Here is a 56,357-nt window from a genome sequence, read left to right as displayed (position 1 = left end):
CGACCTGGACGTGCAGTTCGTCGAGCCGCCGGCGACGGGACGCGCGCTGCCCGGCGAGGTCGCGCACGCGGCGCGCGCGATCGTCCGCAGTGCGGTGCTGGCCTTCGTGGAGTCGGAGCAGACGCGGCGGGTGCGGATCCAGTGGGACTGCGACGGGCTGAACCTGCTGGTCGAGATCCGCGACGACGGCCGCGGCGAGCTGACCACCCGCGACGAGGCGCTGCGGCCGATCGCGGAGCGCGTGCGCGGCCTCGACGGCGAGCTCTCGATCGCGTCGACCGCGGGCTGGGGCTCGACCCTGTCGATCCGCCTGCCGCTCGATCCGCCGGCTCAGCCCGACGGGCTGGACCTCGCCGAGCTCAGTGCCCGCGAGCGCGAGGTGCTGAACCTGATCACGCTCGGCGCCTCAAATCAGCGGATCGCGGACGACCTCGGCATCAGCGGCAACACGGCGAAGTTCCACGTGTCGAACCTGCTGCGCAAGGCCGGCGCCCGCAACCGGGCCGAGCTGGCAGCCCTGGCCCGGTGACGCGCGCCGGCCGCGCAGGATCGTCGGCGGGTCAGCCGATCAGCTCGGCGACGGTGTAGCCGAAGACCGCGCCGTCGGCGTCCTCCGCCTCGACGCCCGCGTAGACGAAGCCGAACGGGTTGTCGCCGCCGACGATCGCGTTGTAAACGCCGTGGACCTCGAAGCGGCCGGTCGCCGGGTCGACCGCGACGTAGCGGCCGGCGTCGCGGCGCAGGTCGACGCGTCCCTCGCTCACCTCGGAGAAGTTGAGGAAGACCTTGGCCGGCAGCGGGCCGCGGGAGATGGTGACGACACCGGTCAGCACCGGGAACTCGACCCGGTCGCCGGCGCGGGTGCCGCGGTACTGGACCGGGGTGAACGCGATGGTGCCGGTGATCGGGCCCTTGTCGGCCTCGGGGGCGGTCGAGGCGGCGGCGGCCGGGGTGGCGATCGCGACGGCGATCACGGGGACGGACCAGGCGGCGCCGGTGAGGACGCTGCGGCGGGGCAGGGCGGGCGAGGTGGGCGGAGTGGGCAGGGTGGAGCGCAGGCGGGTGTCGTTCATCAGGGTGTCCTTGGGGGTGAGGTGCGCGGGCCCGGGCGCTCCGGAAGGAGGCGGGCCGGCGGCGGGCGTGAGAGCGGCGGGGCAGCGCCGCACGCGAGGTGCGCCGCTCGGGATGCCCGTGCCACTCAGGTCTTCGTCACGACGGCAGTTTCGGGTTGCGTGTCGCGACAACCGACTGTCTCACACCCTCAATGCGTACGCATAGACCCTTTCCGGCAATAGTCGGGTTTCGACGGGCGCTGCTGGCGCCGGTCCGCGCCGAGGCGTCCCGGAGTGGTCGAGGCGTCCCGGTGCTGCTGGACGCCTCGACCGCAACGGGACGCCTCAGCGGATCCGCGCAGGTCTCGATCAGGGGGTCAGCGCCTCGCCGGTGCTTCCCTCCGCCCGCGCGCGCCTGCTACGGTGCCTGAACCGGTTAAGTAAACCGGTTCAGATCCGGACTCGACGACGAGCAGGAGGCGCGGCCATGGCGGCACGACCGACGATCCTGGATGTCGCCCGCGCGGCCGGCGTCAGCAAGGCGCTCGTCTCCTTCGCGCTGAACGACCGGCCGGGCGTCTCGCCGGAGTCGCGCGAGCGGATCCTCCGCGTCGCCGGCGAGCTCGGCTACCGGCCGAGCCTCACCGCCCGCTCGCTGTCCACGAGCGTCTCCTTCGCGGTCGGGCTCGTGGTCGCCCGCGACCCCGAGGTCATCGCGGCCGACCCGTTCTTCCCCGCCTTCATCTCCGGCGTCGAGCGGGTGCTCGCCGAGCACGGCCGGGTGCTGGTGCTCAGCGTCGTCGACCCGGGCGCCTCCGAGGAGGCGGTCTACCGCACGCTCGCCGCCGACCGCCGCGTCGACGGCGTCTTCCTCAGCGACCTGCGCGAGGCCGACGCCCGCCCCGCGCTGCTCGCCGAGCTCGGGCTGCCCGCGGTCACCCTCGGCCGCCTCGACGGCTCGACCTCGCCCGCGGTCGTGATGGACGACACCGCCGGCATCACCGGCGCCGTGCAGCACCTCGCCGCTCTCGGCCACCGCCGCATCGCGCACGTCGCCGGCTCCGGCCACCTGCTGCACTCCCTCCGCCGCCGCGAGGCGTTCGAGCGCGCCTGCGCCGACGCCGGCCTCGAGCCCGGCCCCGTCGTCGTCACCGACTTCAGTGCCGGCCAGGGCGCGAGCGCCACCGAGACGCTGCTCGACTCCGCCGTCCCGCCCACCGCGATCGTCTTCGCGAACGACCCGATGGCCATCGCCGGCCTCGGCGTCGCGCACACCCGCGGGCTGCGCCTGCCGGACGACCTCTCGATCACCGGCTTCGACGACTCCGAGATCGCCGCGCACGTCTACCCCTCGCTGACCTCGGCCCGCACGCGCCCCGCGCGCTGGGGCGAGGCGGCCGCGAGGACCCTCCTCGACCTGATCGAGAACGGCACCGCCCCCGACGTCGACCTCGAGCCCGCAGGACTCGTGGTCCGCCACTCGACCGCCGCACCGCGGTCCCGAATTCTGAACCCGACCCCCTGAACCCGATCCACTGACGCGCCTGCGCACCGCCGCGCACGCGCAGAACAAGGAGAACACCATGGCCTCGATGAAGAGACGCTGGCTGACCGGAGTGGGCATCGCCTCGCTCGCGACCCTCGGACTGACCGCCTGCAGCGGCGGTGGGGGAGGCGCCTCCACCGACCTGACCGCGACCGGCCCGATCACCATCTGGTACTCGAACAACGAGCAGGAGGTGCAGTGGGGCAAGTCGATGGTCGACGCCTGGAACGCCGACCACCCCGACGAGCAGATCACCGGCCAGGAGATCCCGGCCGGCAAGAGCAGCGAGGAGGTCATCGGCGCCGCGATCACCGCCGGCAACGCGCCCTGCCTCGTCTTCAACACGGCGCCCAGCGCGGTCGGCCAGTTCGAGCGCCAGGGCGGACTCGTGAACCTGTCCGAGTTCGAGGACGGCGTCGACTACATCGAGACCCGCAGCGGCGACCTCGCCGAGCAGTACCAGAACGCCGACGGCGACTACTTCCAGATGCCGTGGAAGAGCAACCCGGTCGTCATCTTCTACAACAAGGACGTCTTCACCGCGGCGGGCCTCGACCCGGAGAACCCCTCGCTCGCCACCTACGACGAGTTCACCGCCACCGCGAAGACCCTCGTCGAGTCCGGAGCCGCGCCCGCCGCGATCCAGCCCGCGCCGACCAGCGAGTTCTTCCAGACCCAGTTCGACTTCATGCCGCTCTACGCCGCGGCGACCGGAGGGACGGGGCTGGTCGAGGACGGGAAGGCCACCTTCGCCGACGACGCCGGCTACGAGGTCGCCGAGTTCTGGAAGAGCCTCTACGACCAGGGCCTCGCCGGCCGCGAGCAGTACCAGGGCGACGCGTTCGCCGACGGCCAGGCCGCGATGTCGATCGTCGGCCCGTGGGCGGTCTCGGTCTACGACGACCTGAACTGGGGCTCCGTCTCCGTGCCCACCCCCGACGGCACGCCCGCCGAGGACACCTGGACCTTCAGCGACGCGAAGAACGTCGGCCTCTACTCCGCCTGCGAGAACAAGGGCACCGCCTGGGACGTGCTGAAGTTCGCCACCAGCGAGGAGCAGGACCGCTCGCTGCTGGAGACCACCGGCCAGATGCCGCTGCGCACCGACCTGCAGACCACCTACGCCGACTACTTCGAGGCCAACCCCGCCTACCAGCGCTTCGGCGACCAGGCGAGCCGCACCATCGAGGTGCCCTCGGGCCCGAACACCGTGCAGATGCTGCAGGCGATCCGTGACGCCTGGGGCAAGACCGTGATCTTCGGCGACGGCGACGTGCAGTCGGCGCTCGACGGGGCGGCGGAGACCGTCACCGGGCTCGCCGGCCAGCAGTGACACGCCGGACGGCAGTGAGATGACGACTCTCGCCCCGAAGGCTCCGGTGTCGCAGGGCGCCGGAGCCCCGCGGCCGCAGGACAAGCGGAGCCTGCTCCGCCGCGTCCTCGGTCCGCAGCCGTTCGGGCTGCTGCTCGGCAGCCCCTACCTGCTGTTCGTGCTCGCGGTCTTCGCGTTCCCGGTCGGCTACTCCGTCTACATCGCCTTCCACGACTTCTTCTTCGCGGCCCCCGGCGTGCAGGTCGAGCGCCCGTTCGTCGGCTTCGACAACTTCATCACCGCGTTCTCGAGCCCGCAGGTCATCCGCTCCTTCGGCAACATCGGGATCTTCCTGGTGATCAACGTGCCGCTGACGGTGGTGCTCTCGCTGCTGCTCGCCTCGGCGCTGGACAAGGTCGTGCACCTGCGCACGTTCCTCCGGGTCAGCTTCTACGTGCCCTACGTCACGGCGAGCGTCGCGGTCGTCGGCGTCTGGCTGTTCCTCTTCAACGGGAACGGACTCGTGAACAGCCTGCTCGGGCCGCTCGCGCCGGACCCGTCCTGGCTGATCAACGACAAGCTGGCGATGCCGATCATCGCGCTCTACGTCACCTGGAAGCAGCTCGGCTTCTACATCCTGCTGTACCTGGCGGCGCTGCAGAACGTGCCGAAGGAGCTCTACGAGTCCGCGTCGACCGACGGCGCGGGCCGGATCCGGCAGTTCTGGTCGGTGACCGTGCCGAGCGTGCGGCCGGCGACGCTGCTGGTGCTGCTCGTCTCCACCGTGACCGGCGCGAACCTCTTCACCGAGCCCTACCTGCTCACCGGCGGCGGCGGGCCCAACGGCGCCTCCGCCTCGCCCGTGCTGCTGATGTATCAGCTGGGCATCCAGCAGGGGCAGCCCGACGTGGCCTCGGCCATCGGCGTCGTGCTGGTGCTGCTCGTGCTCGTCATCGCCTACCTGCAGAACCGCTTCGCCGGGGAGAGGAACTCATGAGCACGCTCGCCAGTGCCGGAGGCGCGACCTCCGCGGTCCCCGCCGCCGCCGCCGCCCCGCCGACCCGGCGGAAGCGCCCGGCCTCGAGCCGATCGGCCGTGATCCTGCGCGGCGTCGTGCTCGCGCTCGGCGCGATCGTCTTCCTGTTCCCCTTCTACTACATGGTGATCGGCTCGCTGCAGACCGACCCCGACCCCACCCTGGCCGGGGCCATCCCCGAGGCGGGGAACCTCACCCTCGACAACTACGTCAACGTGAACGAGCGGATCAACCTGCTCACAGGCCTGATCAACTCGGGGATCTTCACCGGCGGCGTCCTGCTCTGCACGATCGTCTTCGGGGTGCTGGCGGGCTACGCGCTCGCGATGCTCGAGTGGCGCGGCCGGAACGCCGTGTTCGCGCTCGCGCTGCTGGTGCAGGTCATCCCGTTCCAGCTGCTGCAGATCCCGCTCTACGTGCTGATCGCCCGCGACTACGGCCTCGCGGACAGCCACCTGGGCATGATCCTGCCGTTCGCGATCAACTCGACGGCGGTGATCATCTTCCGGCAGTACTTCCTGCAGCTGCCCAAGGAGCTGTTCGAGGCCGCGCGGATCGACGGGGCCGGCGAGATCAAGCTGCTGTGGAACATCGCGCTGCCGCTCGTGCGCCCCGCGCTCGTCACGGCCGTGCTGCTCACCTTCATCGGCCCGTGGAACGAGTTCCTCTGGCCGTTCCTGATCACCAAGGACGCGTCGCTGCAGCCGCTCGCCGTGTCCCTCGCCAACTACATCTCCAACGTCGCGTCGTCGACCGACAACCCGTTCGGCGCGATCCTCGCGGGCGCCGTCGTGCTGGCCGCCCCCGTCGTCGTGCTCTTCATCGTGTTCCAGCGCTACTTCGTCTCGACGGATCTCGGATCCGGAGTGAAAGGATGACCATGACTCCCACCCCCGGTACCACCACCCGCACCTCCGTCCCCTACCGCCTCGAGCGCGTCGGCGTCGTGATGGAGCCGCTCGCCGGCGATCCGCTCGAGGCCGAGGGGGTGCTCAACCCCGGCAGCGGGCGCGGACCCGACGGCGAGCTCTACCTCCTGCCCCGGATGGTCGCCGCCGGCAACGTCTCCCGGATCGGCCTGGCCCGGGTGCTCGTCGAGGACGGCGTGCCCGTCGGCGTCGAGCGCCAGGGCGTCGTGCTGGCGCCCGACCGCGGCTTCGAGCGCGGGGCGACGCACTCCGGCGTCGAGGATCCGCGGGTCACCTTCATCGAGGCGCTCGGCCTGCACGTGATGACCTACGTCGCCTACGGGCCGCTCGGGCCGCGGACGGCGCTCGCCGTCTCGGAGGACCTGCGCGAGTGGCGGCGGCTGGGCCCGGTGACCTTCGCCTACGACGACGACCTCGACATCGACCTCGGGCTCTTCCACAACAAGGACACGGTGTTCTTCCCCGAGATCGTCGCGGCGCCGGACGGCACGCGCTCGTTCGCGGTGCTGCACCGGCCGATGTGGGACCTCGGCGAGACCCGGCCCGGGGAGGGCGTGCGGCTGCCCGCCGGCGTCGACGACCCGCGGCAGAGCATCTGGATCAGCTACGTGCCGGTCGCCGAGGTGGACCGCGACCTGGCGAACCTGACCCGCTGGACCCGGCACCGCTTCGTCGCGGGCCCCGAGTTCGCCTACGAGGAGCTGAAGATCGGCGGCGGCCCCGTGCCGCTGCGGGTGCCCGAGGGCTGGCTCCTGCTGCACCACGGCGTCACCGGCACCATCGACAGCGCCTTCTCGCAGCAGCAGCACGTCAACTACGCGGCCGGCGCCATCCTCCTCGACGCCGACGACCCCTCGAAGGTGATCGCCCGCACCTCCGAGCCGCTGCTCGAGGCCGAGACGGAGGAGGAGCGCAGCGGCATCGTCCCCAACGTCGTCTTCCCCACCGCCATCGAGGAGATCGACGGTCGCCACTTCGTCTTCTACGGCATGGCCGACTCCAAGATCGGCGCGGCCCGCCTGCTCCGCACGGACGAGTAGGCGCGGTGGTGCCCGCGTGGCGGGCACCGTCCTGCCGAGTAGCCCGCCCCGCGGGCGTATCGAGATCCACCGTTCTGAAGACGCCGGGTCTCGATACGCCCCTCCGGGGCTACTCGACCAGCATGCAGTCGCCCTTCGAGCCCGCGCTGCGGGCGCACCCTTTTCATGCTGATCGAGTAGCCCGCTCGCGGGCGTATCGAGATCCACCGTCCTGCAGGCGCCGGGTCTCGATACGCCCCTTCGGGGCTACTCGACCAACATGCAATCGCCCCTCCGAGCCCGCAGAGCGGGCGCCTTGCCTCCGATTCCGCGCCGCGGGCGCCCTTGCATGCTGATCGAGTAGCCCGCTCCGGGGGCGTATCGAGATCCCCCACCCCCAGCCACCACCCTTCAAGGAGAGAGTTCAATGACGAACTTCAGACCCCGCGCCGCCGCCGTCCTGGCCGCGACCGCCCTCGCTGCCGGAGGCCTCGCCGTCGGCGCGGCCCCCGCCCAGGCCGCCGAGCCGCTGACCAACACCGCGCACCTCGACTTCCTGCTCGACACCACCACTCCCCAGCCGCAGGCCGGCCACAGCACCTACCGCCTCGCCGAGGAGCCCGACCTCGTGCTCCCGTGGACCTACGCCGACGCCCGCGACGGCGGCACCTTCGAGCGCGTCGGCGGTGGCCCCCTCGACCCGGCGACCGGCGACTGGGCGCAGGGCGCCTACAACACCGACGACGTCTCGCGGGCCGCCGTCGTCTACCTCCGGCACTGGCAGCAGACCGGCTCGACGGCGAGCCGCGACAAGGCCTACGAGACCCTCCGCTCGCTCGCCTACTTCCAGACCACGACCGGCGACGACGCCGGCAACGTCGTGCTCTGGATGCAGCCCGACGGCGACCTGAACCCCAGCGCCGAACCCGTCGAGCTGCCCGACCCCAGCGACTCCGAGGACAGCTACTGGCTCGCCCGCACCCTCTGGGCGCTCGGCGAGGGCTACGCCGCGTTCCAGGACGACGACCCCGACTTCGCCGCGTTCCTGCAGGAGCGCCTGCGCCTCGGCGTCTCCGCCGTCGACCGCGAGGTGCTCACCCGCTACGGCGAGTACGCGGTCGCCGACGGCGTCGACGTGCCCGGCTGGCTGATCGTCGATGGCGCCGACGCCACCGCGGAGGCCCTCCTCGGCCTCTCCGCCTACGTCGAGGCCGCGCCCGACGACGCCGCCGTTCGCGCCAGCACCGCGAAGCTCGCCGAGGGCGTCGCCGCCTACGCCCGCACCACGACTCACGGCGACACCACCGCCTGGCCGTACGGCGCGATCCTGCCCTGGACGAAGTCCCGCTCGCTCTGGCACTCCTGGTCGTCGCAGATGGCGGGCGGCCTGGCCGCCTCGTCCGTCGCGCTCGGCGACGCGTCGCTCCTCGAGCCGGCCGTCGTCGACGCCGCGCGCTTCGCCCCCGAGCTGCTGACCGCCGGCGGCCCGGACAACGGCTGGAACCCGACGCCGACCGACCGCGTGCAGATCGCCTACGGCGCCGACTCGCGGCTGCAGAACTCGCTCGCTCTCGCCGACGCGACCGGCTCGCGCGCCTACACCGACCTCGCGGGGGTGCAGGGCGCCTGGTTCTTCGGGCTCAACCTCAGCGGCGCCCCCGTCTACGACCCGGCGACCGGAGTCACCTACGACGGCGTCCAGGCCGACGGCAGCGTCAACCGCAACAGCGGCGCCGAGAGCACCATCCACGGCCTGCTGTCGATGCTCGCGCTCGACGCGCACCCGTCCGTCGCCGCCCGCGCGACCGCGGTCACGACCCAGGCGAGCCGCGACGGCCTCCGCCTCGTCGAGGCCGAGTCGGCCCGCGGCGGCACGGTCGTCACCCCGGAGTCGGCGTGGACCGGCGAGTCCGGCTGGAGCGGCTCCTACCTGTCGCTCACGAACTGGCGCCGCGCAGCGACGATCCCCGTCGGCTCCGCGACCCAGGACCGCCTGGTCGAGGCCGTGATCCTCGCCGCCGAGCGGGGCACCGAGCAGACCCCGATCAGCCTCTGGAACTCGGGCCGCCGCCCGCTCGACGTGCTCACCAGCACCGTCGGCGCGCAGGGCGTCACCGAGGCGTCCGGGATCCTGCTGCCGCAGAAGCTGCGGCGCACGCTCCCCGCGAGCGCGACCACCGTCGAGGTCCGCGCCCTCTCCGGCGAGACGAAGCTGGACGCCCTGCTCGTGCGCCCCGTCGTCTCGCGCCTGGTCGTCGTCGGCGACTCCGGCCGCACGGAGCTGGTCCGCAACTCGACCGCGTCGCCCCAGCCGACCACGGTCGACGGCACGGGCACCCTCCGCGTCTACGCGCAGGACGGCACCCTGGTCAGCGAGTCGCCCGCCGCGGGTGCGACCCCGGTCACCCTCCCCGCTCAGGGCTTCGCGATGCTCCTCGGCTGACGGACCCGCTCATGCTGATCGAGTAGCCCGCTTGCGGGCGTATCGAGCGGAGGGGGCGCCTCCGGCGCCATCGCAGGGCGGGGAAGAGACCGACGTCCTTGCGGTGGGCGGGTCTCGATACGCCCCTTCGGGGCTACTCGACCAGCATGGCTGCGGGCGTCTCTTCCAAGTAGATCCAGCCCGCCGCGCCCCCCCACTCCTCGAAAGTTGCGGTAGTCGCGCTCGACTACCGCAACTTCTGCGTTCTCGACGCGGCGACCGGCGGGGGCCGCGCGTCAGCGGGTGCGGTGCAGCGTCTTCGAGGCCAGACCGGCGATCGCCGCGCCGAGCACCGGCGCCAGCAGGAACACCCACACCTGGCCGAGCGCGTCGGGGCCAGCGAAGACGGCGGCCGCGATCGAGCGGGCCGGGTTCACCGAGGTGTTGCTGATCGGGATGCTGATCAGGTGCACGAGGGTCAGCGTGAGGCCGATCGCGAGCGGGGCGACGGACTTGTACTCGCTCTTCGAGGTGGCGGAGAGGATCACGCCGACGAAGACGGCCGTGAGCACGACCTCGGCGAGGAGCACCGCGCCGAGGCCGAAGCCGCCGGGGGAGTGCGCGCCGAAGCCGTTCGAGGCGAAGCCCGAGTCGCGGGCGGCGTCGAAGTAGCCGGCCGGCCCGTCGGCCGCGATCAGCGCGACGACTCCGGCGCCCGCGATGCCGCCCACGATCTGGGCGACGATGTAGCCGGGGATGTGCCGCCACTCCGTCCGCCCCGCGAGGGCGAAGCCGATCGAGACGGCCGGGTTGAAGTGGCCGCCCGAGATGTGGCCGACGGCGTAGATCCCGGCGACCAGCGTGAGCCCGAAGGCGAGCGCGACGCCGAGGAAGCCGACGCCGAGCGCGTTGCCGCTGTCGGGGAAGGCGGAGGCGAAGATCGCGGTGCCGACGCCGCCCGCGACGAGCAGGAAGGTGCCGAACGCCTCGGAGGCGTAGCGCGCCGCGGCGGAGTACTGCTCGGCGTGCTCCTTCCGCTGCTCACTCGTGGTGCGGCTGGCGGGCTTCGATGACGGCATGGGGGTTCCTCCGCGGGTCGTGGTACTGCCCCGCGGCGCGCGAGGGCAACGGCCACTCCAGCATCCGCCGGCGCCGGGGGAACCGTGCGCCCAGTCGGCTCCCGGCCGCGCGGCCCGAGAGGGGCGCTGCGCGGCCACCCACCCCTCGCTCAGCGGCCAGCCCTTCCGCTCGCACGCTGGTCGAGCAGCCCCCCCCCTGCTGGTCGAGCAGCCCCGGAGGGGCCCGGCATGCTGATCGAGCTGCCCCCGAGGCGCCCCAGCATGCTGGTCGAGTAGCCCCGGAGGGGCGTATCGAGACCCACCCTTCTGCAGCACGGTGGATCTCGATACGTCCGCTGCGCGGACTACTCGATCAGCATGCACGGGGTCCGCTGCGCGGACTGCTCGATCCGCAAGGCGCTGTCACGCCGCGAGGTGGAACGTGCTCGCGAAGCGCCCGAGCAGCGTGTCCCGCCCGCGGAGCACCGTGACCGCGCCGGTCGCGATGGCCCGCTCCGGCGCGAGCTCGCCCGACAGCAGCAGCCGGATGTCCGCGCCGGTCGAGAACGCCAGGTCCACCGGGGCCTCGCCGCCCGGCACCTCGCCGCGCGACACGTCCAGCGCCGCCCCGTCGACCCGGATCAGCAGCCCGGCCGGTCCGACCTGCGCCGCGTACACCGTCGCCGGCAGCTCGGCCGCGACCTGCGGGCGGAACGCGGTCCGCAGATCCACCGTCATCGAGTCCGGAGTGATCACCTGCTCCTCGCGCGGATCGCCCAGCGCCTTGAACCCCCAGGCGCCGAGCGCGAGCACGATCGGCTCGAGCTCGCGGCCGTAGGGCGTCAGCTCGTAGACGATAATGCGCGAGCGCGGCGCCCGCCGGATGATCCCGGCCGCCTGCAGCTCCTTGAGCCGGCCGGCCAGCACGTTGCTCGGGATCCGCGCGAGCCCCTGCGCGAGCTCGCTGTACCGGCGCGGCCCGACCAGGAGATCCCGGACGATCAGCAGGGCCCAGCGCTCGCCGACCAGCTCGACCGCGCGGGTGAGCGCCGAGTACTGCCCGTAGTCGCGTGCGGCCATCGCCCTCAGGCCTGCTCGCCGGTGAACGCCTCCGGGCCCTGCGCCGCGGCGACCGGGTCCATCCAGCCGAACTCGAGCAGGTTGCCGTCGGGGTCGGCGACCTGACGCTGGTACATGAAGCCGTAGTCGGAGGCGGGCCGTGATTCGGATCCGCCCGCAGCGAGCCCCGCGGTCACGGTGGCGTCGACGGCCTCGCGGGTGTCGAGGAAGATCGCGGTCGAGACGGAGGGGTTCACGGCCGGGTCGCCGATCGGCAGATCGCTGAAGGTCTGGAAGTACTCGCGCACCAGGATCATGAAGTAGTTGTGGTCCTCCTCCACCACGACGCAGGCCGCGTTGTGGTCGGAGAACGCCGGATTGATCGAGAAGCCGAGCGCGACGTAGAACGCCTTCGCGCGCTCCAGATCGGTGACGGGCAGGTTGACGAACATCGAGGGCATGGCGGTCTCTCCTTCTCGGCGGAGCCGCGGACTGCGGCGTCTGCGCTCATGCTTGTGAAAAACAAGTGCCACGTCAAGAGGCGGACCCGAGACGCCGCGACCGACGCGGGAGCCGCCTGTGGCGCGTGAGACGACCTCCGGCGCGCTGTCTCGTCCGGTCTCGTGCCGAAGGTGATGAGGCGAGCCGGAGTCGCCGCGGGCCACCGCCGGCTCGCGCGATCGTCACCGGCTCGTCATTTCATCCGGTCTCCGCGTGCCGAAGGGCGTTCCACGAGCCCGAGGTGCTGCGGAGTCGCCTTCGGCTCGCGCGATCAGCTCCGGCTCGTCGTTTTGGCGGGTTTCCACGTGCCGAGGGTGATTCCGCGTGCCCGAGTTGCGGCGGAGTCACCGCTGGCTCGAGCGATCAGCTCCGGCTCGTCGTTTCCGCAGGTTTCCACGAGCCGAGGGTGATTCCACGAGCCCGAGGTGCTGCGGAGTCGCCTCCGGCTCGCGCGATCAGCCCCGGCTCGACGTTCCCGCAGATTTCCACGAGCCGAGGGTGATTCCGCGTGCCCGAGTTGCGGCGAAGTCACCGCCGGCTCGCGCGACAGTCTCCGGCTCGTCATTTCCGAAGGTTTCCACGAGCCGAGGGTGATTCCGCGTGCCCGGGTAGTCCGGAGCTACGTCCGGCTCGCGAGATCTCGTCCGGCTCGTCGTTTCCGCGGGTTTCCGCGTGCCGAAGGTGGTTCCACGAGCCCGAGGTGCTGCGGAGTCGCCTTCGGCTCGCGCGATCAGCTCCGGCTCGTCGTTTCGGCAGGTTTTCATGAGCCGAAGGCGATTCCGCGTGCCCGAGCAGTCCGGGGCTAGCTCCGGCTCGCGAGACCACGTCCGGCTCGCGGTTCTGCCGGATCTCCGCGTGCCGAGGGTCGTTCCGCGTGCCGGATCCGTGCGGAGTCGCCCGAGGTCCCGGCGGATCTCGAGCTCGCACGTCTCCGGCTCGCGGAATCCGCTCCGGCACGTCGTTTCGTCCGGTTTCCGCGTGCCCGAGGCCGTTCCGCGTGCCGGACGTCGCCCGGCGTCACCTCCGGCTCGCGGGAGTCGCTCCGGCTCGCGATTCCGCCTCGTTTCGACGAGCCGAGGGAAATTCCGCGTGCCGGAGTTCGCCTGGTGCGGCCTCCGGCACGCGGAAGCACCTCCGGCTCGCGGTTCCGGCTCGACTCTGCGTGCCGAGGCCGATTCCGCGAGCCGAACCTCCTCCAGGACACGCCGCGACCGCAAAAGAGAGCGCTCTCACAAAAGTCTTGACCTCCCCGCGACCCGCTCCGTATGCTCGCCTCACACCTCGTGAGAGCGCTCTCACACACGGCAGCACAGCACCGTGGGAGCGCCCCCAGGGGTGCCCTGACACCCATCACGAAGGAGTGACCGTGCTCGAATCACGACGCGCCAGGATCGCCACGGCGATCGCCGGCGCCGCCACCCTGGCCTTGCTCGTCTCCGGCTGCTCGTCCGGATCCGGCGCGGCCGAGGACGGCGACATCGAACTGACCGTGACCACGTTCGGCGCCATGGGGTTCGACGACCTCTACGCCGAGTACGAGGCCGCCCACCCGGGCGTCACGATCGTCCCGAACAACATCGACACCGGCGGCAACGCCCGGACCGACGCGTTCACCAAGCTCGCCGCAGGCTCCGGCCTCGCCGACGTCGTCGCCATCGAGGAGGGCTGGCTCGGCTCGATCATGGAGGTCTCCGACCAGTTCGTCGACCTGCGCGACCACGGCATCGAGGACCGCAAGGCCGACTGGGTCGACTGGAAGTACGAGCAGGCCGTCGACCCCGACGGCCGCGTCATCGGCTTCGGCACCGACATCGGCCCCGAGGGCCTCTGCTACAGCACCGCCGCCTTCGAGGCCGCGGGCCTGCCCACCGATCGCGCCGCCGTCGCGGAGCTGCTCGGCGGCGCGGACGCGACCTGGGAGGACTACTTCGCGGCCGGGAAGCAGTACCACGACGCGACCGGCAAGGCCTGGTACGACCAGTCCGGCTTCGTCTGGAACGCGATGGTCAACCAGCTCCCCGAGGGCTACTACACCGCCGACGGCGAGCTGAACATCGACGACAACGCCGAGCTGCAGGAGCGCTGGGGCTGGATCACCGACGGCGCCGCCTCCGGACTCTCGGCCGCGCAGAAGGCCTGGGACTGGAACAAGGGCAAGTCGTTCAACGACGGGACCTTCGCGACCTTCGTCTGCCCGGGCTGGATGCTCGGCCAGGTGAAGGCGCAGGTCGAGGCCGGCGGCGGCGATCCCGAGGCCACCGGCTGGGACTTCGCCGACGTCTTCCCCGGCGGCGCGGCCAACTGGGGCGGCTCGTTCCTCTCCGTCCCGACGCAGTCGAAGCACCCCGCCGAGGCCGCGGAGCTCGCCTCGTGGCTGAGCGAGCCGGAGCAGCAGATCGCCGCGTTCGACGCGACCGGCCCGTTCCCGAGCACCGTCTCCGCCCAGGAGCAGCTCGCCTCCGCCGCAGCGCCCGACCCGGCGCTGAACGGCTCGCCGACCGGCGCGATCCTCGCCGAGCGCGCCCAGGGCGTCGTCGCCCAGTACAAGGGACCGGACGACTCGCTGATCCAGGAGAACGTCTTCGGCCCGGTCCTGCAGAAGGTCGACCGCGGCGAGCTCGACGGCGACAAGGGCTGGAACGAGGCGCTCTCGCTCCTCGACGAGCTGGTCGACTGACCCGCTCCCCTCAGACAGGGCCCCCGTCCGGTAGCAGGCCGGGCGGGGGCCCTCCCTCCCCCTCCGATGAACGAGTCCCACGACGAGAGCGACCCATGACGAGCACCCTGACCCCGCCGACCGCATCGGCCGCGCCGCCTCCCGGCCGCCGCCCCGCGCCCCGCCTGCCGCTGACGGCGCGGCAGCGGATGAGCCGCTTCGACGTCAAGGCGTCGCCGTACCTCTACATCTCGCCGTTCTTCCTGCTCTTCGCGATCACGGGAGCCTTCCCCCTCGTCTACACGCTGGTGGTCTCGCTCTACGACTGGCAGCTGCTCCAGGGCCAGGGCGACTTCGTCGGCCTCGGCAACTTCGCCGCGGTGCTCGGCGACCGCTTCTTCTGGAACTCGATCGGCAACACGCTGAGCATCTTCCTGCTCTCCACCATCCCGCAGCTCGCCGTCGCCCTGGTGCTCGCGGCGGTGCTCGACCAGTCGCTGCGCGCCCGCACCTTCTGGCGGATGAGCGTGCTGCTGCCCTACGTCGTCTCGCCCGTCGCCGTGGCGCTGATCTTCTCGAGCATCTTCGGCGACCAGGAGGGCCTGGCGAACAACCTGCTCGGCCTGGTCGGCATCGCCCCGATCGACTGGACCAACGACCGCCTCGCCAGCCACATCGCGATCGCCTCGATGGTCAACTGGCGCTGGACCGGCTACAACGCGCTCATCCTCCTCGCCGCGATGCAGGCCGTGCCGCGCGACCTGCACGAGTCGGCCGCGCTCGACGGAGCGGGCTCGTTCCGCCGCTTCACCTCGATCACCATCCCGAGCATCCGGCCGACCCTGATCTTCGTGATCATCACGGCCACCATCGGCGGGCTGCAGATCTTCGCCGAGCCGCGCCTGTTCGACGTCTCGAACGCCGGCGGCATCGGCGGCTCGGACCGCCAGTTCCAGACGACCGTCCTCTACCTCTGGGAGATGGCGTTCTTCCGCCAGAACTTCGGCGAGGCGGCGGCGGTCGCCTGGCTGCTGTTCCTCCTGATCGTGCTGATCGGACTGGTGAACTTCGCGATCTCGCGGCGGATCGCGTCCGTCGAGAACCGCGTGAGAACGCGCACGCGCCGACCGGCGCAGAAGGTGAGCGACCGATGACCGCGACGATTCCCACCGTTCCCGCCGCCGCGCCTGTCGTGGCCGAGCCGGAGCGTCGCGCCCGGCGCCCGCGCTCCTCCGGGGCCGGCCGCGTCGACCGCCCCGGCTTCCTCACCTACGGACTGCTCAGCGCCTTCATCCTCGGCTCGACCTACCCGCTCTGGTGGTCCTTCGTGGTGGCCAGCGGGAGCAACGCGACCCGCGGCGAGACGCTGCCGCTGATCCCGGGCGGCAACTTCCTCGCGAATGCGGCGCAGGTGTTCACGGCGATCCCGTTCTGGACGGCGCTGCTGAACAGCGTGGTCGTCTCGGGAATCATCACGCTGTCGGTCGTCTCGTTCTCGACCCTGGCCGGCTACGCCTTCGCGAAGCTGCGCTTCCGCGGGCGGGACGGCCTGATGATCACCGTGATCGCGACGATGGCGATCCCGACCCAGCTGGGCATCATCCCGCTGTTCATCCTGATGCGGCAGCTCGGCTGGACCGGCACCCTCGGCGCCGTGATCGTGCCGACGCTGGTCACCGCGTTCGGCGTGTTCTTCATGCGGCAGTACCTGGTGGACGTGATCCCGGACGAGCTGATCGAGGCGGCCCGGGTCGACGGAGCGAACCAGTTCCGGACCTTCCTGACCGTCGCGGTGCCGGCCGCGCGGCCCGCGATGGCGATCCTCGCGCTGTTCACGTTCATGATGGCGTGGACCGACTTCCTCTGGCCGCTGATCGTGCTGAGCCCGACCAACCCGACACTGCAGACCGCCCTGTCGCAGCTGCAGTCCGGCTACTACGTCGACTACTCGATCGTGCTGGCCGGCGCGGTGCTCTCGATCATCCCGCTGCTCGTGCTGTTCGTGCTGGCGGGCAAGCAGCTGATCGCCGGCATCATGGGCGGCGCGGTCAAGGGCTGACCGCGGGCGCCTCCGAAGCCCGGCTGGACCTCCGGCTCGCGAGAACGGGTCCGGCACGCAGAACCAGCCGGTTCCCGCGTGCCGAACCTGTTTCTGCATGCCGGAGGTGGCTGGGACGGAGGTTCGGCTCGCGGTTCCATTTCTGGCTCGTCGATTCGGCCGGTTCCCGCGTGCCGGAGCTGTTTCCGCGTGCCGGAGGTGGCGGGCACAGCCTTCCATGCTGGTCGAGTAGCCCCGGAGGGGCGTATCGAGACCCACCGTCCTCAGCAGGGCGGACCTGCAGACTCGTCTCCTGACGCCGCCCGGCCGGCATGGCCGGTGAGCGAGCGCCCCCGCAGGGGCGTCTCGAACGCCACCCGCCCGCTCGGCTACTCTCGGGCCCGGGGGTCCACCGCTCGAGAGGCACGCATGAGTCACGACACCGCACCGGCCGCACCCACGCTCGAGGCCGTCGCCGCGCTCGCGGGAGTGTCCCGGGCGACGGTCAGCCGGGTCGTCAACGACTCGCCGAAGGTGAAGGCCGAGGCGCAGGCCGCCGTCCGCCTCGCGATCGAGAAGCTCGGCTACGTGCCCAACCGCGCGGCCCGCTCGCTCGCCAGCCGGCGGACCCAGGTCCTCGCCCTGCTCGTGCCCGAGTCGATAGGCAAGGTGTTCGGCGATCCGTTCCTCGCCGCCGTCGTCCAGGGCGCGGCCACCCGCCTCGCCGCGACCGACTACATGCTCAACATCGTGATCGCCTCCGAGGCGACGCCCGACAAGACCCGCCGCTACCTGCTCGGCGGCAACGTCGACGGCGCGCTCGTCGTGTCGCACCACAGCGGCGACCACTCCTACGCCCGGATCGGCGCGAGCGTGCCCCTCGTCTTCGGCGGCCGACCGCTCAGCCTCGACGACCACGACAGCCACTTCGTCGACGTCGACAACGTCGGAGCGGCGCGGCAGGTCACCGAGCACCTGCTGGGCCTCGGGCGGCGCGCCCCGGCGATGATCGCGAGCCGCCAGGACATGCCCGGCGCGATCGACCGCCTGGCGGGCTGGCGCGCGACCGTCGAGGCGGCGGGCCTGGACGCCTCGCTCGTCGAGATCGGCGACTACTCGCCGCGGGACGGCGCCGAGGCGATGCGGCGGCTGCTCGACTCCGGCCGCCCGATCGACGCGGTCTTCGCCTCCAACGACCAGATGGCCTCCGGCGCCCTGGCGGTGCTGCGCGAGCGCGGCCTGAGCGTGCCCGGCGACGTGGCGCTCGCCGGCTTCGACGGCGACTACTCCTCGGAGGCCGCCGAGCCGCCGATCACGACCGTGCGCCAGCCCGCCGCCGGCCTCGGCGACGCGATGGCCGAGGTCCTGGTGCGGCTGCTGGCCGGCGACGACGTCCCGCGGGCGACGCTGCTGCCGACGGAGCTGCTGATCCGCGCCTCGACGGTGCCGCGGAGCTGACTCCGCCGCACAACATCAGCTGAGAGCACCCGGCCTCCGCTGTGGGAGGAGGCCCACCCTTCTCAGCTGATGGTGTGCGGCCGACTCCGCCCCTCAGCCCGTGAACACCGTCGAGGAGCGGCGCTCGTACCAGTGCGCGAGGTGCTCGCCCGCGCGGAGGACGTGCTCGCGCATGATGTCGGCGGCGCGCTCGCGGTCGCCGGCGACGAAGGCCTCGACGATCTGTTCGTGCTCGCGGAAATTCTCCTCGCGGTGGCGCGAGTTCTCGCGGAGGACCAGGCCCGAGACGTTCCGGGGGAAGGCGTCGTTGATCTCGATCAGCATCCGGCTGAGGCGGGTGTTACCCGAGGCCTGGTAGATCAGCCCGTGGAACTGGTCGTTGGCGCTGCCGTCGCGCTCGGCCGCGGTGCCGGCGGCGACGGCGAGCGAGCGCTCGTACATCGCGGTGTTCACCTCGCGGAGCTCGGCGATCGTCGCATCGTCCAGGCGGTCGACCGCGCGGCGGGCGGCGAGCGACTCCAGCTCGGCGCGCACCTCGTAGGCCTCGCGTACCTCCCACGGCACCGGCACGCGGACGACGGCGCCGCGGTTGGGGACGACCTCGATCAGCCCGCCGGTCTGCAGCTGGCGCAGCGCCTCGCGGACCGGGGTGCGGCTGATGCCGAACTGCGTCGCGAGCTCGGCCTGGCGCAGCGGGGCGCCGATCGGGATCTCGCCGGACATGATCTTCGCCCGGATCCGGGCGGCCAGATCGTCCACGAGTGCATTGTCGCCCTGGGTCGTCACGCGATGATCCCCTCCGATCAGCGGCCAGGTCGGCCGGGATCCAATCATGGCAGGCATTGGATCCCACGCGAGGGCCGGTGTCGTCGAACCGAGGGCCCGCTCTTGCTGTCGGCTTGACCCGTGGATCCGCGCAGCCCTAGATTGGATCCAATGTTGCCCGCCGTGGCGACCGATCGAGGTCAGGAGGCCGGCGTGGATGTGCTGCTGGTCGTGATGCTCGCGGGCGCCGCCGCCTCCCTCGCGCTCGGCCTGGCCGGCTGGCGTGGCGTCGGCCGCGGCTGGCTCGTCGCCGAAGCGGCCATGCTCGCCGCGATGCTCGACGTGCACCTGCCGGCCCTGCACCTCCTGCCCGCGCCGCTCTGGTCCGCGCTGCTCGCGGGCTGCGCACTCGTCGCCGCCCTCGTCGACCGGGTGCGTCGCGGCCGAGGCGTCCGGCGGCACGGCGCCGACGCGCTGCACGCCGTCGGGATGCTGCTCGCCGCCGTCCTCGTGCTCCTCGCCGACGCCGCCCCCACCGCGGGTGCTCTCGCGGGCGCCGGGCACGCGCACGGCGGCGGACTCGCCCTGCCGCTCGGCGCCGCCGTCGCCGTCTACGCGGCGTGCACGCTCCGCGTCGCCCTCGCCGGCCGCCCCGGCCGCCTCGACACCACCCGCAGGCTCGCCTCCCTTGCCGCGCTCGTCGCCATGGGCGCGATGGCCGCGGTCGGCTGAGCAGCCCGCCCCGCCCCCCGAACGACACCCCACACCCCGCACCCCACACCCCGCACCGCACCGGAAGAAGGAGACGCCGCATGATCATCGACGCGTACAACACCACGCAGGACCGCCGAGGCCGCAGCGACTACCTCAGCGGGGTCCGCCCCGGCGAGCAGCCCCCGGCCTACACCCCGTTCGACCCGAAGCGCATCCTCGACCGGATGGACGCCGCCGGCGTCGACCGCGCGATGGTCTGCTCCCTCGCGCAGGGCATCGAGAACGACTTCCTGATCGACCTCGTGAAGGCGCACCCCGACCGCCTGTTCGGCTTCGGCCAGGTCATGCCGCAGTGGGAGAACGCGACCGACGAGATCCGCCGCTTCGCCGACGCCGGGCTGGTCGGACTCAAGCTGCACCCCAGCCTGCACGGCTACCACGTCGCCGACCACGGGCTGCTCGACCCGCTGTTCGCGGTCTGCGACGAGCTCGGCCTGCCCGTTCTGATCAACGCCCTCGACGACGCGTTCTGCGCGCCGTTCGCCATCGAGGAGATCGCCAAGGGCTTCCCCGGGGTGCCGACGATCATCGCCCACATGGGCGCGGTCTGGAACGTGCCCGAGGCGATCATCGTCGCCGAGCGCAACCCGCACGTCTACCTCGAGACCTCGGCGACGCTGATGTCCGACGTCAAGCGCGCCTACGCCCGTCTCGGCGCCGAGAAGATCCTGCTCGGCTCGGAGTGGCCGGGCAGCGACTTCGACCTCGAGCGGATGAAGATCGCCAAGGCGATCCCGGACGAGGCCGACCGCGCGCTGGTCGAGGGCGGCAACATGGCGCGGATCCTGGGCTGGTCGTGACCGAGGGGGCGGAGTCGGCGCCTTCGGCGCCGGAGAGCCCGGTGCGCGATCGGCCGGTGCGCGATCGGCCGGTGCTCGATCGGCCGGTGCTCGACGGGCCTCCCGCGGGGATGTCCGCGCCGGACCGCGAGCTGCTCGAGGTGGCCTCGGCGATCCTCGACGCCCGCTACCGGACCGGCGTCCACGAGGTCGCGGCCGCCCTGCGGCTCGCGGACGGGCGGATCGTGACCGGCCTGCACGTCGAGGCGAGCGCCGGCCGGGCCTCCGTCTGCGCCGAGTCCGCCGCCCTGAGCGCCGCCGTCGTCGCCGGCTCCCCGGTCGTCTCGATCGTCGGAGTGCTGCAGCGCCCGGCCGGCTCCCGCCACCTCATCGAGCCCTGCGGCGTCTGCGCCGAGCTCCTCGGCGACCACGCGCCCGACGCGACCGTCTGGGTCGCCGTCGCCGACGCCTTCGCCCCGGTCCCCGTCGCCGCCCTGCTCCCGCACCGCCGCCGCCGCGCCGCCCGCCCGGTCTGACGGCCGCCCGGCCTGACGCCCGCCCCTCTCCGGAAGTTGTCGTACTGGGCGCGCGGGTACGACAACTTCTGCGCACCGGAGGAGCCGACTCTCCTCCACAAGCCGAGCAGCCCGAGGTTTTACCCCAGGGAAACACGGCCGACCCCCGCCCGAACGATCGCCTGGCCAGACTTGCCGGGCGGACGACGGGCCCCGGCCCTCGCGCCGCCGGGGTCGTGGGGGCACCTCACCCGACCCGCGCACCACCCGGAAGGATCCACCCGCATGCTCGCCGTCTCCGGCACTCCCGTCCTCCTCGTCGTCGACATCCAGGGCGGGGCCGCCTCGGGCCTGCCGACCCCCGGCATCCCCGTGATGAGCGGCCGGGCGGAGCGCACGCCCCGGGTGCGTGACCTGATCGCGCACTGCCGCAGTGCCGGTGTGCCGGTCGTCTTCGTGCAGGAGGTGCACAAGCGCGACCTGATCGACATCGGCCGCGAACTCGACGGCGCCGAGGGCCCGCACTGCCTCGAGGGCGACCCGGGCACCGAGCTGGCGTCCTGGCTCGAGCCGCGGCCCGAGGAGTTCGTGATCCGCAAGCGCCGCTACTCCGCCTTCTTCGGCACCGAGCTCGAGATCGTGCTGAAGGCCTACCGCGCGGGCACGCTGCTGCTGGTCGGCGGCCTCACCGACGTCTGCATCCACTACACGGCGGCGGACGCGCACCAGCACGACTACGCCGTCCGGGTGCTCACCGACTGCGTCGCCGGCTCGAGCGAGCGCGCGCACGCCGCCACCCTGGAGGCGATCGAGTACCTCCAGCGCGACGCCCTCGTCACCGCCGCCGACGTGCACGACTGGCTCGACCGCCGGGAGACGATCGATGCCTGAGTCGCAGAACGGCACCGCCCCCCGCCTCCTCGTCGCCCGCATCCGCACGATGGACCCCGAGAACCCGCTCGCCGAGGCGCTCCTGATAGACGGCGACCGGATCACCGCCGTCGGCACCCTCGCAGGCGTCCGCGCCGCAGCCCCGGCCGGCACCCCCGAGGAGCACCTCGACGGCACCCTCCTCCCCGGCTTCATCGACGCGCACTCGCACGCCCAGCGCGCGGGACTGAAGGCCCTGCAGCTGCTCGACGCGGGCGCCGGAGCGGACGCCTTCTCGGCCGCGATGCTCGCCGACGCGGACGCTGATCCGGACGCCCCGGACTGGCTCGGCGACACCCCGCCCACCCCCGAGGACCGCCGCGCGGCCCTCCTCCGCATCCAGCCGCTGCTGCACGAGCTGGGCTTCACCGGCGTCGTCGACCCGGCCGTCACGCTCGACGAGCTCGCCGCCTACCGCGCCGCCCACGAGCGCGGCGAGCTGTCGCTGCGGGTCGTCGCGATGCCCTACCCCGAGCTCGGCACGGAAGCGGTCCCGGGCGTCGACGAGGCGCTCGCCCTGCTCGACACCGTCGGCGGCAGCACCGGCGACGGCGACGAGCTGCTCCGCCTCGGCCCGATCAAGGTCTACTACGACGGCGAGGGGATGAAGGGCCAGGCGCTCCTCGAGCAGCCCTGGCCCAGCGGAAGCCACGGCGTGCAGCGGATCGCGACCGCAGAGTTCGCGCGGCTCGCCGCGGAGTGCGTCGCCCGCGGCTGGGGCCTGGGCGTGCACGCGGTCGGCAGCCGCGCGGTCGCCGAGGTGCTCGACGCCCTCGAGGCGGCCGGCCCGCCCGAGCGGATCGCCGCCCTGCGCTGCCAGCTGATCCACGCCTACCTCGAGCCCTCCGCCGAGAGCCGCGAGCGCGCGGCCCGGCTCGGCGTCGTCGCCTCGCTGCAGCCCTCGATCGCCTGGAGCAACGCGGCCGGACTGACGGAGCGGCTCGGCGCGCGGGCCGACCCGGTGAACCCGATGCGCGACTGGCAGGAGTCCGGCGCCGTGATCGCGCTCGGCTCCGACGCCCCCTACTTCCCGTTCGACCCGCGCCGGGTGGTCGCGACCGCGGTGAGCCGTCGGATGCGCCGCCTGCCCGAACCGCTCGGTCCGGAGCAGGCGCTCACGGTGCTCGAGGCCGTCGAGGGCTACACCCGGGGAGCGGCGCACGCGGCCTTCGCGGAGGACCGCCGCGGGATGCTCCGCCCCGGCTTCCTCGCCGACCTGGTGCTGCTCTCGGTCGACCCGGGGGAGTGCTCGGCGGAGGAGTTCGCCGGGGCGCGCGTGCTGCGGACGGTGGTCGGCGGGCGGACGGTGCACGAGGCGGCCGCGGGGATCGCCCAGCAGATGTAATCCCGCCGAAACACAATGGGATCCGCATTGCCTTAGATTGGATCCAAGTTGAGCGGCCCCCCGAGCAACTCCGCCCCGCCCCCGATGCACCACCCGTACCCCTTGGAGGACAGCACCATGGTCAGGAAGAGCTTGCTCGCCGGCGTCGCACTGGCGGCCGTCGCGAGCCTCGCGCTCACCGCCTGCGGGACCACCAGCGCCCCGCAGAGCGCCACCGGCACCGCCGGCACCACCGACACCATCAACGCGGAGCTCTGGTACGCGCCGTCCACCTTCGACCCCGCGAAGGCCTCCGCCGACGCCGACGTGACCGTCGCGCGCCTCGGCTTCGACACCCTGCTCCGCCAGGGCGAGACCGAGGGCTACATCGGCGGCCTCGCCACCGAGTGGAACGCCGTCTCGGCCTCCGAGTACACGTTCACCCTCCGCGACGGCGCCACCTGCGCCGACGGCACGGCGATCACGCCGACCGTCGTCGCCGACTCCTTCACGTACCTCACCGGCCTCGACGACTCGGGCGCGCTGACCTGGAAGAACCAGGCCTTCGGCTCCGGCGAGCCGACCTTCACCCCCGACGACGCGGCCGGCACGCTGACGATCTCGCTCAGCCAGCCCTACTCGCAGCTGCTCGGCGGCGTCACCCGCCCCGGCACCGGCATCATCTGCCCCGCCGGCCTCGCCGACACCGAGGGCCTCGCCGCGGGCACCGTCGACGGCGCCTGGTCCGGCCCGTACATGCTGTCGGACCTCTCGGCCGGCGTCAGCGCCGCCTACACGCTGCGCGACGACTACGACGCCTGGCCCGACTGGCAGGACGTCGAGGGCGAGCCCGCGAAGACGATCAACCTCACCGTGCAGTCCGACTCCAACACGAGCGCCAACCTGCTTGAGTCCGGCGGCGTCGATCTGGCCCGCTTCTACGACTCGAACGCGCTGCGCTTCGAGGACGACCCGGCCTACACGACCGTCACCTTCGCCAGCTCGGCCTACAACCTCGTCTTCAACGAGGCCCCCGGCTCCGGCTCGATCTTCGAGGGCAAGGAGGACCTCCGCGCCGCGGTCGCCCAGGCGATCGACACCCAGGGCTTCAACTCCGCCGGCCTCGACGGCCTCGGCGTGCCGCAGTACACCGTCAACGCGGCGAGCTACCGATGCGCGCTGGACGACGAGTCGCTGGTGCAGAAGTACGACCCCGCCGCCGCGACGCCCGAGCTCACCGGTCAGTCGATCCGCCTGCTGATGATGTCGAACTGGGACCCGGCCGCCGACTACCTGGCCGAGTCGCTCCGCGCCGCGGGCGCCACCGTCACCGTCTCGGCGCTCGACCCGGCCGACTGGTCGAAGGCCATGCGCACCGAGCCCGCCACCTGGGACGTCGCGATCGCCGCGGAGAACGCCGGCCCCGGCCTGATCCACACCACGATCGCCCGCTACCTCGGCCCGACCTACGCCGACGGCGGCACGAACGTCTCCTCCAGCGACAACCCCGAGGGCGTCGCCTACTACGAGGCCGCGATGGCCGCCTCGGACACCGAGACGCAGTGCGAGAACCTGCTCGCCGCCCAGAAGACGATCCTCGAGCGCGTCGACATGACGCCGCTGATCACCGACACGCACCGCTACGTGGCCCGCTCCGGCTTCGCCACCTCGGTGTTCTCGGGCTACTGGGACATCTCGGCCATGCGGATCCTGTCCTGATCCGATGACGCCCTGATCCACTGAGCAGCCCACCCGAGCCGGACGACACGAGGAGACGACGCGATGAGCACCACGACCGCCACCACCGCTGCATCGTTGGGCCTCGGGTCGTCCGGCGCGGGGGCGCCCGGCCCGGGCGCCGTCCGCGCCGGCACCCTCGGCGGGGCCTGGCGGAGGTTCCTCCTCCGCCGGGCCCTCGGCCTGCTCGTCAACCTCGCGCTGCTCGTGCTGGTCACCTTCCTGATCGTGCAGCTCATCCCCGGCGACCCGGCGATCGCCATCGCGGGGGAGGCGGCCTCGCTCGACCAGGTCGAGCTGGTGCGCACCCAGCTCGGGCTCGACCAGCCGCTGCCCGCGCAGCTCTGGACCTACCTCGTCGGCGTGCTGCAGGGCGACTTCGGCGCCTCCTACCGATACAAGATCCCCGCGATGGACCTCGTGATGACGGCTGTGCCGTACACGCTGACCATCACGATCTCCGCGGTGCTGCTCCTGCTCGTGCTCGGCATCGCGCTCGGCATGGCGGTCGGAGTCGCGACCCGCGGCGACCGCCGCCGCTGGCTCGACGCCGTGTTCAGCACCGTCACCGGGCTGATCTCCTCGGTGCCCACCTACGTGCTCGCGACCGGCTTCGTCGTCGTCTTCGCGGTGCTGCTGAAGGTGCTGCCGCCCGCGTACTCGCCGGCCTACGACTTCGGCACCGCCGCGATCCTGCCGATCGCCTCGCTCACCGTCGGCGGCACCTGCTCCGTCGCGAGGATCGTCCGCCGTGAGACCGCGGTGATCCTCGAGCAGGACTACATGCGCACCGCCCGCGGCTGGCGGCTGCCCGCGCTCACCCTCTACGCCAAGCACATGCTGCCGAACCTGCTGACCACGGCGCTGACGCTCTCGGGCATCATCCTCACCGCCCTGCTCGGCTCGGCGCTGATCACCGAGGCGGTCTTCGCCTGGCCCGGTCTCGGCGGCGTGATCGTCCAGGCAATCGCGATCGACAAGGACTACCCGGTGATCCGCGCGGCCGTCTTCGTGATCGGGCTCATCTCCCTCGTGATCACCCTCGTGATCGACGTCATCCTGGGTCTGATCGACCCGCGCACCCTCGGAGAGCAGCGTGGCTGAGTCCCTCCCCGCCGTCCGCGGCCTGAAGCCCGCCGGCGCGCGCACCTTCGCCTGGAACCCCGGGCTCGTGATCGGGCTCGGCCTGCTCGGCGTCATCGCCCTCACCGCGCTGATCGCCCCGATCGCGCTCGAGGGCCAGGCCACCGGCCTCGGCGGAAGCCCCAGCCTCGGCTCGACCCCCGAGCACCCGCTCGGCACCGACACCCTCGGCCGCGACATGCTCGCCCGCACCCTCGTCGCCACCCGCTCGACCGTGCTGATGGCGCTCGCCGCGACCGTGCTCTCGGCGATCGTCGGCATCGCGGTCGGCATCGGCGTCTGGCTCGCCCCGCGCCGGGTCCGCGAGCTGGGGCTGCGCGCGATCGAGCTGGCCGTCAGCTACCCGACGATGCTCGTCGCGATCATCGTCGCCGCCATCCTCGGCCAGGGCGTCGTGCAGGTGGTGGTCGCCATCGCGGTCGCCAACATCGCCGGCTTCGCGCGGCTCACGGCCAACCTCGCCTCCAAGATCGCGGCGAGCGAGTACGTCACCACCGCCCGGCTGACCGGAGTGCCGACGCACCTCGTCGCGCTGCGGCACGTGCTGCCGAACATGGCCGAGCCGACGCTGATCCTCGTCGCCGGTGCCTTCTCCGGCGCCCTCGTCGAGATCTCCGGCCTCTCCTTCATCGGCCTCGGCGCCCAGACGCCCGCCTTCGACTGGGGCACGCTGCTCAACGACGGGCTGAGCCGCATCTCGGTGAACCCGGTCGTCATCCTCGGCCCGGCGCTCGCGCTCACGGTCGCCTCCTTCGCGGCGCTGCTGGTCGGCGACGGGCTGGCGGCGGCGGCGAACCCGCGCTCGAACACGACGCGGGCCCGGATGACGAGGGCCGCCGACTCCTCGTCCACCGGCTCCTCGACCGCCGCGCCCGTCCCGGCCGACGCCGTGCTCGTCGCCGACGGCATCACCGTCTGCCACGGCGCGACCGGCCGCGAGCTCGTCTCCGACCTCTCCTTCACCATCCGCCGCGGCGAGGTGCTCGGCATCGTCGGCGAGTCCGGCTCGGGCAAGTCGCTGACCGCCTCCGTCGTCGCCAAGCTGCTCGGCGAGGGCCTCGAGGCGTCCGCGCGCCGGCTCGAGCTCGGCGGCACCGACCTGCTCGGCCCCGTGCCGGACCGGGTGCTCGCCGCGAAGATCGGCCTGATCTACCAGGATCCGGGCACCGCACTGAACCCCGCCATGGTCCTCGGCACCCAGCTGTCCGACGTGCTGCGGATCCGCCTGCGCCACTCCCGCCGCGACGCGCTCGACCTGCTCCTGCGCGGCTTCCGCTCGGTGATGCTCTCCGATCCGGAGGGGCGGCTCCGGCAGTACCCGCACCAGCTCTCCGGCGGCATGAAGCAGCGCGCGATGATCGCCTCGGCGATGAGCGCGAAGCCCGACCTGCTGATCGCCGACGAGCCGACCACCGCGCTCGACGTGACGGTGCAGCGCGAGGTGCTGAGCGTGCTCAAGCGCATGAACGAGGACTCCGGCACCGCCGTGCTCTTCATCTCGCACGACCTCGGCGTCGTCCGGGCGCTCTGCGACCGCGTCCTCGTGATGAAGGACGGCCGCATCGTCGAGCGGATCGAGGACATCGCCCATCTCTCGGAGGAGACCGTGACGCATCCGTACACGCGGCAGCTGCTCGCCGCGACGCCCGTCGTGACCGTGCCGACCGCGCCGGAGGTGCGCTCGTGAGCGCCGCCGCCGTTTCGCCCGCCGGAGCCGCCGCGTCCTCCGCGATGGTCGACGTCCGCGGTCTCGACGTCGTCTTCGGGCACGCGAAGGTCCTGCACGGCGTCGACCTGCGGGTCGAGCGCGGCCGCACCGTCGGCGTGGTCGGCGAGTCCGGCTCCGGCAAGTCGACCCTCGCCAAGGTGCTCGTCGGATCGGTCCGCGCGGCCGCCGGCACGGCGAGCGTGGACGGCGTCGACATCGTGGCCGCGAACCGTTCGGCGATGCACGCCTACCGCCGGCGCACGCAGATGATCCCGCAGGACCCCTACTCGTCGCTGTCGCCGCGGCGCACGATCGCGCAGACCCTGGCCGAGGCGATCGACCCGGTCCGCGCCCGCGTCGGCCGGAACGAGGAGCTCATCGTCGCCTGGCTCGAGCGCGTCGGTCTCAGCGCCGACATGCGGCACCGGTTCCCGCACGAGTTCTCCGGCGGCCAGCGCCAGCGCGTCGCGATCGCCCGCGGGCTGATCATCGACCCGACCTTCGTGATCGCCGACGAGATCACCTCCGCCCTCGACGTCTCGGTGCAGGGGCAGATCCTCGACCTGCTGGCCGGCATCAAGGAGTCGCTCGGCCTGACGATGATGTTCATCTCGCACAACCTCGCCGTCGTCCAGCGGGTCAGCGACGAGGTCGTGGTGCTCTACCGCGGCGAGGTCGTCGAGGCCGGCCCGGTCGAGCGGATCTACGCCGACCCCCAGCACTGGTACACCCGCCGCCTGCTCGACGCCGACCCGGGCTCGCCCGGCTTCAGCCTCTCCGGAGCGGCGTCGGTCCCCGCGAAGGAGAGCGCATGACGGCCCGACTGCCCGCCACCCCCGTCGCCGAGGGCGTGCTCCGCCTCGTCGGCGCGACGCTCGTCGACGGCACCGGTGCCGCACCGCTCGAGGACTCCGAGGTGGAGATCCGCGACGGCGTGATCGCCTACGCGGGGCCGCGCCGTGCGGATCCCGGGCTCGAGGGCCGCGCGGTCGATGTGTCCGGCGCGTTCCTGCTGCCGGGCTTCGTCGACGTGCACGTGCACCTCGCGATGGTGCCGGTCGCTCCGGAGGCGGCGCGCGAGCGCTTCCCGGAGGAGGACGTCCTCGAGATCGCCGGGCTGCTGCGCCGCACGCTCGACGCCGGGGTGACGACCGCCCGCGACCTCGACGGGCTCTCGCCCGGCTACCGCGAGGCCGTCGCCCGTGGCGCCGTCGACGGCCCGCGCCTGCACCTCGCGATCGCCATGCTCTCGCCGACCGGCGGCCACGCCGATCCGCACCACCGCAACGGCAGCCTGCCGGCCTGGGCCGTGCGCCCGGGCATGCCCGCGCCCGGACTCGTCGACACCGACGAGGACGTGGTCCGGATGGTCAGGACGCTCGTCCGCACCGGTGCCGACGTGATCAAGGTCGCCACCTCGGGCGGGCTCGGCTCACCGAACGACGACGCCCGCGACGTCGGCATCACCGAGAAGCAGGTCGCCCTGATCGCGGAGCTGCTCGCCGAGCGCGGCGGCCGTCCGATCACCGCGCACGCCCTCTCCGACGACGCCGCGCGCGCCGCCGTCCTGGGCGGCGCGACGAGCATCGAGCACGGCTACGACCTCTCCGACGAGACCATCGCGCTGATGCGCGAGCGCGGGACGACGCTCGTGCCGACCCTGAGCATCCTGGTCCGCGCGTTCGACCCGGCGACGACGACCGCCGAGCGGCTCCGGCAGCGCGAGCTGCTGCGCGAGCGCGGTCTCGACTCGGTGCGCCGGGCCGTCGCGGCGGGGATCCCGCTCGCCCTCGGCACGGACGCCGGCGTGCACCCGCACGGCCGCAACCTCGCCGAGCTGGCGCAGCTGGTCGCCGTCGGGCTCACGCCGCTGGAGGCGCTGAGCGCCGGCACCCTCGGCGGCGCGCGCCTGCTGGGCCTGGACGCGCAGCTCGGCTCGGTCGAGCCGGGCAAGCTCGCCGACCTGGTGCTGACCGACGCGGATCCGCTGGCCGATATCGCCGCGCTGGGCGATCCCTCGGCGGTGCGCGCGGTCCTGCAGTCGGGCCGCGTGGTCAAGGACCTCGACGGTCGCCTGGGCTAGACGCTCGAGGTCAGCGGCGGATCAGAACTCCTCGTAGTTGTAGGGCTCCGGGTCCGGCTCGATCACGGGGCGCGCGACGGTGCGCCTGTTGTTCTTGATGCGGGAGCGGATGTCCTCGACGGCCGACGCGACGGCCTCGTTCATCGCGGCCTCGTCGTCGACGGCGACCTCCACGGGCACGGCGACGAGCTCGCTGCTCGCGTCGAGGGTCATCTTCGCCTCGACGAGCACTCCCTCGTCGGTGAACGCCGGGACGGTGACCGCCTCCGAGTGCTCCTGCCGGTCGATCGCGGTCACGAGGTCGAGGAGGGCCTCGGTGACGGCGTCGGTGGTGACGATGCTCTTGGAGGCGTAGGTCAGCTGCTGCATTCCTCCAGTCTGAACGGGGCGGATCCGGATCTCTCGGGGTTGCGGCGGGGGCGGGCGGGCGTCTACCGGGAGGCGGGCTCTCGTGCCCCGTTCACCTCGGAGGCCTTGCGGCGGGCGTGTCGCGCGCCGCAGTCTGGAGGCATGCGAGACGTGCTGAGGAGATCCAGCGGCGGCGAGATCGCCGGCGCCGCCCTGATCGTGCTGGCCTCGATCGTGCTCCTGATCGGCGCGTTCGCCGCCGGCGCGGGCAGCGTCTACGGGGTGCTCGGCGTGATCGTCGCGTTCGCCGCCGGCGCCACCGGCCTCGGCGTGCACATCGCCGGCCGCGAGGCCCGGCTCCGCCGCGACGGGCACTGACGCCCTCATGCTGATCGAGTAGCCCTCGGAGCGGGCGTATCGAGATCCGCCCACCGCTGGCACGTGGGTCTCGATACGCGCTGCGCGCTACTCGACCAGCATGCAGGGAGCGCCTTCTCATGCTGATCGAGTAGCCCTCGGAGCGGGCGTATCGAGATCCGCCTGCCGGCGGGTCAGCGGTCGACGAGGGTGATCTCGAAGGAGTAGAGGTCGGGGCGGTAGCAGTGCTGGCCGTACTCGACGGCGCGGCCCGAGTTGTCGAAGGCGGTGCGGGTCATCGTCAGGACCGCGGCGCCCTTCCGGAGGTCGAGGAGCTGGGCCTCGCGCGGGGTCGTGGCGCGGGCGCCGATCCGCTGCTTGGCGACGCGCATCGCCACTCCCCGGGCCCGGAGCAGCTGGTAGAGGCCGTGCGTCTCGAGGGCGCCGAGGTCGAGGTCGACGAAGTCGGCCGGCAGCGTGTTGTCGAGCACGGCGAGCGGGACCCCGTCCGCGGACCGCAGGCGCACGAGGTGCAGGACGGGCGAGCCGACCTCGACGCCGAGCGCCTCGGCGGTCTTCTCGTCGGCCGTGCCGACGGTGGAGGAGAGGGTGCTCGTCGTCGGGCTCTGCCCGGAGCGCTGGAGGTCCTCGAAGAGGCTGGTGAGCTCGACGTTGCGGGTGACCCTGCCGTGCACGACCTGCGTGCCGATGCCGCGGCGGCGCACGAGGAGTCCCTTGTCGACGAGGTCCTGGATGGCGCGGCGGATGGTCGGCCGCGACATGCCGAGACGGTTGCCCAGCGACACCTCGTTCTCGAGCCGGGAGCCGGCCGGGAGCGTCTCGTCGAGGATGGCGCGCTCGAGGCGGGTCGCGATCTGGTGGTAGAGCGGGATGGGCCCGGAGCGGTCGAGGTCCATGAAGAGGTCCATCGGCAGGGCGTGCTCCTCCTGCAGCGCCATGTCGTCCCCCTCCGCTCGCCGGCTCACCGCCGGCTGTCCTCGACACCTGTCGGCGTCACTACATTATGCAGCGCACATCAGCAGCTCAGCAGTCCGTCCCATTGTGCTATTGTAACGACATCACAGACCGCCCTCTCGAGGAGTAGTACACCGTCGTATGGTCCAGATGATCCGCCGCGCCCTCGCGCACGCCGCCCCTGCGCACGCCACCGCCGCGCTCGTCGTCCCCGGAGCGTCCCGATGAAGGCCGCGGTCGCCGGCGCCCCCGTCAGCTTCGGCGTCTTCGAGCTCACCCCCGAGGGCGCCGACGTGGTCTCGCCCGACGACCTCGTCGACGTGCTCGCCGAGGCGGGCTACACCGGCGTCGACCTGGGACCGGCCGGCTACCTCGGCCGCGGACGAGAGCTGCGCCAGCGCCTCGAGCGCTCGGGACTCGACATCGCCGGCGGCTGGATCCAGCTGCCCTTCTCGGACGACGAGGCCTTCGCGGCGTCGCTCCCCGAGCTCGACGCCGCGCTCCGCCTCTTCGCCGAGGCGTCCGAGCACGGCCCCGCGCGGCTCCCCCTGCCGACTCTCGCCGACGACGGCTCCGCGGCCCGGCGCTCCTCGCCCGGTCGCGGCGCCGGTGCCGACCCGCTCGACGACGCCCGCTGGTCGCGGCTGGTCGCCAACGTCGAGCGCGCCACCGCCGTGGTCCGCGCGGCCGGCTTCGAGCCCACCTTCCACCACCACGCGGGCACGTACATCGAGTCGCCGGAGGAGATCGACCGCTTCCTCGGTGCCGTCGACATCGGGCTCACCCTCGACACCGGCCACCTGCTGATCGGCGGCGGCGACCCGGTCGCGGCCGTCGAGCGCTGGGGCTCCCGGATCAACCACTTGCACCTCAAGGACGTCGACGTCGCCGAGCTGCGCCGGGTCCTCGCGGCCGGCGGCGGCATGCGCGAGGTCTGGTCCTCCGGAGCGTTCGTCGCCTTCGGCCGCGGCGACATCGACCTCGACGCCGTGATGACCGCGATCGACACCCAGGGCTACGACGGCTGGGTCGTCGTCGAGCAGGACGTCCTCAACGCGCCCGACGCCGACATCACGGCCTTCCGCGACGAGCGCCGCGACGACCAGGCCGTCAACCGCGAGGCCCTGCGCGCCTGGGCCTGACCCGCCGCCACCCGCTCCCGCCGCCACCCACTCCCGACACCCGAACCCCGACCACCCCGACCGCCCCCGGGCAGCAAGGACATCGCCGTGACCGACACCCCTCTCCGCTTCGGACTCATCGGCACCGGCCGCATCGGCCAGGTGCACGCGGCGAACATCGCCGCCGACCCCGAGGCGACGCTCGCCTGGGTCTGCGACCCGTTCGTCGACGGCGCGAACGCCGTCGCGGCCCGCTATGGCGGAACCGTGACGACCGACGCCGCCGAGATGTTCGCCTCCGGTGAGATCGACGCGGTGCTGATCGCCTCGCCGACCGCGACCCACGTCGACCTGCTCGAGGCCGCGATCTCGGCCGGGATCCCCGCGCTCTGCGAGAAGCCGATCGACCTCGACATCGCGCGCGTCGACGCCCTGCTGCCCCGCGTCACGTCGTCGGGAGTCGCGATCGCCCTCGGCTTCAACCGCCGCTTCGACCCGGCCTTCGCCGAGGCGCGCGCCCGCGTCGCCGCCGGCGAGATCGGCGCGCTGGAGCAGCTCTCGATCATCAGCCGCGACCCCGCCGCCCCGCCCGCGGCCTACATCGGCGTCTCCGGCGGCATCTTCCGCGACATGACGATCCACGACTTCGACATGGCGCGCTTCTTCCTCCCCGACATCGTCGAGGTCACCGCGACCGGCACGACGACCTTCGACCCCGGCGCGCGCGAGCACGGCGACTTCGACACCGCCGTCGTCACGCTCCGCTCCGCCTCCGGCGCGCTCGTCTCGATCACCAACTCGCGGCACAGCTCGGTCGGCTACGACCAGCGCATCGAGGCCTTCGGCGCGGACGGCTCCATCGAGGTCGCGAACGCCCTCACCAGCCTGGTCAGCGTCTCGAACGGCACCAGCGTGCAGGCCAAGCCGCCGTACCAGGACTTCTTCCTCGAGCGGTACTCCGTGGCCTACCGGGCCGAGCTGAGCGAGTTCATCAAGCTCGCCCGCGGTCAGGAGTCGACGAGCCCCACCTTCGCCGACGGCCGCGCCGCCCTGGTCCTCGCCGACGCCGCCGCCCGCTCCGCGGTCGAGCGCGTCTCGGTGAGCGTCGAGCTGTAGGGCGCCGGCCGTGACCGTCCGTCTCGCCGCCTCCGCGGAGATGCTCTTCCCGGAGCTCGAGTTCGTCGACCGCGTCCGCCGCCTGCACGAGCGCGGCTTCGAGGTCGAGATCTGGGACTGGTCCACCAAGGACCTGCCCGCGCTCGCGGCGACCGGAGCGACGTTCTCGTCGATGACCGGCTATCTGACCGGCGACCTGATCACCCCCGACGGCATCGCCGAGACGCTCCGGACGGCCGAGCTCTCGCTGGCGGCCGCCGAGATCATCGACAGCCCGCGGCTGAACCTGCACGGCACCGGCCTCGCGCCGGGCGGCCTGCCCGTCCGGCCCGGCACCCAGGTGACGCCCGCGGATCGCGAGCGCGCCGAGGACACCCTCCGCCGGCTGGCCGCGCTCGGCGAGGAGCGCGGCCGGGTCTTCACCCTCGAGAACCTCAACACCGCCGTCGACCACCCGGGCACGCCGTTCGCCCGCGCCGAGGACACCCTCGCGCTGGTCAGCGCGGTCGACCGCCCGGGTCTGCGGCTGAACCTCGACCTGTACCACGCGCAGATCGGCGAGGGGAACCTGCTCGAGCTCGTGCGCCGCTGCCTGACCTGGATCGGCGAGATCCAGGTCGCCGACGTGCCCGGCCGCTGCGAGCCGGGGACCGGCGAGATCCGCTACCCGGCCGTCGCCCGGGAGCTGCGTGCCCTCGGCTACGACGGGGTCGTCGGGCTCGAGGCGTGGCCGTCGACCGACTCCGAGTCGGCGCTCGACGCCTTCGAGGCGGCCTTCGCTCTCTGAAGGCCGCCCCGCGGCTCACGCGTCGTAGGTGGTGTCTCCGCTCACGGCCGCGACGCTCTCCCATGCCCGCGACCGGTCGCTGCGCAGCGCCGCCTCGACGATCTCGGCGGCCGACCAGGCGTCCGCGGCCGACGGCGCGAGCTGGCGGCTCTCGAGCACCGAGGTGAGGAAGAGCGACGCCTCGATCGTCTTGAGGTCGTCGAAGCCCATGCTCGTCCCGGCGCCGGGCTGGAAGCGCGAGAAGTCGCCGAAGCCCGGCTGCGCCATGATCGTCCGGTAGCCGCTGGGGTCGTCGGCGAGCTGCAGCTCGTTCAGCCGCTGGAAGTCCCAGCGCAGCGAGCCCTTCGTGCCGTACACCTCGAGGGTGTACTCGGCGCGCGGCCCGACCGCGACCCGGCTCGCCTCCAGCACCGCGACCGCGCCGGACTCGAAGCGGCCGAGGACCGCCGCGTAGTCCTCGTTCTCGACCGCGCCGCGCTCGCCGCCCTCGGAGCCCTTGCTGAAGTGGCCCGCCGCGGCGGAGCCGGGCAGCGGGCGCTCGCGCACGAAGGTCTCGGTGAGCGCGGAGACCGAGTCGATCCGCCCCACCAGGTACTGCGCCAGGTCGGCGCCGTGCGAGAGCAGATCGCCGAGCACGCCCGAGCCGGCCCGCGCCTGCAGGAAGCGCCAGGTGAGCGCGCCGAGCGGATCCGCGGAGTAGTCGGCGAGCAGGCGCACGCTCACGTTCGTGACGCGGCCGATCGCTCCCTCGCGGATCAGGGCGCGGGCCTGCGCGAGCGCCGGCGCGTGCCGGTAGTTGAAGCCGACCGAGGTGACGACGCCGGCGTCGGCGGCCGCGCGGGCGATCTCGGACGACTCGGCGGCCGAGCGGCCCATCGGCTTCTCGATCCAGAACGGCTTGCCGGCGGCCGCAGCGGCGAGGGCGACCTCGCGGTGCAGGAAGTTCGGCGCGCAGATCGAGACGATGTCGACCTCGGGGTCCTCGAGCACGTCGCGGTAGTCGGCCGTCGTCCGGCGGTAGCCCAGGACGTCCTCCGCGAGCGAGCGCGTGCCAGGATCGGTGTCGGCCGCCGACACGAGGTCCACGGCGACGCCGAGGTCCGGGTAGTGCTCCGGGACCGCGCGGTACGCGCGCGTGTGCAGGCGTCCCATCCAGCCGACCGACACCAGACCCACTCCGAAACGGTGCACCATTGCGCGCTCCTCCCTGCTTGTGACAGCAGCTCGGCACCCGATGTCTCTCACCGGTGAGCCGCTCCGAGCGTAGCGCAATGACAATATGTATTGACATTTGCAACCAGCGATTTCATACTCGACCCGACAACGACGTTCCGGACCGTCAGAGACGACGCCGTCCGCAGAGAAGGAGCTCTCCATGAAGAAGCGATTCCTCGCCGGCCTCGGCCTCGCAGCCTCGGCCGCCCTGCTGCTCAGCGGGTGCACGGGCACCGGGCAGGAGCCCACCGCGACCACCGGCGGCGGCGGTGGCGCGGGCGGCGGCGGCGACTACACCTACGCGGTCGTCACCCACTCCGGCCCCGGCGACGCCTTCTGGGACCGCGTGAAGTCCGGCGCCGAGGCGGCCGGCGGCGACTACGGCGCGACCATCACCTACAACGCCGACCCCGACCCGGCGAAGCAGTCGCAGCTGATCGACAACGCGGTCGCCCAGCAGGTCGACGGCATCGTCGTCTCGATGGCCAACCCCGACGGAGTCAAGGACAGCGTCGAGAAGGCCGTCGCGGCCGGCATCCCGGTCGTCACCATCAACTCCGGCATCGAGCGCTCCGCCGAGTTCGGCGCCCTCACCCACATCGGCCAGAGCGAGACGGTCGCCGGCGAGGCGGTCGGCACCAAGCTCGCCGAGGCCGGCGCCACCAACGCGCTCTGCGTCATCCAGGAGGCGGGCAACGTCGGTCTCGAGGAGCGCTGCAAGGCTGCCGCCTCGACCTTCGGCGGCAGCATGAGCAACCTGCAGGTGGACGGCACGAACGACGCCGACGTCAAGGCGACCATCAAGTCCAAGCTGCAGGCCGACCCGTCCATCGACGGCGTGCTCACCCTCGGCGGCCAGTACGCGATCGACGCCGTCGGTGCCGTGTCGGAGTCGGGCAGCTCGGCCCAGGTCGGCACCTTCGACCTCTCGGAGGACGTCGTCACGGCCGTCGAGGACGGCACGATCGCCTTCGCCGTCGACCAGCAGCCCTACGTCCAGGGCTTCCTCGGAGTGACCGCGCTCCAGCTCTACACGACCAACGGCAACGTCATCGGCGGCGGCCAGCCGGTCTACTCCGGCCCCGCCTTCGTCACCAAGGAGAACGCGGCCGCGGTCGCCGAGTTCGCCGCGAACGGCACCCGCTAGCGGCCCCGGCCCGTCCCCGACAGGAGTCAGCAGTGACGACGACAGACATCGTGACGATCGCGACGAGGCCCCGCCTCGAGCGCCGTCCGCTCCGCAAGATCCTGGCCCGGCCCGAGACCGGCGCGTTCGTCGCCGCCCTCGCCGTGCTCGTGTTCTTCTCCCTCTACACCCCGCAGTTCCTGAGCTTCGCCGGCGCCGGGGTCTGGCTGGAGTCGGCCTCGACCTTCGGGATCATGGCCGTCGCCGTGGCGCTGCTGATGATCGGCGGCGAGTTCGACCTCTCCGCCGGCGTGATGACGGGCTTCTCCGCCCTCATCGTCGGGATCCTGACCACCCACTACGGACTCAGCATCTGGGTCGCGGTGTTCGTCTCGCTGATCGTCTGCCTCGGCGTGGGCGCCCTCAACGGCATCCTGGTGATGAAGACGGGCCTGCCCAGCTTCATCGTGACGCTCGGCACCTTCTTCGCCCTCGCCGGCATCGACCTGGCGGTGACGAAGATCATCACCGGCCAGGTCGCGATCCAGGGCATGACCAAGGTCCCGGGCTACGACGGCATCCAGCCGCTGTTCGGCTCGTCGGCCGGCATCGGCGGCGGCACCTTCTACGTCTCGGTGCTCTGGTGGTTCGTGGTGGCGGCCGTCGCGACCTGGATCCTGCTGCGCACCCGCGCCGGCAACTGGATCTTCGCCGTCGGCGGGGCGCAGACCGCGTCGCGCCAGGTCGGCGTCCCGGTGCTGAAGACCAAGATCGGCCTCTTCATGGGGACCGCCGGCGCCGCCTGGCTCGTCGGCATGATCTCGCTCTTCCGCACCTCGACGGTGCAGGCGAACACCGGCGTCGGCCAGGAGTTCATCTACATCATCTGCGCCGTCGTCGGCGGCTGCCTGATGACCGGCGGCTACGGCTCGGCGATCGGCGCCGCCCTCGGCGCGCTGATCTACGGGATGGTCTTCCAGGGCATCACCTTCGCCCAGTGGGACACCAACTGGCTGCGCACCGTCCTCGGCGGCATGCTGCTCGCCGCGGTGCTCCTCAACAACTTCGTCCGGACACGAGCAGGAGGCGGACGATGAGCGCCGACACGACGAGCGGCCCCTCGACCGGACAGCCGGCCGCGCCCCGCACCCCGGTGGGCACGACGATCGTCGAGGTCCGCGACATCGGCAAGAGCTACGGCGCCGTCAATGCGCTCGCCGGAGTCTCGACCACGGTCAACGCCGGCCAGGTCACCTGCGTCCTCGGCGACAACGGCGCCGGCAAGTCGACGTTCATCAAGATGCTCGCCGGCGCGCACACCCCCTCCGAGGGCGAGCTGCTCCTCGATGGGACGCCGGTCACCTTCTCGTCGCCGCGCGCCGCGCTGCAGGCGGGGATCGCGACCGTCTACCAGGACCTCGCGGTCGTGCCGCTGATGCCGGTCTGGCGCAACTTCTTCCTCGGCTCCGAGATCACCAAGGGGCGCGGACCGCTGCGCCGCCTGGACGTGAAGCGGATGAAGGAGATCACGCAGAGCGAGCTGGCGAACATGGGCATCGACCTGCGCGACGTCGACCAGCCGATCGGCACCCTCTCCGGAGGCGAGCGCCAGTGCGTCGCCATCGCCCGCGCCGTGTACTTCGGTGCCCGCGTGCTGATCCTGGACGAGCCGACCGCGGCGCTGGGCGTCAAGCAGTCGGGCGTGGTGCTCAAGTACATCGCCCGCTCCCGCGACGCCGGGCTCGGCGTGGTCTTCATCACCCACAACCCGCACCACGCCTACCCGGTCGGCGACCGCTTCCTCCTCCTGAACCGCGGCACCAGCCTCGGCAACTTCGAGAAGAGCGAGATCACCCTCGGCGAGCTGACCAGCCTGATGGCCGGCGGCGCCGAGCTCGCCTCCCTCGCCCACGAGCTCGAGCGCTCGATGCCGGACTCCGCGGTCACCGCCGAGCTCGCGCACGAGGCCGCCGCGAGGCCGGAGTGACGGACGCGCGGCACGCGTGACTCGAACGTCAGGCGATCGATGCTCCGGGCAGGACGAACCGCGCGCTCTCGGCCCGGAGCATCGTGAACGGGTCGATGCACGGGACACCCATCGCTGCGCAGGCGTCGGGGATCTTGATCCTCCGGGTCGCCTGCGGCGCCGACTTCTCGTGAGTGACGACCGTGTGCCCGTGCGCGTGGGCGTACGCCACGAGCTGGAAGTCCCCGACACTGAGGAACTGGCTGACCGCGGCAGCGGTGAAGTCCGAGGTGCTCGCCCAGGTCGAGACCAGCGCGAGGCTCGGGAGCGTGGCCTGGTCCATCCGGAGGAACATCGGAGCGCGTCCGCTCGCCCAGGTCGACATGTCGTCAGCCGCGGCTCTCAGCTCGTCCGCGATCCTGTCGATGCTGCAGAGGACGCCCGCGGAGTGCCCCTGGTCCAGCCACTCCCAGAACGCGGGGACGAAGTCGAATCCGTAGTGCGCGTTCTTCGAGGTGATGAAGATGTTGGCGTCCAGCAGATACATCACGCGACTCCCAGTTCGCGCGCGAGGCGGGCGAACGTCTCCGCCTTCTTCGTCGCCAGGAGGCTGTAGGCGTCCCTGTGCAGCGTTCGCCCCTCCTGCGTGTCGACGATGACGGCGCGAGCGAAGAGGCGACTCACCTTGAGCGGGTGGCTGAGGTAGAAGTCGCCACCGCTTCCGCTCCTTCGGCTCTCGAGGATCGCGCGCACCCGAGCCAGCTCCTCCGCGTGGCGCGCTCGGTAGTCGTCCCAGGCCAGGAACGACGCGTCGAAGATCCGACGGAGGACCACGAGCGTGCTGACTCGGTAGACCCTCGCGAGACGTTCGAGTTCTGCGACGTCGGCCTCCCCTCGGTACTCCGCGCGCACGGCGTCCAGCGGAACGAGGACCTCCGCGGCCACCCGATTGCACCAGACCTCGACCTCGGCGGTTCGGCTGTCGTCCACCGAGGCGTCGTCGACGCCGCCCAGTCCCAGCCACAGGTGCGCCACCTCGTGGACGAGGGTGAAGATCTGCGAGGCCTTCGTATCCGCGCCGTTCACGAAGACGAGCGGCGCGAACTCGTCGCTCAGCGCGAAGCCGCGGAACTCGCTGCTGTCGAGTCGGCGGTGGGTGTTCCCACCGACGACGCCGTTCACCATCACGAGGACACCCAGTTCCTCGATCGTGTCGATGAGTCTGCGAAGCGCGGATTCCCAGCTCGCCAGGAGATGACGCTCGGCCGTCTCGAACCGGAGGGCGGTCTGGATCGCGGCAGCCGTCTCCGTGACGGGGGCTCCGACATCGACGCTGCCGATGAAGGGCAGGCGTGGGTGGCCGTTCAGGATGCAGTGGTTTCTGAACCAGTCCTGGCGCCGCTGGCAGAGGTAGATCGTCTCCAGGAGGTCGGCGCTGGGAGCGGCGATCCGGGCATTCCCGAGGGTCCGGTAATCCGGGATCGGCAGGCTCTTGACCGGTGCCTCATCGAGGAAGAAGTAGCCGACCGGCGCTCGGGTCGCGGTCGCGAACCGCTCGAGCTGCGGGAAGGTCGGGTTCTTCTCGCCCGCCTCCCAGGAGTGCAGGTCGGGAAAGCGGCGGTGGAGGTCTCCTGCATCGACTCCGGACCGCTCGACGGCCCAGGCGAGCAGCTGACTCTTCACCGGCACGCGGACGCTCATCGGCTCTCTCCCGGGTTCTCTCGTCATCGGTGTGCGGCGGAGTGACGACTCGTGCTCTCGGACGGAGCGGAGCCGGCGCGCTCCATGGTCGCAGGTGCCGCCGTGCGCGGCGGAGACCTGTCCTGTTCTGCATGTTCGCTTGTTAGGACATTCAGTGTAGAGTCGTCTCGACATTCGTCCCCACCCACGTCGCCGCCGGAGCGACGGGCGACAGAGAGTTGTACAGAGTCGTATGAGCCCCTCCACCACGCCCTACGACGTCCTGACCATCGGCCGGGTCGGGGTCGACATCTACCCGCTGCAGGACGGCCTCGGGCTCGAGGATGTCGAGACCTTCGGCAAGTACCTCGGCGGGAGCGCCGCCAACGTCGCGATCGCGGCCGCCCGGCACGGGCACTCCGCCGCGCTGATCTCGCGGGCCGGCGACGACCCGTTCGGCCGCTACGTGAAGCGCGAGCTGGTCCGGCTCGGCGTCTCGGACGAGTTCGTCGGCACCGAGCCGGACCTGGCCACCCCGGTGACGTTCTGCGAGATCTTCCCGCCGGACGACTTCCCGCTGTACTTCTACCGCAAGCCCAAGGCCCCCGACCTGGCGATCACCGCGCAGTCGCTCGACCTCGACGCGATCGTCCGGGCGAAGGTCTACTGGTCGACCGTCACCGGGCTCACGGAGGAGCCCAGCCGGTCCGCGCACTTCGTCGCCTGGCAGGCGCGCGACCGCCGGCCGTTCACCGTGCTCGACCTGGACTACCGGCCGATGTTCTGGCGCTCGCCGGAGCGGGCCTCGCAGGAGGTCGCGAAGGCGCTGGAGTGGGTCACCGTCGCGGTCGGCAACCGGGAGGAGTGCGAGGTCGCCGTCGGCGAGACCGACCCGTCGCGCGCGGCCGACGCGCTCCTCGACCGGGGCGTCGAGCTCGCGATCGTCAAGCAGGGGCCCCGCGGCGTGCTCGCGAAGACCCGCTCCGAGACGGTCGAGGTCGCACCCTTCCCGGTGCAGGTCGTCAACGGCCTCGGCGCCGGGGACAGCTTCGGCGGCGCGCTCATCCACGGCCTCGTCGAGGGCTGGGACCTCGAGCGCATCCTCCGCTTCGCGAACGTCGCCGGCGCGATCGTCGCCTCGCGGCGCGAGTGCTCGACGGCGATGCCCACCACGGCCGAGGTCGAGGCCTTCCTGAAGGAGCGCACCGATGTCACGCTCTGATCGCGACTTCGCGGAGCTGCGCCGGCTCCGCGCCGAGGACCCGACCGCCGTCGCACGGGCGCTCGCCGGGCGCCGCCGCCGTCCGCTGCTCGGCGGGGACGGCCGGCTGCTGCTCGTGGCCGCCGACCACCCCGCCCGCGGCGCGCTCGGCGTGCGCGGCGAGGCGATGGCGATGGCGGACCGCTACGACCTGCTCGACCGTCTCGCGACCGCGCTCTCGCGGCCGGGAGTGGACGGCGTGCTCGGCACGCCGGACATCATCGACGATCTCGCCCTGCTCGGGCTGCTCGACGACAAGGTCGTGGTCGGATCGATGAACCGCGGCGGCCTGCGCGGCGCCTCCTTCGAGATGGACGACCGCTTCACCGGCTACGACATCGACGGGATCGTCCGCGACGGCCTCGACTTCGCGAAGACGCTGCTGCGGATCAACCTCGCCGACGCCGGCTCGGTCGCGACACTGGAGGCCAACGCGGCGGCCGTGACCGCGGCTGCGGCGGCCCGCGTGCCGATCATGCTCGAGCCCTTCCTGAGCGAGTGGGTCGACGGCGCCGTCGTCAACGACCTCTCCGCCGACGCCGTGATCACCTCGATCGCGATCGCCTCCGGGCTCGGCTCGTCCTCGGCCTACACCTGGATGAAGCTGCCCGTCGTCGACGAGATGGAGCGGGTGATGGCCGCCACCACCCTCCCGACGCTGCTGCTCGGCGGCGACCCGACGGGGAGCCCCGACGAGACCTACGCGGCATGGGGCGCGGCTCTCGCGCTGCCCGGCGTCCGCGGCCTCGTCGTCGGGCGCACCCTCCTCTACCCGGCCGACGGCGACGTCGCGGCAGCGGTCGACACCGCCGCCGCGCTCGTGCACGGCTGATCGCACCCCTGACCGACAAGCCCCTCTCCCACGAACCCCCTCTCCCACGAACAGAGACAGGAATCATGTCCGAGACCATCGGAACCACCCCGCTGCACCAGCTCGCCGTCGTCCCGCACTGGATCGACGGGCGCGAGGCGCCCTCGACCTCGGGCCGCACCGCGCCGGTCTTCGACCCCGCGCTGGGCGTCGCGACCAGGGAGGTGGCGCTGGCCGACGAGGCCGAGATCGCCGCGGCGATCGCCTCGGCGAAGGCCGCGTTCCCCGCCTGGCGCGACCTCTCGCTCGCCAAGCGCCAGCAGATCCTCTTCACGTTCCGCGAGCTGCTCGAGGCGAAGAAGGGCGAGCTGGCCGAGATCATCACCTCCGAGCACGGCAAGGTCGTCTCGGACGCGCTCGGCGAGATCACCCGCGGGCAGGAGGTCGTGGAGTTCGCGACCGGGCTCGCGCACCACCTGAAGGGCGAGTACTCGGAGCAGGTCTCGACCGGCGTCGACGTCTACTCCACCAAGCAGCCGCTCGGCGTGGTCGGGATCATCTCGCCGTTCAACTTCCCGGCGATGGTGCCGATGTGGTTCTTCCCGATCGCGATCGCGGCCGGCAACACCGTCATCCTCAAGCCCAGCGAGAAGGACCCGACCGCGGCGATCTGGCTCGCGAAGCTGTGGAAGGAGGCCGGCCTGCCCGACGGCGTCTTCACCGTGCTCAACGGCGACAAGCAGGCCGTCGACGGGCTGCTGACCTCGCCCGACGTCCGCTCGATCTCGTTCGTCGGCTCCACGCCGATCGCGCAGTACGTCTACGAGACCGGGACGAAGCACGGCAAGCGCGTGCAGGCCCTCGGCGGGGCGAAGAACCACATGCTGGTGCTGCCGGACGCGGACCTCGACCTGGTCGCCGACTCGGCGATCAACGCGGGCTTCGGCTCGGCGGGGGAGCGCTGCATGGCGATCTCGGTCGTCGTGGCCGTGGAGCCCGTCGCGGACGAGCTGATCGGCAAGATCCAGGAGCGCGCGTCGCAGCTGCGCATCGGCGACGGCCGCCGCGGCTGCGACATGGGACCGCTGGTCACCGAGGCGCATCGCGACAAGGTCGCCTCCTACATCGGCATCGCCGAGCAGGACGGCGCCGAGGTCGTCATCGACGGCCGCGGCATCGAGGTCGACGGCGATCCCAACGGCTTCTGGCTCGGACCGACCTTGCTCGACAAGGTCCCCACCACCTCCCGCGCCTACACCGAGGAGATCTTCGGACCGGTGCTCTCGATCGTGCGCGTCGCCACCTACGAGGAGGGCGTCGAGCTCATCAACAACGGTGCGTTCGGCAACGGCACCGCGATCTTCACCAACGACGGCGGGGCCGCGCGGCGCTTCCAGAACGAGGTCCAGGTCGGGATGATCGGCATCAACGTGCCGATCCCGGTGCCGGTGGCGACGTTCTCGTTCGGCGGCTGGAAGTCCTCGCTGTTCGGCGACACCAAGGCCCACGGCGCCGAGGGCGTGCGGTTCTTCACGCAGCAGAAGGCGGTCACGTCGCGCTGGCTGGACCCGTCGCACGGCGGCATCAACCTGGGTTTCCCTCAGAACTGAGCCGTTGTGCCTCGCTCCTCCTTCGTCGTCGCTCGGCCGCGGTCGGCTTCGCGAAGGGGGAGCGTCCCGCAGAGCGTCCTGCGTCCGCGCACGTCGAATCGCTGGCACGCGATTCACCGGTTGCGCTCCACCCTTGTGCAGACGCATCGGGCTCACATGCTGGTCGAGTAGCCGCCGCAGGCGGCGTATCGAGACCCGCCCCGCCAGCACCCCCGCACCGAGACACGACGGAAGGCCCGAGATGACCACGCACAACGAGTGGCTGTTCCCGCGGGGCGCGCTCGCCCGCGACGGCTGGGAGTCCGTCGTCGACGCCAGCCTGCCCGGCTGGCGGCACACGGGTCTCCGCGTCGCGGACCTGGGCCCCGGCGACGAGCTCGCGCTCCCCACGGCGGGCGTCGAGCGCTTCGTCGTCCCGCTCTCCGGCTCCTTCACCGTCCGGCACGAGGCCGGCGGCCCCGCCGAGACCACCGTCCTGGCGGGCCGGGCCTCGGTCTTCGACGGCCCCAGCGACGTGCTCTACCTCTCGACGCTCTCCTCCGCGACGGTGTCGGGGGAGGGTCGCGTCGCGATCGCGGAGGCGCCCGCCGCGACCGCGCACCCGAGCCGCTACGTCCCGCGCGTCGAGGTCCCCGTCGAGCTGCGCGACGCCGGCCGCTCCAGCCGGCAGGTGCACAACTTCGGCACCCCGAGCGCGCTCGAGGCCGACCGCTTCATCGTCTGCGAGGTGATCACTCCGGCCGAGAACTGGTCGAGCTACCCCGCGCACAAGCACGACGAGGACGTCCCCGGGCACGAGTCGCGGCTCGAGGAGATCTACTACTTCGAGACCGCCGTCAGTCGCGGCGTCGAGGCGCCCGCGGGCGCCGAGCCGTTCGGGATGTTCAGCACCTCCACCTCGCCGGCCGGCGAGATCGCGATCGACGCGACCGTGCGCACCGGCGACATCGCCCTCGTCCCGTTCGGCTACCACGGCCCCGCCGTCGCGGCGCCGGGCTACGACCTCTACTACCTCAACGTGATGGCCGGCCCGGGCGAGGAGCGCGCCTGGCTGATCAGCGACCACCCGGCGCACGGCTGGATCCGCAGCACCTGGGACGACCAGGCCATCGACCCCCGACTCCCGTACACGCCCGACGCACCCGATACGAAGCCCAGCACCAGCACCACCGGAGGACAGCACTGATGGCCGACAAGACCCAGCGGATGACCGTGAGCCAGGCGCTCGTCGAGTTCCTCGCCCGGCAGTGGACCGTGGACGGCGACCACCGCGAGCGCACGATCCCGGGGATGTTCGGCATCTTCGGGCACGGCAACGTCGCCGGGATCGGCCAGGCGCTCGCGCAGTCGAACGCCCTCGACCCGACCCTGATGCCGTACCACCAGGCCCGCAACGAGCAGGCGATGGTGCACCAGGCCGTCGGCTACGCCCGCATGCACCGCCGGCTCGGCACCTACGCCAGCGCCGCCTCCGTCGGCCCGGGCGCCGCCAACATGCTCACCGGTGCCGCCCTCGCGACCGCGAACCGGCTCCCGGCGCTGCTGCTGCCCAGCGACACCTTCGCGACCCGCGTCGCGGACCCCGTCCTGCAGCAGCTCGAGCTGCCGCACGACATCGGCATCACCGTGAACGACGCCTTCCGGCCGCTCTCGCGCTTCTTCGACCGCGTGCAGCGGCCCGAGCAGCTCTACTCGATCGCCCTCGCCGCGCTGCGCGTGCTGACCGACCCGGCCGAGACCGGCGCGGTCACCATCGCCCTGCCCGAGGACGTCCAGGCCGAGGTGCTCGACGTCCCCGTCGCCTTCCTCGAGGAGCGCGAGTGGCACCTGCGCCGTCCGGTCCCGGAGCGCGGACCGCTCGAGCGCGCGGTCGCGGCGATCGCCGCCGCCCGGAACCCGATCGTCGTCGCCGGCGGCGGCGTGATCTACTCCGGTGCCGAGGAGGCGCTGCGCGCGTTCGCCGAGGCCACCGGCGTCCCCGTCGCCACCACCCAGGCCGGCGGCGGCGCCCTCGCCTGGGATCACCCGCAGTACCTCGGCGGGATCGGCGCCACCGGCTCCACCGCCGCGAACCGCCTCGCGGCCGACGCCGACGTCGTCATCGGCATCGGCACGCGCTACAGCGACTTCACCACCGCGAGCCGCACCGTCTTCCAGAACGACGGCGTCGTGTTCGTGAACGTCAACGTCGCCGCGTTCGACGCCTACAAGCACGGCAGCCGGCTGCCGATCATCGCCGACGCCCGCGAGACGCTGGAGGCGCTGCGCGAGCAGCTGAGCAGGTTCCACGTCTCCGAGGAGTACGCCGAGCGCCTCCGCCGCGAGAAGGCGGAGTGGGACGCCGCGGTCGACGCCGCGTTCGCCCCCTCCGGACTCGCGCTGCCCGGCCAGGCCGAGATCATCGGCGCGGTGCAGTCCGCGACCGACCCCGAGGACGTCATCGTGCAGGCGGCCGGCTCGCTGCCCGGCGACCTGCACAAGCTGTGGCGGGTGCGCGACAGTCTCGGGTACCACGTCGAGTACGCCTTCTCCTGCATGGGCTACGAGATCGCCGGCGGCCTGGGCGTCAAGCGCGGGGCGGAGGCGTCGGGGTCGGACCGCGACGTCGTCGTGATGGTCGGCGACGGCTCCTACCTGATGCTGCACACCGAGCTGGTGACCGCGGTGGCCGAGGGACTGAAGATCATCGTGGTGCTGATCCAGAACCACGGCTACGCCTCGATCGGGCACCTGTCCGAGACCGTCGGCTCCGGCCGCTACGGCACGCAGTACCGCGGGCTCGACGACCGCGAGATCCCGCTCGATCTCGCCGCGAACGCGCGCAGCTACGGCGTCGACGTGATCGAGGTGGTACCGAGCGGGTCCTCGATCGACGACCTGCGCGCCGCGATGGCCGCCGCGAAGGCGTCCGATCGCACGACCCTCATCCACATCAACAGCGACCCGCTGCTCTACGCGCCGAGCGGCGAGGGCTGGTGGGACGTGCCCGTCGCCGAGGTGTCCGAGCTGCCGAGCACGCAGCGGGCGTTCGAGGAGTACACGCGGCAGCGGGCGGCGCAGAAGCCGCTGCTGGGCTGAGCGCCGACGGAAAAGCGCTGCAATAATGTCAGGACATTTGTACAGGATTCGCCTACAATGAGCACCACCGCCACCGGCGCCGACGCGCCCCATCCCCTGGAGAAGACCATGAGCGCCACCGTGACCGCCGACGCAGCGACCGCCCCGTACGAGCCGCTCCGGGCCGGCGCCGCGACGGCGACCAGCCTCTGGAACGACTCCGCGGACCTCGAGGAGCTCGGCCGGTCGATCGCGTTCGGCGCGGTCGGCGCGACCTGCAACCCGGTCATCGCGCTCACCACGATCGAGAAGCACCTCGACGTCTGGGGCCCGCGGATCGCGGCGCTCGCCGAGCAGCACCCCACCGCGGGCGAGAGCGAGCTCGGCTGGCTGGCCATCGAGCAGATGTCGATCGAGGCGGCCGAGCTGCTGCTCCCCGCGTTCCGCGCGAGCGGCGGACGGGACGGGCGCCTCTCGGTGCAGACCGACCCGCGGCTGCACCGCGACGCCGACGCGCTCGTCGCGCAGGCCGTGCACTTCTCGGAGCTGGCCGAGAACATCATCGTGAAGATCCCCGCGACCGCGATCGGCATCCGCGCGATCGAGGAGGCGACCTACCGCGGCGTCAGCATCAACGCGACCGTGTCGTTCACGGTCGCGCAGGCCGTGGCCGTCGCCGAGGCGATCGAGCGCGGCTTCGACCGCCGCGAAGCCGAGGGGCTGCCGGACCACGAGTTCGGCTCCGTCGTCACCATCATGGGCGGGCGCCTCGACGACTGGATCAAGGCGTCGGTCGCGGCCGACCGCCGGCTGATGCAGCCCGGGTACCTCGAGTGGGCGGGCGTCGCGGCGCTCAAGGAGGCGTACCGGATCTTCCGGGAGCGCGGCTACCGCTCGCGCATCCTCTCCGCCGCGTTCCGCAACCACCTGCAGTGGTCGGAGCTGGTGGGCGGCGACCTCGTCGTCTCGCCGCCGTTCGAGTGGCAGCTGCTGATCCACGAGAACCGCATCGAGGTCGACCCGGCGCAGATCGACGTCCCGGTCCCCGCCGAGATCCTGTCCGCGCTGCTCGAGCTCCCCGAGTTCCGCCGCGCCTACTTCGAGGACGGCATGACCGTCGACGAGTTCGGCTCGTTCGGCGCCACCCGCCGCACCCTCCGCCAGTTCCTCGACGCCGACGCCCGCCTCGACGCGCTCGTGCGCGAGATCCTCCTCCCGACGATCTAGCCCCTGCGTGCCGATGCGCGCCTTCATGCTGATCGAGCAGCCCGCGGAGCGGGCGTCTTCCATGCTGATCGAGTAGCCCGCGGAGCGGGCGTATCGAGATCCGCCGTCGTCAGCACCTGAGTCTGCAGACCCGCCCTGCTGGTGACGTCGGGTCTCGATACGCCCCTGGCGGGGCTACTCGACCAACATGGGGAATGCGGTCCGCTTCTCGGCCCGCATGCGGCGGTTCATGGCGATCGAGTAGCCCTCGCAGAGGGCGTATCGAGATCCGGCGCCGGTCAGCGCGCCAGGTACGCGCGCCAGCCGCCGAAGGCGGTGATGTCGTCCGCGCCGCTGAGGGCGATCGGCTCGACGAGGAAGCCGCTGACGAGGGAGCCGTCGGCGAGGGAGACGGAGCCGATGGCCATCGGCTGGGGGAGCGCCGCGACGAAGGAGCCGAACGCGGCCTCCGTCAGCCGGTAGACCTCGACCTCGAGCGCCGCGCCGCCCTCGGCGACGCGCACGACGCCGGGCTTCGGCGGCACGGTCGACAGCGCGTAGAGGCGGTAGCCGGCGCTCGTCGTCGTCGCCTCGACGAACTCCGCGTCCCGGTCCGCGAGCTGGTGGTGCAGCGGCTGGTCGCGCAGGTGCGCTCCGGCGACGGCGAGGAGGACGGTGTTCGCGGTAGCGGTGCTCATGAGCGGCTCCAGACGAGATCGGCGAGCTGGTGGTCGGTGAACGCGGGCCCGATCAGCTGCACGCCGAACGGCAGCCCGTCGACGACTCCCGCGGGGTAGGCGACCGCCGCGAGGTCGAGCAGGTTCGCGAAGTTGGTGAAGCGCCCGAGCCGCGAGTTGACGCCGATCGGGTCGGCGGCGACGGCCGCGAGCGTCGGGTGCTCGGTCGTCGTCGGCAGCAGCAGCGCGTCGATCCGCTCGAACACGGCGTCCGACACCGCCCGCGCCCGGTCGAGCCGCTCCTGGTCCTGGAAGAGCTTCCAGGCCGGCAGCTCCCGCGACCGCGAGACGATGCCGCCGACGACCGGGTCCACCTCGTCCGGGTGCGCGTCGACGAACTCGCCGACCGCCGCGTAGCGCTCGGCCACGAAGGCGCCGTCGTAGAGCATCCGCGCGGTCTCGAGGAACACCTCGATGTCGAGCTCGACCAGCGTCGCCCCCGCCTCGGCCCAGCGGGCGACCTCGGCGTCGAACGCCTCGGCCCAGCCGTCGGCCAGCTCGCCGAGCTGCCCGGGCCGCGGGACGCCGATCCGCGCGGTGGCGGCGAACGGCTCGGCGACTCCGCTGCGGCTGAGCGGATCGCGCGGGTCCGGCCCGGCCATCACGTCGAGCGCGCGCCGGGCGATCGCCGGATCCGCCGCCATCACCGTCACCACGTCCAGGCTCCGGCAGGCCGGCACGACGCCGGCGGCGCTGACCCAGCCCTTGGTCGGCTTGAGCCCGACCAGCCCGTGGAACGCGGCCGGCACCCGGCCGGAGCCCGCGGTGTCGGTCCCGAGCGCGAAGTCCGCGCCGCCGAGCGCCACCGCGACCGCGGAGCCGGAGGACGAGCCGCCGGAGATCCGCGACGGATCCACCGCGTGCCGCACCGCGCCGTAGGGCGAGCGGGTGCCGACGAGGCCCGTCGCGAACTGGTCGAGGTTGGCCGAGCCGAGCACCACGGCTCCGGCCGCGCGCAGCCGCGCCACGACGGTCGCGTCCTCGGCGGGGGCGTACGCGAACGCCGGGCAGGCCGCGGTCGTCTCCAGACGCGCGACGTCGATGTTGCCCTTCACCGCGAACAGCAGCCCGGCGAGCGGGAGCGCCGGATCGACGGCGGCCAGCTCCGCGGCCACCTCGGCCTCGGACCGCAGGGCGATGAACGCCTCGGGCCGGGCGGCCAGCCGCCGGTAGCGCTCGGCGACGTGCGCCGCGGGGTCCTGGTGCGCGGGGTCCTGCGCCGGGTCGTCCCTCATGCTGCGTCCTCTTCCTCGGCCTGCTCGGCCCTCGTCTCCAGCACCACGAGCACCGTGCCCGCGGCCACGTGCGCCCCGACCTCGGCGACCACGGCGACCACGCGCCCGGCCGCCGGAGCCGTCACGGGCGCCTCCATCTTCATCGCCTCGAGGGCGACCAGCGTCTGCCCGGCGGCGACCGCATCCCCCACGGCCACGTCGATCCGGAACACCGTCGCCACGAACGGCGCCTCGACGCCCTCGCAGCCCTCCGGGATCTCCACCGCGGACGATGCGGGCGGCGCGGGCACCGCCTCCACGCGGTCGAACTCGCCGGACGCCTCCCAGGCGGCGCGCTCGGCGCCGAAGGCCCCGGCCTGCACCGCGCGGAAGTCGGCGATCGACTCCGCGTTCTCCGCGAGGAACTCCTGGTACTCCGCGAGCCCGAACTCGCCCTCCTCGATCCGCAGCGGCAGCCGCCCCGCGGCCATCTCCGAGCGCAGCTCGAGCAGCTCGTCCGGCTCCACCGGGTACCAGCGGATCCGGTCGAAGAACCGCAGCAGCCACGGCACGCCGGTCTCGAACGCTCCGGCCTGGTGGTGCGTCGACCAGATCGGCACCGTGCGGCCGACGAACTGGTAGCCGCCCGGCCCCTCCATCCCGTAGATGCAGAGGTAGGCGCCGCCGATGCCGACGGCGTTCTGCGGGGTCCAGGTGCGCGCCGGGTTGTACTTGGTGGTCACCAGCCGGTGCCGCGGGTCGAGCGGAGTCGCGACCGGCGCGCCGAGGTAGACGTCGCCGAGCCCGAGCACCAGGTACTCCGCCTCGAACACCGTGCGGTAGACCTCGTCGACGCTGTCCAGGCCGTTGATCCGGCGGATGAACTCGATGTTCCACGGGCACCAGGGCGCGTCGTCGCGGACGCCCGCCATGTAGCGGCGGATCGCCTCGCGCGTCGACGGGTCGTCCCAGGCCAGCGGCAGGTGCACGGTGCGGCTCGGCACGCGCAGATCCGCCGTCGCGGGCAGCAGCGCCTCGGCCGCGAGCACGGCCTCGGCGACCGCGTCGGTCGAGGTCGTCCGCGGGTCGAAGTGCACCTGCAGCGAGCGGATGCCCGGGGTCAGCTCGATCACGCCCGGCAGCGCCGCCTGCTCCAGCGTCTCGGCGATCGCGTGCACGCGCATCCGCGAGGCGAGGTCCAGAGTCATCTCGCCGATCTCGACGAGCAGGTTCGCGTCGCCGCTGCGCCGCAGCACCAGCGACGGATCGCCGTCGTGCGCGGGCCGGCGGTGCAGCACTCCCTGGTCGTCGACCGCCGCGCGGCCGGCCGCGGGCTCGTCGAGCGGAGCGTCGAGCAGCCCGGTCGCCTGCGCCGCGGTGACCGGCACGAAGCGCACGGTGTCGCCGGGGCGGAGCTGCCCGAGCCGCCAGAGGTGGCCGGTCGCGACGCTCGCCGGGCAGGTGAAGCCGCCGAGACTCGGGCCGTCGGGTCCGAGCAGGATCGGCAGGTCGCCGGTGTAGTCGACGGCGCCGACCGCGTACGGGGTGTCGTGGATGTTGGAGGGGTGCAGCCCGGCCTCGCCGCCGTCCTCGCGCGCCCAGTGCGGCTTCGGGCCGAGCAGGCGGACGCCGGTACGCGCCGAGTTGAAGTGCACCTCCCAGTCGGTGGCGTAGAAGACCGCCATGTCGTCCTCGGTGAAGAACTCCGGAGCGGCGTGCGGGCCCTCGAGCGCGGCGAGCGTCCAGGCGTGCGGAAAGGCGGGGCGCTCCTCCACCGGCACGATCGCCACGGTGTTCGGGACGCTCGGCGTCCGCAGCCCGAGCACGTCGCCCGGGGCGAGCGCGCGCCCCGCGTGCCCGCCGATCGCGCCGAGGTCGAAGGTGCTGGCCGAGCCGAGCACGAGCGGGATGTCGAGCCCGCCCTCGACCAGCAGGTACATGCGCATGCCGCTCTCGGCCGTGCCGATGGCGAGGACGCCGCCGGCCGGCACCGCGACCGGCTCCCACTGCGCGATCGGCGCGCCGTCGAGGGTCGCCGGCGCGGGTGCCCCGGTGAGCACCACGCGGGTGGCGGTGTGGAAGCGGAGGGTCGGCCCGGTCATCGTGATCTCGAGTCCCGGCGCGTCCTCGGGGTTGCCGAGCGCGGTGTTGCCGAGCCGGAACGACAGCGCATCCATCGGTCCCGACGGCGGCACGCCGACCGGCCAGTAGCCCAGGCGCCCGGTCGCGTCCTGCACGGTGGTCAGCATCCCGCCCTTCAGCACCTCGACCCGCGGGCTCGCGTCGCGCAGGTCGTCGAGGGTCGCGGTGGAGTGCTCGGCCGCGAGCACCGAGGGCTCGGCGGCGATGGCCCGCAGTAGGCCGACGTTGGTCGCGATGCCGTCGACCCGGGTGGCGGCGAGCGCCCTCCCGAGCGCGGCCCAGGCCTCCTCGCGGGTGCCGCCGCTCACGATCACCTTCGCGAGCAGCGGGTCGTAGGAGGTGGAGACCTCGCTTCCGGGGCGGATCCAGCCGTCGACGCGGACGTCGTCGGGGAACTGCAGCCCGGTGATGGTGCCCGAGCTCGGCGCGTTGCCGAGGTCCGGGTTCTCCGCGTAGACCCGCGCCTCGACGGCCGCGCCGCTCGGCTCCGGGACCGCGTCGAGGAAGCCGGTCTCGCCCTGCGCGAGCCGCAGCATCCACTCGACCAGGTCGATGCCGTAGCGCGACTCCGTCACCGGGTGCTCGACCTGCAGCCGGGTGTTCACCTCGAGGAACGCCGCCTCCTGCCGGACCGGGTCGTAGATGTACTCGACCGTTCCCGCACTGCGGTAGCCGGCCTCGGCGCAGAGCCGGCGCGACGCCTCCGCGATGCGCTCGCGCACGGCGTCCGGCAGATCCGGGGCGGGGCTCTCCTCCACCACCTTCTGGTTGCGGCGCTGCAGCGAGCAGTCGCGGTCGCCGAGCGAGACGACGCGGCCGGCGCCGTCGCCGAAGACCTGCACCTCGACGTGCCGGGCGCGCTCGACCAGCCGCTCGAGGAACACGCCGGCGGAGGAGAAGCCGGCCTCGGCCAGGCGCCGCACCTCGCGCCAGGCGGCGCGCAGCTCGGCCTCGTCGCGGCAGGCGCGCATGCCGATGCCGCCGCCGCCCGCCGTCGCCTTGAGCATCACCGGGTAGCCGATCCGGTCGGCCTCGCGAGCCGCGTGGTCGGCGTCGTCGAGCAGCCCGGTGCCGGCCAGCAGTGGCACGCCCGCGCGCTCGGCGGCGTCGCGCGCGGTGTGCTTGGCGCCGAACACCTCCAGCTGCTCGGGAGTGGGGCCGACGAAGACGATGCCGGCCGCCGCGCAGGCGCGCGCGAACTCGGCGTTCTCGCTGAGGAAGCCGTAGCCCGGGTGGATCGCGCCGGCGCCGGTCTGCGCGGCCGCCGCGAGGATCCGGTCGATCCGCAGGTAGCTGTCGGCCGCAGGGGCCGGGCCGAGCCGCACCGCCTCGTCGGCGAGCGCGACGTGTGCGGCGCCGAGGTCGGCGTCGGAGTAGACCGCGACCGTGCGCAGGCCCATCGCCTTCGCGGTGCGGAGGATGCGGACCGCGATCTCGCCGCGGTTGGCGACGAGGAGGGTGTCGAAGGTCATGCGGTGCCCGTTCCCGCGTTCTCGCCGCTGTGCACGATCATCTCGGCGCGAGACGGGTCGAAGCCGTTGCACGGGTTGTTGATCTGCGGGCAGTTCGAGACGACGACGAGGGTGTCCCGCTCGGCCCGCAGAGTGACGCTGAGCCCGGGGGAGGAGATGCCGTCGACGATGCCGAGCGCGCCGTCCAGATCGACCGGCACGTTCATGAACCAGTTCACGTTCGAGACCTGGTCGCGCTTGCCCATCCCGTGCCGGGAGAGCTCGGCGACGAAGTTCTCGGCGCAGGCGTGCTGCGCCGTGGTGTGGAAGCCGTAGCGGAGCGCGTTGCTCTCCTTCGAGCAGGCGCCGCCGAGGGTGTCGTGGCGCTCGACGTCGGTCGCCACGACGGTCAGCAGCGGGCGGTGCTCGGCGTCGCGGAGCACCGAGCCGGTGACGAGGTACACCGTCTCCTGCGCCTGCAGGGTCGCGGCGGCGGAGTAGGCGGTGCGGTCCTCCGCGTCGTAGGCGAGGAAGTCGACGGCCTGGTTGCCGTCGACGTCGACGATCGTGAGGTGCTCGCCGCGCTTCAGGAGGCGCGACCAGGGGGCGCGGGCGGCGACGGTCTCGCGGTGGATCTCGGTGCCGTAGGTCGTGGTCGTGGTGGTGCTGCTCGTGCTCGTGTCGCTGCTCATGCGATGCCCCTCGCGCTCAGGTACTCGTCGGTCTGCAGGAAGGCGCGGCGGCCCTCCGGAGTGGCGTCGCGCTCGTCGGCGCTCGCCGGCTCGCCCGCCCAGGCGTGCACGTCGACCGGGCCGACCGTGAACTCCGGCCGCGGGTCGAGCGGATGCGCGGTGTTCGCCAGCAGGACGATCGCCGGCATCTCGAGCCGCAGCGTCACCGAGCGGCCGGGTCCCGCGCCGCCGAGCCACTCCGGGCTGCCGTCCTCGCGGATCCGCACCCCCTGGAAGTACGAGACGCTCGGCGGCAGATCGCGTCGGCCGAGCCCGTGCTTGGCCGCGCCGAGCAGCAGCAGCTCGCGCCCGGCCGGCGACGGGCCCTGCGGGGAGCCGTCGCCGTAGCGCTCGACGTTCCGCGCCAGCGCGGTCGTGCCGTAGATCGTGTCGTGGCGGCCGGAGTCGTCGGCGACGACGCTCGCGAGCACGCGGCCCTGGTCGCTGAGGAGCAGCTGTCCGGCGCCGGCGTAGACCTGCCACTGCACCTTGACGGTGTCCGCGACGTTCAGCCGCTCGTGCGGCTCCATCGCGTTGTACACCAGGAGCGAGACGCAGGCGTCGCCGGTGACGTCGGTCAGTCGGAGGCGCGTGCCGCGGGCGAGGACGCGGTGGCCGTAGCCGCCGCCCTCGATCCGCTCGGACCAGTGCAGATCCGCCGGGGCGACGCCCTCCGGCGCGTCGGGGCGTGTGCTCGCCGCCGCCGCCTCCTGGGCGCGGGCGTGCTCGCGCGCACCCGCCGTGGTCGAGGTGCCTGATGAGGTCATGGTGCGCCTGCTCCGTCTGCTGGTCCGGTCGCTGCCGGGGTTTCTATCACTCGACAGGAAGTCAACCGCGCCCCCGTGTCGCCGCTGTGACCCCGACGTTGCGATCGTGTTTCGCGCGCGCCCCAGCCCTTCCCACTCTCCAGAAGTTGTCGTACTCGACCGCCGAGTACGACAACTTTCGAGGAGCGGAGGGGGCTCCGGGCGCTGCTACGGTCGAGCGCATGGCGAGCGCACCCCCCGGACGGCCGCGCGCCTCCGGGGCGTCGCTCACGGGGCTGGGCACGCGGGCCGACATCCTCGCGGCGAGCGCGGCGCTCTTCTGCACGGAGGGGTTCGGCGGCACCAGCACGCACGCCATCGCCGCGGCGGCCGGCATCCGCCAGGCCTCGCTCTACCACCACTTCGGCGGCAAGCACGCGGTGCTGCTCGAGCTGTTGCTCGGCACGGTGCAGCCCTCGCTCGACGCCGCCGCCGTGCTGCTCACCCGCGACGAGCCGCCGGCCGCGCGCCTCTGGGCGCTCTGCGTCTCCGACGCCCGGTTGCTCGCGGCCGGCGAGCACAACGTCGGCGCGCTCTACCTGCTGCCCGAGCTCGGCGACGAGCGCTTCGCCGTGTTCCGCGACCGCCGCTCCGAGCTGGAGACCGCCTACCGCACCCTCGTCGCGGCCTGCGGCGCCGTCGACCCTGCGACCGGCGCCTCCCTCGTGCTCGCCCTCGTCGAGAACGTCATCCTCCAGCGCCGCCGGCAGCCCGCCGAGCCCGGCCCGTCCGCCGAGGCGGTCGCCCTCGCCGCCCTCCGCGTCCTCGACCTCCCGCGCCCCGCCGTCGCCGAGGC

General features: G+C 72.5%; 50 protein-coding genes (2 of these 50 running past the window's edge). 35 read left to right on the top strand and 15 right to left on the bottom strand.

The genetic code is table 11. From position 1 onward, the window contains the following. Nucleotides 1-529, top strand: partial view of a response regulator transcription factor family protein gene (locus EDF22_RS16280; RefSeq protein WP_123705897.1) — the 3' portion only. The gene continues 299 nt to the left of window position 1, outside the view; only the last 529 of its 828 coding nucleotides appear in the window; the start codon falls outside the window, past its left edge; it ends in the stop codon at nucleotides 527-529. Between the two features lie 31 nt (nucleotides 530-560). Here the strand turns inward: EDF22_RS16280 and EDF22_RS16275 are convergent, their stop codons facing one another. Further along, nucleotides 561-1,073, bottom strand: a complete 513-nt coding sequence (locus EDF22_RS16275; RefSeq protein ID WP_123705896.1) for a hypothetical protein — start codon at nucleotides 1,071-1,073, stop codon at nucleotides 561-563. A 466-nt stretch (nucleotides 1,074-1,539) separates the two neighbouring features. Here EDF22_RS16275 and EDF22_RS16270 point away from each other — a divergent pair, with 466 nt between their 5' ends. The 6 genes from EDF22_RS16270 to EDF22_RS16245 all read left to right on the top strand — a co-directional run bounded on the left by EDF22_RS16270 (nucleotide 1,540) and on the right by EDF22_RS16245 (nucleotide 9,337). Beyond that, nucleotides 1,540-2,577 (top strand): LacI family DNA-binding transcriptional regulator, encoded by a 1,038-nt coding sequence (locus EDF22_RS16270; RefSeq protein ID WP_123705895.1) that lies wholly within the window; start codon nucleotides 1,540-1,542, stop codon nucleotides 2,575-2,577. Between the two features lie 58 nt (nucleotides 2,578-2,635). Continuing rightward, a complete protein-coding gene (locus tag EDF22_RS16265; protein ID WP_260303516.1) occupies nucleotides 2,636-3,931 on the top strand; it encodes an extracellular solute-binding protein in 1,296 nt (431 codons plus the stop codon). Nucleotides 3,932-3,950: 19 nt separating this feature from the next. After that, nucleotides 3,951-4,907, top strand: coding sequence for a carbohydrate ABC transporter permease (locus EDF22_RS16260; RefSeq protein WP_123705894.1), 957 nt, complete (start codon nucleotides 3,951-3,953; stop codon nucleotides 4,905-4,907). Next, nucleotides 4,904-5,824, top strand: coding sequence for a carbohydrate ABC transporter permease (locus tag EDF22_RS16255; RefSeq protein ID WP_123705893.1), 921 nt, complete (start codon nucleotides 4,904-4,906; stop codon nucleotides 5,822-5,824). Before EDF22_RS16260 ends, EDF22_RS16255 begins: the two co-directional genes overlap by 4 nt. Nucleotides 5,825-5,826: 2 nt before the next feature. Continuing rightward, nucleotides 5,827-6,915, top strand: coding sequence for a glycosidase (locus EDF22_RS16250; protein WP_123705892.1), 1,089 nt, complete (start codon nucleotides 5,827-5,829; stop codon nucleotides 6,913-6,915). Between the two features lie 406 nt (nucleotides 6,916-7,321). Continuing rightward, nucleotides 7,322-9,337 (top strand): hypothetical protein, encoded by a 2,016-nt coding sequence (locus tag EDF22_RS16245; protein WP_123705891.1) that lies wholly within the window; start codon nucleotides 7,322-7,324, stop codon nucleotides 9,335-9,337. A 275-nt stretch (nucleotides 9,338-9,612) separates the two neighbouring features. Here the strand turns inward: EDF22_RS16245 and aqpZ are convergent, their stop codons facing one another. From aqpZ to EDF22_RS16230, 3 genes are all read right to left on the bottom strand, one after another. Further along, the gene (aqpZ, locus tag EDF22_RS16240; protein WP_123705890.1) at nucleotides 9,613-10,395 is read right to left on the bottom strand and encodes an aquaporin Z; all 783 of its coding nucleotides are present in this window, start codon (nucleotides 10,393-10,395) and stop codon (nucleotides 9,613-9,615) included. A 402-nt stretch (nucleotides 10,396-10,797) separates the two neighbouring features. Continuing rightward, entirely contained in the window at nucleotides 10,798-11,454 is a 657-nt protein-coding gene (locus EDF22_RS16235; protein ID WP_123705889.1) for a helix-turn-helix domain-containing protein, read from the bottom strand. Between the two features lie 5 nt (nucleotides 11,455-11,459). Then, the gene (locus tag EDF22_RS16230) at nucleotides 11,460-11,894 is read right to left on the bottom strand and encodes a VOC family protein (protein WP_123705888.1); all 435 of its coding nucleotides are present in this window, start codon (nucleotides 11,892-11,894) and stop codon (nucleotides 11,460-11,462) included. A 1,406-nt stretch (nucleotides 11,895-13,300) separates the two neighbouring features. Here EDF22_RS16230 and EDF22_RS16225 point away from each other — a divergent pair. The 4 genes from EDF22_RS16225 to EDF22_RS16210 all read left to right on the top strand — a co-directional run bounded on the left by EDF22_RS16225 (nucleotide 13,301) and on the right by EDF22_RS16210 (nucleotide 18,086). Further along, the gene (locus tag EDF22_RS16225) at nucleotides 13,301-14,611 is read left to right on the top strand and encodes an ABC transporter substrate-binding protein (protein ID WP_123705965.1); all 1,311 of its coding nucleotides are present in this window, start codon (nucleotides 13,301-13,303) and stop codon (nucleotides 14,609-14,611) included. A gap of 95 nt (nucleotides 14,612-14,706) precedes the next feature. Continuing rightward, the gene (locus EDF22_RS16220) at nucleotides 14,707-15,744 is read left to right on the top strand and encodes a carbohydrate ABC transporter permease (protein WP_123705887.1); all 1,038 of its coding nucleotides are present in this window, start codon (nucleotides 14,707-14,709) and stop codon (nucleotides 15,742-15,744) included. Then, nucleotides 15,741-16,649, top strand: a complete 909-nt coding sequence (locus EDF22_RS16215; RefSeq protein WP_123705886.1) for a carbohydrate ABC transporter permease — start codon at nucleotides 15,741-15,743, stop codon at nucleotides 16,647-16,649. The genes EDF22_RS16220 and EDF22_RS16215 overlap by 4 nt, the downstream gene beginning before the upstream one ends. A 408-nt stretch (nucleotides 16,650-17,057) precedes the next feature. After that, a complete protein-coding gene (locus tag EDF22_RS16210; RefSeq protein ID WP_123705885.1) occupies nucleotides 17,058-18,086 on the top strand; it encodes a LacI family DNA-binding transcriptional regulator in 1,029 nt (342 codons plus the stop codon). Nucleotides 18,087-18,179: 93 nt separating this feature from the next. Here EDF22_RS16210 and EDF22_RS16205 read toward each other — a convergent pair whose 3' ends face one another. Next, the gene (locus tag EDF22_RS16205) at nucleotides 18,180-18,872 is read right to left on the bottom strand and encodes a GntR family transcriptional regulator (RefSeq protein ID WP_208110622.1); all 693 of its coding nucleotides are present in this window, start codon (nucleotides 18,870-18,872) and stop codon (nucleotides 18,180-18,182) included. Nucleotides 18,873-19,064: 192 nt separating this feature from the next. On the opposite strand from EDF22_RS16205, the gene EDF22_RS16200 reads away from it, so the two are divergent. From EDF22_RS16200 to EDF22_RS16155, 10 genes are all read left to right on the top strand, one after another. Further along, the gene (locus EDF22_RS16200) at nucleotides 19,065-19,583 is read left to right on the top strand and encodes a hypothetical protein (protein ID WP_123705884.1); all 519 of its coding nucleotides are present in this window, start codon (nucleotides 19,065-19,067) and stop codon (nucleotides 19,581-19,583) included. A gap of 80 nt (nucleotides 19,584-19,663) precedes the next feature. After that, a complete protein-coding gene (locus EDF22_RS16195) occupies nucleotides 19,664-20,425 on the top strand; it encodes an amidohydrolase family protein (RefSeq protein ID WP_123447441.1) in 762 nt (253 codons plus the stop codon). A gap of 41 nt (nucleotides 20,426-20,466) precedes the next feature. Beyond that, a complete protein-coding gene (locus EDF22_RS16190; RefSeq protein ID WP_221180953.1) occupies nucleotides 20,467-20,940 on the top strand; it encodes a hypothetical protein in 474 nt (157 codons plus the stop codon). 264 nt (nucleotides 20,941-21,204) lie between these two features. Further along, nucleotides 21,205-21,810: a cysteine hydrolase family protein gene (locus EDF22_RS16185; RefSeq protein WP_123705883.1), complete on the top strand. Its 606-nt coding sequence runs from the start codon at nucleotides 21,205-21,207 to the stop codon at nucleotides 21,808-21,810. Next, nucleotides 21,803-23,194, top strand: a complete 1,392-nt coding sequence (locus EDF22_RS16180) for an amidohydrolase (RefSeq protein ID WP_123705882.1) — start codon at nucleotides 21,803-21,805, stop codon at nucleotides 23,192-23,194. The genes EDF22_RS16185 and EDF22_RS16180 overlap by 8 nt, the downstream gene beginning before the upstream one ends. A 117-nt stretch (nucleotides 23,195-23,311) precedes the next feature. Next, complete coding sequence (locus tag EDF22_RS16175) at nucleotides 23,312-24,892, top strand: ABC transporter substrate-binding protein (RefSeq protein ID WP_148059215.1); 1,581 nt, start codon at nucleotides 23,312-23,314, stop codon at nucleotides 24,890-24,892. Between the two features lie 63 nt (nucleotides 24,893-24,955). Further along, on the top strand, nucleotides 24,956-26,014 hold the full coding sequence (locus EDF22_RS16170; RefSeq protein ID WP_123705880.1) for an ABC transporter permease: 1,059 nt from the start codon (nucleotides 24,956-24,958) through the stop codon (nucleotides 26,012-26,014). Continuing rightward, a complete protein-coding gene (locus tag EDF22_RS16165) occupies nucleotides 26,007-27,740 on the top strand; it encodes a dipeptide/oligopeptide/nickel ABC transporter permease/ATP-binding protein (protein ID WP_260303515.1) in 1,734 nt (577 codons plus the stop codon). The genes EDF22_RS16170 and EDF22_RS16165 overlap by 8 nt, the downstream gene beginning before the upstream one ends. Beyond that, nucleotides 27,737-28,576, top strand: coding sequence for an ABC transporter ATP-binding protein (locus EDF22_RS16160; RefSeq protein ID WP_260303513.1), 840 nt, complete (start codon nucleotides 27,737-27,739; stop codon nucleotides 28,574-28,576). Before EDF22_RS16165 ends, EDF22_RS16160 begins: the two co-directional genes overlap by 4 nt. After that, nucleotides 28,573-29,844 (top strand): amidohydrolase family protein, encoded by a 1,272-nt coding sequence (locus tag EDF22_RS16155; protein ID WP_123705879.1) that lies wholly within the window; start codon nucleotides 28,573-28,575, stop codon nucleotides 29,842-29,844. Before EDF22_RS16160 ends, EDF22_RS16155 begins: the two co-directional genes overlap by 4 nt. Nucleotides 29,845-29,865: 21 nt before the next feature. Here EDF22_RS16155 and EDF22_RS16150 read toward each other — a convergent pair whose 3' ends face one another. Continuing rightward, on the bottom strand, nucleotides 29,866-30,213 hold the full coding sequence (locus EDF22_RS16150; RefSeq protein ID WP_123705878.1) for a hypothetical protein: 348 nt from the start codon (nucleotides 30,211-30,213) through the stop codon (nucleotides 29,866-29,868). 141 nt (nucleotides 30,214-30,354) lie between these two features. Between EDF22_RS16150 and EDF22_RS16145 the strand changes: the two genes are divergently transcribed. Then, nucleotides 30,355-30,570 (top strand): hypothetical protein, encoded by a 216-nt coding sequence (locus EDF22_RS16145; protein WP_123705877.1) that lies wholly within the window; start codon nucleotides 30,355-30,357, stop codon nucleotides 30,568-30,570. A gap of 173 nt (nucleotides 30,571-30,743) precedes the next feature. Here EDF22_RS16145 and EDF22_RS16140 read toward each other — a convergent pair whose 3' ends face one another. Continuing rightward, nucleotides 30,744-31,508: a GntR family transcriptional regulator gene (locus EDF22_RS16140; RefSeq protein WP_123705876.1), complete on the bottom strand. Its 765-nt coding sequence runs from the start codon at nucleotides 31,506-31,508 to the stop codon at nucleotides 30,744-30,746. A gap of 240 nt (nucleotides 31,509-31,748) precedes the next feature. On the opposite strand from EDF22_RS16140, the gene EDF22_RS16135 reads away from it, so the two are divergent. From EDF22_RS16135 to EDF22_RS16125, 3 genes are all read left to right on the top strand, one after another. After that, nucleotides 31,749-32,666, top strand: coding sequence for a sugar phosphate isomerase/epimerase (locus EDF22_RS16135; RefSeq protein ID WP_123705875.1), 918 nt, complete (start codon nucleotides 31,749-31,751; stop codon nucleotides 32,664-32,666). Between the two features lie 87 nt (nucleotides 32,667-32,753). Further along, complete coding sequence (gene iolG, locus EDF22_RS16130) at nucleotides 32,754-33,761, top strand: inositol 2-dehydrogenase (RefSeq protein ID WP_123705874.1); 1,008 nt, start codon at nucleotides 32,754-32,756, stop codon at nucleotides 33,759-33,761. A gap of 40 nt (nucleotides 33,762-33,801) precedes the next feature. Then, nucleotides 33,802-34,548: a TIM barrel protein gene (locus EDF22_RS16125; protein WP_123705961.1), complete on the top strand. Its 747-nt coding sequence runs from the start codon at nucleotides 33,802-33,804 to the stop codon at nucleotides 34,546-34,548. 15 nt (nucleotides 34,549-34,563) lie between these two features. On the opposite strand, the gene EDF22_RS16120 is transcribed toward EDF22_RS16125, so the two are convergent. After that, nucleotides 34,564-35,742: a Gfo/Idh/MocA family protein gene (locus tag EDF22_RS16120; protein ID WP_123705873.1), complete on the bottom strand. Its 1,179-nt coding sequence runs from the start codon at nucleotides 35,740-35,742 to the stop codon at nucleotides 34,564-34,566. Between the two features lie 181 nt (nucleotides 35,743-35,923). Between EDF22_RS16120 and EDF22_RS16115 the strand changes: the two genes are divergently transcribed. From EDF22_RS16115 to EDF22_RS16105, 3 genes are read left to right on the top strand one after another with little or no spacing between them, the layout of a single operon-like run. Next, nucleotides 35,924-36,910, top strand: coding sequence for a sugar ABC transporter substrate-binding protein (locus tag EDF22_RS16115; protein ID WP_123705872.1), 987 nt, complete (start codon nucleotides 35,924-35,926; stop codon nucleotides 36,908-36,910). A gap of 32 nt (nucleotides 36,911-36,942) precedes the next feature. Next, complete coding sequence (locus tag EDF22_RS16110) at nucleotides 36,943-37,986, top strand: ABC transporter permease (RefSeq protein WP_123705871.1); 1,044 nt, start codon at nucleotides 36,943-36,945, stop codon at nucleotides 37,984-37,986. Then, complete coding sequence (locus EDF22_RS16105; RefSeq protein ID WP_123705870.1) at nucleotides 37,983-38,876, top strand: ATP-binding cassette domain-containing protein; 894 nt, start codon at nucleotides 37,983-37,985, stop codon at nucleotides 38,874-38,876. Before EDF22_RS16110 ends, EDF22_RS16105 begins: the two co-directional genes overlap by 4 nt. A 28-nt stretch (nucleotides 38,877-38,904) precedes the next feature. Here EDF22_RS16105 and EDF22_RS16100 read toward each other — a convergent pair whose 3' ends face one another. Beyond that, nucleotides 38,905-39,402, bottom strand: coding sequence for a DUF4411 family protein (locus EDF22_RS16100; RefSeq protein WP_123705869.1), 498 nt, complete (start codon nucleotides 39,400-39,402; stop codon nucleotides 38,905-38,907). Further along, the gene (locus tag EDF22_RS16095) at nucleotides 39,402-40,556 is read right to left on the bottom strand and encodes an ImmA/IrrE family metallo-endopeptidase (protein WP_123705868.1); all 1,155 of its coding nucleotides are present in this window, start codon (nucleotides 40,554-40,556) and stop codon (nucleotides 39,402-39,404) included. The genes EDF22_RS16100 and EDF22_RS16095 overlap by 1 nt, the downstream gene beginning before the upstream one ends. 232 nt (nucleotides 40,557-40,788) lie before the next feature. On the opposite strand from EDF22_RS16095, the gene iolC reads away from it, so the two are divergent. The 6 genes from iolC (at nucleotide 40,789) to EDF22_RS16065 (ending at nucleotide 48,501) form a co-directional block, all read left to right on the top strand. Beyond that, complete coding sequence (iolC, locus tag EDF22_RS16090; RefSeq protein ID WP_123705867.1) at nucleotides 40,789-41,757, top strand: 5-dehydro-2-deoxygluconokinase; 969 nt, start codon at nucleotides 40,789-40,791, stop codon at nucleotides 41,755-41,757. Beyond that, nucleotides 41,744-42,628: a deoxyribose-phosphate aldolase gene (locus tag EDF22_RS16085; RefSeq protein WP_123705866.1), complete on the top strand. Its 885-nt coding sequence runs from the start codon at nucleotides 41,744-41,746 to the stop codon at nucleotides 42,626-42,628. Before iolC ends, EDF22_RS16085 begins: the two co-directional genes overlap by 14 nt. Before the next feature lie 65 nt (nucleotides 42,629-42,693). Beyond that, entirely contained in the window at nucleotides 42,694-44,217 is a 1,524-nt protein-coding gene (locus EDF22_RS16080) for a CoA-acylating methylmalonate-semialdehyde dehydrogenase (protein ID WP_123705865.1), read from the top strand. 241 nt (nucleotides 44,218-44,458) lie between these two features. Next, nucleotides 44,459-45,403 carry a 5-deoxy-glucuronate isomerase gene (iolB, locus tag EDF22_RS16075; protein ID WP_123705864.1) on the top strand — a complete coding sequence of 315 codons (945 nt, stop codon included), beginning with the start codon at nucleotides 44,459-44,461 and terminating at the stop codon, nucleotides 45,401-45,403. Beyond that, nucleotides 45,403-47,295 carry a 3D-(3,5/4)-trihydroxycyclohexane-1,2-dione acylhydrolase (decyclizing) gene (iolD, locus tag EDF22_RS16070; protein WP_123705863.1) on the top strand — a complete coding sequence of 631 codons (1,893 nt, stop codon included), beginning with the start codon at nucleotides 45,403-45,405 and terminating at the stop codon, nucleotides 47,293-47,295. Before iolB ends, iolD begins: the two co-directional genes overlap by 1 nt. Before the next feature lie 57 nt (nucleotides 47,296-47,352). Continuing rightward, nucleotides 47,353-48,501: a transaldolase family protein gene (locus tag EDF22_RS16065; RefSeq protein WP_260303512.1), complete on the top strand. Its 1,149-nt coding sequence runs from the start codon at nucleotides 47,353-47,355 to the stop codon at nucleotides 48,499-48,501. 278 nt (nucleotides 48,502-48,779) lie between these two features. On the opposite strand, the gene EDF22_RS21120 is transcribed toward EDF22_RS16065, so the two are convergent. The 5 genes from EDF22_RS21120 to EDF22_RS16045 are packed head-to-tail and all read right to left on the bottom strand — an operon-like array spanning nucleotide 48,780 to nucleotide 55,522. Further along, entirely contained in the window at nucleotides 48,780-49,178 is a 399-nt protein-coding gene (locus tag EDF22_RS21120) for a hypothetical protein (RefSeq protein WP_221180952.1), read from the bottom strand. Further along, nucleotides 49,175-50,452: an allophanate hydrolase gene (gene atzF / locus EDF22_RS16060; RefSeq protein ID WP_221180951.1), complete on the bottom strand. Its 1,278-nt coding sequence runs from the start codon at nucleotides 50,450-50,452 to the stop codon at nucleotides 49,175-49,177. The genes EDF22_RS21120 and atzF overlap by 4 nt, the downstream gene beginning before the upstream one ends. Continuing rightward, nucleotides 50,449-54,045, bottom strand: a complete 3,597-nt coding sequence (uca, locus tag EDF22_RS16055; RefSeq protein WP_123705862.1) for an urea carboxylase — start codon at nucleotides 54,043-54,045, stop codon at nucleotides 50,449-50,451. The genes atzF and uca overlap by 4 nt, the downstream gene beginning before the upstream one ends. Then, the gene (locus EDF22_RS16050; protein ID WP_123705861.1) at nucleotides 54,042-54,716 is read right to left on the bottom strand and encodes an urea amidolyase associated protein UAAP2; all 675 of its coding nucleotides are present in this window, start codon (nucleotides 54,714-54,716) and stop codon (nucleotides 54,042-54,044) included. The genes uca and EDF22_RS16050 overlap by 4 nt, the downstream gene beginning before the upstream one ends. Then, on the bottom strand, nucleotides 54,713-55,522 hold the full coding sequence (locus tag EDF22_RS16045) for an urea amidolyase associated protein UAAP1 (RefSeq protein WP_123705860.1): 810 nt from the start codon (nucleotides 55,520-55,522) through the stop codon (nucleotides 54,713-54,715). Before EDF22_RS16045 ends, EDF22_RS16050 begins: the two co-directional genes overlap by 4 nt. A gap of 221 nt (nucleotides 55,523-55,743) precedes the next feature. Between EDF22_RS16045 and EDF22_RS16040 the strand changes: the two genes are divergently transcribed. Then, nucleotides 55,744-56,357 carry the 5' portion of a TetR/AcrR family transcriptional regulator gene (locus EDF22_RS16040; RefSeq protein ID WP_123705859.1) on the top strand. It continues 40 nt past the right edge of the window, so 614 of the gene's 654 nt are visible here — the first part of the coding sequence; it begins with the start codon at nucleotides 55,744-55,746; its stop codon lies off the right edge, out of view.

The sequence above is a fragment of the Rathayibacter sp. PhB127 genome (genome assembly GCF_003751665.1).
GTDB lineage: Bacteria > Actinomycetota > Actinomycetes > Actinomycetales > Microbacteriaceae > Rathayibacter > Rathayibacter festucae.
The sequence above is the reverse complement of the archived record's forward strand: the minus strand, read 5'-3'. Positions and strand labels throughout refer to the sequence as shown.

Bases quoted from the DNA above. Each gene is read 5' to 3' on its own strand.
- iolC (WP_123705867.1), top strand. From the start codon at position 40,789: ATGAGCCCCTCCACCACGCCCTACGACGTCCTGACCATCGGCCGGGTC.
- EDF22_RS16250 (WP_123705892.1), top strand. From the start codon at position 5,827: ATGACTCCCACCCCCGGTACCACCACCCGCACCTCCGTCCCCTACCGC.
- EDF22_RS16145 (WP_123705877.1), top strand. From the start codon at position 30,355: ATGCGAGACGTGCTGAGGAGATCCAGCGGCGGCGAGATCGCCGGCGCC.
- EDF22_RS16115 (WP_123705872.1), top strand. From the start codon at position 35,924: ATGAAGAAGCGATTCCTCGCCGGCCTCGGCCTCGCAGCCTCGGCCGCC.
- EDF22_RS16045 (WP_123705860.1), bottom strand. From the start codon at position 55,522: ATGACCTCATCAGGCACCTCGACCACGGCGGGTGCGCGCGAGCACGCC.
- aqpZ (WP_123705890.1), bottom strand. From the start codon at position 10,395: ATGCCGTCATCGAAGCCCGCCAGCCGCACCACGAGTGAGCAGCGGAAG.
- iolB (WP_123705864.1), top strand. From the start codon at position 44,459: ATGACCACGCACAACGAGTGGCTGTTCCCGCGGGGCGCGCTCGCCCGC.
- EDF22_RS16235 (WP_123705889.1), bottom strand. From the start codon at position 11,454: ATGGCCGCACGCGACTACGGGCAGTACTCGGCGCTCACCCGCGCGGTC.
- uca (WP_123705862.1), bottom strand. From the start codon at position 54,045: ATGACCTTCGACACCCTCCTCGTCGCCAACCGCGGCGAGATCGCGGTC.
- EDF22_RS16120 (WP_123705873.1), bottom strand. From the start codon at position 35,742: ATGGTGCACCGTTTCGGAGTGGGTCTGGTGTCGGTCGGCTGGATGGGA.
- EDF22_RS16185 (WP_123705883.1), top strand. From the start codon at position 21,205: ATGCTCGCCGTCTCCGGCACTCCCGTCCTCCTCGTCGTCGACATCCAG.
- EDF22_RS16080 (WP_123705865.1), top strand. From the start codon at position 42,694: ATGTCCGAGACCATCGGAACCACCCCGCTGCACCAGCTCGCCGTCGTC.
- EDF22_RS16175 (WP_148059215.1), top strand. From the start codon at position 23,312: ATGGTCAGGAAGAGCTTGCTCGCCGGCGTCGCACTGGCGGCCGTCGCG.
- EDF22_RS16180 (WP_123705882.1), top strand. From the start codon at position 21,803: ATGCCTGAGTCGCAGAACGGCACCGCCCCCCGCCTCCTCGTCGCCCGC.
- EDF22_RS16170 (WP_123705880.1), top strand. From the start codon at position 24,956: ATGAGCACCACGACCGCCACCACCGCTGCATCGTTGGGCCTCGGGTCG.
- EDF22_RS21120 (WP_221180952.1), bottom strand. From the start codon at position 49,178: ATGAGCACCGCTACCGCGAACACCGTCCTCCTCGCCGTCGCCGGAGCG.
- EDF22_RS16095 (WP_123705868.1), bottom strand. From the start codon at position 40,556: ATGAGCGTCCGCGTGCCGGTGAAGAGTCAGCTGCTCGCCTGGGCCGTC.
- EDF22_RS16105 (WP_123705870.1), top strand. From the start codon at position 37,983: ATGAGCGCCGACACGACGAGCGGCCCCTCGACCGGACAGCCGGCCGCG.
- EDF22_RS16255 (WP_123705893.1), top strand. From the start codon at position 4,904: ATGAGCACGCTCGCCAGTGCCGGAGGCGCGACCTCCGCGGTCCCCGCC.
- EDF22_RS16260 (WP_123705894.1), top strand. From the start codon at position 3,951: ATGACGACTCTCGCCCCGAAGGCTCCGGTGTCGCAGGGCGCCGGAGCC.
- EDF22_RS16215 (WP_123705886.1), top strand. From the start codon at position 15,741: ATGACCGCGACGATTCCCACCGTTCCCGCCGCCGCGCCTGTCGTGGCC.
- EDF22_RS16100 (WP_123705869.1), bottom strand. From the start codon at position 39,402: ATGTATCTGCTGGACGCCAACATCTTCATCACCTCGAAGAACGCGCAC.
- EDF22_RS16220 (WP_123705887.1), top strand. From the start codon at position 14,707: ATGACGAGCACCCTGACCCCGCCGACCGCATCGGCCGCGCCGCCTCCC.
- EDF22_RS16140 (WP_123705876.1), bottom strand. From the start codon at position 31,508: ATGGCGCTGCAGGAGGAGCACGCCCTGCCGATGGACCTCTTCATGGAC.
- EDF22_RS16270 (WP_123705895.1), top strand. From the start codon at position 1,540: ATGGCGGCACGACCGACGATCCTGGATGTCGCCCGCGCGGCCGGCGTC.
- EDF22_RS16065 (WP_260303512.1), top strand. From the start codon at position 47,353: ATGAGCACCACCGCCACCGGCGCCGACGCGCCCCATCCCCTGGAGAAG.
- EDF22_RS16150 (WP_123705878.1), bottom strand. From the start codon at position 30,213: ATGCAGCAGCTGACCTACGCCTCCAAGAGCATCGTCACCACCGACGCC.
- EDF22_RS16135 (WP_123705875.1), top strand. From the start codon at position 31,749: ATGAAGGCCGCGGTCGCCGGCGCCCCCGTCAGCTTCGGCGTCTTCGAG.
- EDF22_RS16275 (WP_123705896.1), bottom strand. From the start codon at position 1,073: ATGAACGACACCCGCCTGCGCTCCACCCTGCCCACTCCGCCCACCTCG.
- EDF22_RS16245 (WP_123705891.1), top strand. From the start codon at position 7,322: ATGACGAACTTCAGACCCCGCGCCGCCGCCGTCCTGGCCGCGACCGCC.
- EDF22_RS16230 (WP_123705888.1), bottom strand. From the start codon at position 11,894: ATGCCCTCGATGTTCGTCAACCTGCCCGTCACCGATCTGGAGCGCGCG.
- EDF22_RS16155 (WP_123705879.1), top strand. From the start codon at position 28,573: ATGACGGCCCGACTGCCCGCCACCCCCGTCGCCGAGGGCGTGCTCCGC.
- EDF22_RS16085 (WP_123705866.1), top strand. From the start codon at position 41,744: ATGTCACGCTCTGATCGCGACTTCGCGGAGCTGCGCCGGCTCCGCGCC.
- EDF22_RS16195 (WP_123447441.1), top strand. From the start codon at position 19,664: ATGATCATCGACGCGTACAACACCACGCAGGACCGCCGAGGCCGCAGC.
- atzF (WP_221180951.1), bottom strand. From the start codon at position 50,452: ATGAGGGACGACCCGGCGCAGGACCCCGCGCACCAGGACCCCGCGGCG.
- iolD (WP_123705863.1), top strand. From the start codon at position 45,403: ATGGCCGACAAGACCCAGCGGATGACCGTGAGCCAGGCGCTCGTCGAG.
- EDF22_RS16265 (WP_260303516.1), top strand. From the start codon at position 2,636: ATGGCCTCGATGAAGAGACGCTGGCTGACCGGAGTGGGCATCGCCTCG.
- EDF22_RS16050 (WP_123705861.1), bottom strand. From the start codon at position 54,716: ATGAGCAGCGACACGAGCACGAGCAGCACCACCACGACCACGACCTAC.
- EDF22_RS16210 (WP_123705885.1), top strand. From the start codon at position 17,058: ATGAGTCACGACACCGCACCGGCCGCACCCACGCTCGAGGCCGTCGCC.
- EDF22_RS16125 (WP_123705961.1), top strand. From the start codon at position 33,802: ATGCTCTTCCCGGAGCTCGAGTTCGTCGACCGCGTCCGCCGCCTGCAC.